Source organism: Bifidobacterium kimbladii (assembly GCF_032193675.1).
In the GTDB taxonomy this organism is placed as follows: Bacteria; Actinomycetota; Actinomycetes; order Actinomycetales; family Bifidobacteriaceae; genus Bombiscardovia; species Bombiscardovia kimbladii.
Genome location: NZ_JASTZZ010000001.1, coordinates 634,388 through 692,058, shown reverse-complemented (window position 1 = coordinate 692,058; position 57,671 = coordinate 634,388). Strand labels below are relative to the sequence as shown.

At 58.9% G+C, this 57,671-nt stretch carries 45 protein-coding genes, 1 tRNA gene and 1 pseudogene (1 of these 47 cut by a window edge); 34 read left to right on the top strand and 13 right to left on the bottom strand.

The window, feature by feature from the left end; translation table 11 throughout:
• Window positions 1-238 precede the first annotated feature (238 nt).
• The 3 genes from QRX41_RS02900 to QRX41_RS02890 all read left to right on the top strand — a co-directional run bounded on the left by QRX41_RS02900 (window position 239) and on the right by QRX41_RS02890 (window position 5,746).
• Complete coding sequence (locus QRX41_RS02900; protein ID WP_045924974.1) at window positions 239-1,537, top strand: MFS transporter; 1,299 nt, start codon at window positions 239-241, stop codon at window positions 1,535-1,537.
• A 32-nt stretch (window positions 1,538-1,569) separates the two neighbouring features.
• A complete protein-coding gene (locus tag QRX41_RS02895; RefSeq protein WP_045924973.1) occupies window positions 1,570-4,236 on the top strand; it encodes an alpha-L-rhamnosidase in 2,667 nt (888 codons plus the stop codon).
• Between the two features lie 184 nt (window positions 4,237-4,420).
• A complete protein-coding gene (locus tag QRX41_RS02890; protein ID WP_045924972.1) occupies window positions 4,421-5,746 on the top strand; it encodes an MFS transporter in 1,326 nt (441 codons plus the stop codon).
• A gap of 946 nt (window positions 5,747-6,692) precedes the next feature.
• Here the strand turns inward: QRX41_RS02890 and QRX41_RS02885 are convergent.
• The 4 genes from QRX41_RS02885 to QRX41_RS02875 form a co-directional block, all read right to left on the bottom strand.
• A complete protein-coding gene (locus tag QRX41_RS02885; RefSeq protein ID WP_146210563.1) occupies window positions 6,693-6,989 on the bottom strand; it encodes an ATP-binding cassette domain-containing protein in 297 nt (98 codons plus the stop codon).
• Between the two features lie 397 nt (window positions 6,990-7,386).
• A complete protein-coding gene (locus QRX41_RS08480; protein ID WP_045924970.1) occupies window positions 7,387-7,680 on the bottom strand; it encodes an ABC transporter transmembrane domain-containing protein in 294 nt (97 codons plus the stop codon).
• Between the two features lie 433 nt (window positions 7,681-8,113).
• On the bottom strand, window positions 8,114-9,544 hold the full coding sequence (locus QRX41_RS02880; RefSeq protein ID WP_024627010.1) for an ABC transporter permease: 1,431 nt from the start codon (window positions 9,542-9,544) through the stop codon (window positions 8,114-8,116).
• Complete coding sequence (locus QRX41_RS02875; RefSeq protein WP_229281577.1) at window positions 9,541-10,206, bottom strand: ABC transporter ATP-binding protein; 666 nt, start codon at window positions 10,204-10,206, stop codon at window positions 9,541-9,543. The genes QRX41_RS02880 and QRX41_RS02875 overlap by 4 nt, the downstream gene beginning before the upstream one ends.
• A 111-nt stretch (window positions 10,207-10,317) precedes the next feature.
• Between QRX41_RS02875 and QRX41_RS02870 the strand changes: the two genes are divergently transcribed.
• From QRX41_RS02870 to QRX41_RS02860, 3 genes are all read left to right on the top strand, one after another.
• Window positions 10,318-10,704 (top strand): hypothetical protein, encoded by a 387-nt coding sequence (locus QRX41_RS02870; protein WP_146210942.1) that lies wholly within the window; start codon window positions 10,318-10,320, stop codon window positions 10,702-10,704.
• Between the two features lie 454 nt (window positions 10,705-11,158).
• Window positions 11,159-14,197 (top strand): cation-translocating P-type ATPase, encoded by a 3,039-nt coding sequence (locus QRX41_RS02865; RefSeq protein ID WP_373312885.1) that lies wholly within the window; start codon window positions 11,159-11,161, stop codon window positions 14,195-14,197.
• 121 nt (window positions 14,198-14,318) lie between these two features.
• Complete coding sequence (locus QRX41_RS02860; RefSeq protein WP_313838558.1) at window positions 14,319-18,155, top strand: AAA domain-containing protein; 3,837 nt, start codon at window positions 14,319-14,321, stop codon at window positions 18,153-18,155.
• A 381-nt stretch (window positions 18,156-18,536) separates the two neighbouring features.
• Here QRX41_RS02860 and QRX41_RS02855 read toward each other — a convergent pair whose 3' ends face one another.
• Window positions 18,537-19,865, bottom strand: coding sequence for an AbiH family protein (locus QRX41_RS02855; RefSeq protein WP_313838556.1), 1,329 nt, complete (start codon window positions 19,863-19,865; stop codon window positions 18,537-18,539).
• Window positions 19,866-20,644: 779 nt separating this feature from the next.
• Here QRX41_RS02855 and QRX41_RS02850 point away from each other — a divergent pair.
• Window positions 20,645-20,926 carry a type II toxin-antitoxin system RelB/DinJ family antitoxin gene (locus tag QRX41_RS02850; protein ID WP_024627005.1) on the top strand — a complete coding sequence of 94 codons (282 nt, stop codon included), beginning with the start codon at window positions 20,645-20,647 and terminating at the stop codon, window positions 20,924-20,926.
• The gene (locus tag QRX41_RS08475) at window positions 20,923-21,228 is read left to right on the top strand and encodes a type II toxin-antitoxin system RelE/ParE family toxin (RefSeq protein ID WP_396176779.1); all 306 of its coding nucleotides are present in this window, start codon (window positions 20,923-20,925) and stop codon (window positions 21,226-21,228) included. The genes QRX41_RS02850 and QRX41_RS08475 overlap by 4 nt, the downstream gene beginning before the upstream one ends.
• A 181-nt stretch (window positions 21,229-21,409) precedes the next feature.
• Here the strand turns inward: QRX41_RS08475 and QRX41_RS02845 are convergent.
• Window positions 21,410-21,482: transfer RNA gene (locus QRX41_RS02845), tRNA-Lys, on the bottom strand.
• A gap of 135 nt (window positions 21,483-21,617) precedes the next feature.
• Here QRX41_RS02845 and QRX41_RS02840 point away from each other — a divergent pair.
• The 8 genes from QRX41_RS02840 to QRX41_RS02805 all read left to right on the top strand — a co-directional run bounded on the left by QRX41_RS02840 (window position 21,618) and on the right by QRX41_RS02805 (window position 28,855).
• Complete coding sequence (locus QRX41_RS02840) at window positions 21,618-22,181, top strand: GNAT family N-acetyltransferase (RefSeq protein ID WP_313838555.1); 564 nt, start codon at window positions 21,618-21,620, stop codon at window positions 22,179-22,181.
• 1,139 nt (window positions 22,182-23,320) lie between these two features.
• Window positions 23,321-23,659 (top strand): ATP-binding cassette domain-containing protein, encoded by a 339-nt coding sequence (locus QRX41_RS02835; protein ID WP_313838554.1) that lies wholly within the window; start codon window positions 23,321-23,323, stop codon window positions 23,657-23,659.
• A 51-nt stretch (window positions 23,660-23,710) separates the two neighbouring features.
• Window positions 23,711-24,154 carry a hypothetical protein gene (locus tag QRX41_RS02830; RefSeq protein WP_313838552.1) on the top strand — a complete coding sequence of 148 codons (444 nt, stop codon included), beginning with the start codon at window positions 23,711-23,713 and terminating at the stop codon, window positions 24,152-24,154.
• Window positions 24,151-24,882: an ABC transporter permease gene (locus QRX41_RS02825; RefSeq protein ID WP_198177162.1), complete on the top strand. Its 732-nt coding sequence runs from the start codon at window positions 24,151-24,153 to the stop codon at window positions 24,880-24,882. Before QRX41_RS02830 ends, QRX41_RS02825 begins: the two co-directional genes overlap by 4 nt.
• 225 nt (window positions 24,883-25,107) lie before the next feature.
• Window positions 25,108-25,671: a hypothetical protein gene (locus tag QRX41_RS02820; protein WP_313838550.1), complete on the top strand. Its 564-nt coding sequence runs from the start codon at window positions 25,108-25,110 to the stop codon at window positions 25,669-25,671.
• 202 nt (window positions 25,672-25,873) lie between these two features.
• Window positions 25,874-27,043 (top strand): signal recognition particle-docking protein FtsY, encoded by a 1,170-nt coding sequence (gene ftsY, locus QRX41_RS02815; protein ID WP_396176786.1) that lies wholly within the window; start codon window positions 25,874-25,876, stop codon window positions 27,041-27,043.
• A 190-nt stretch (window positions 27,044-27,233) separates the two neighbouring features.
• On the top strand, window positions 27,234-28,499 hold the full coding sequence (locus tag QRX41_RS02810) for an ammonium transporter (protein WP_313838547.1): 1,266 nt from the start codon (window positions 27,234-27,236) through the stop codon (window positions 28,497-28,499).
• A gap of 17 nt (window positions 28,500-28,516) precedes the next feature.
• A complete protein-coding gene (locus QRX41_RS02805; RefSeq protein WP_101432992.1) occupies window positions 28,517-28,855 on the top strand; it encodes a P-II family nitrogen regulator in 339 nt (112 codons plus the stop codon).
• A gap of 118 nt (window positions 28,856-28,973) precedes the next feature.
• Here the strand turns inward: QRX41_RS02805 and QRX41_RS02800 are convergent, their stop codons facing one another.
• A complete protein-coding gene (locus QRX41_RS02800; RefSeq protein WP_396176785.1) occupies window positions 28,974-30,365 on the bottom strand; it encodes an MATE family efflux transporter in 1,392 nt (463 codons plus the stop codon).
• A 415-nt stretch (window positions 30,366-30,780) separates the two neighbouring features.
• Here QRX41_RS02800 and dnaB point away from each other — a divergent pair, with 415 nt between their 5' ends.
• The 5 genes and pseudogenes from dnaB (at window position 30,781) to QRX41_RS02775 (ending at window position 36,707) form a co-directional block, all read left to right on the top strand.
• On the top strand, window positions 30,781-32,121 hold the full coding sequence (dnaB, locus tag QRX41_RS02795; protein ID WP_101433023.1) for a replicative DNA helicase: 1,341 nt from the start codon (window positions 30,781-30,783) through the stop codon (window positions 32,119-32,121).
• Window positions 32,121-33,515, top strand: a complete 1,395-nt coding sequence (locus QRX41_RS02790; protein ID WP_396176784.1) for a MurT ligase domain-containing protein — start codon at window positions 32,121-32,123, stop codon at window positions 33,513-33,515. The genes dnaB and QRX41_RS02790 overlap by 1 nt, the downstream gene beginning before the upstream one ends.
• 26 nt (window positions 33,516-33,541) lie before the next feature.
• Window positions 33,542-34,348: a type 1 glutamine amidotransferase gene (locus QRX41_RS02785; protein ID WP_313838543.1), complete on the top strand. Its 807-nt coding sequence runs from the start codon at window positions 33,542-33,544 to the stop codon at window positions 34,346-34,348.
• A 196-nt stretch (window positions 34,349-34,544) separates the two neighbouring features.
• Window positions 34,545-34,709: pseudogene (locus QRX41_RS08530) on the top strand (phasin family protein); the annotation flags it as partial.
• A gap of 288 nt (window positions 34,710-34,997) precedes the next feature.
• Window positions 34,998-36,707, top strand: a complete 1,710-nt coding sequence (locus QRX41_RS02775; RefSeq protein WP_313838710.1) for an ABC1 kinase family protein — start codon at window positions 34,998-35,000, stop codon at window positions 36,705-36,707.
• 54 nt (window positions 36,708-36,761) lie between these two features.
• Here the strand turns inward: QRX41_RS02775 and QRX41_RS02770 are convergent, their stop codons facing one another.
• Window positions 36,762-37,622: an aldo/keto reductase gene (locus QRX41_RS02770; RefSeq protein ID WP_313838542.1), complete on the bottom strand. Its 861-nt coding sequence runs from the start codon at window positions 37,620-37,622 to the stop codon at window positions 36,762-36,764.
• A 185-nt stretch (window positions 37,623-37,807) separates the two neighbouring features.
• Between QRX41_RS02770 and QRX41_RS02765 the strand changes: the two genes are divergently transcribed.
• Window positions 37,808-38,890 carry a glycerophosphodiester phosphodiesterase family protein gene (locus QRX41_RS02765; protein ID WP_313838541.1) on the top strand — a complete coding sequence of 361 codons (1,083 nt, stop codon included), beginning with the start codon at window positions 37,808-37,810 and terminating at the stop codon, window positions 38,888-38,890.
• On the opposite strand, the gene QRX41_RS02760 is transcribed toward QRX41_RS02765, so the two are convergent.
• From QRX41_RS02760 to QRX41_RS02740, 5 genes are all read right to left on the bottom strand, one after another.
• On the bottom strand, window positions 38,859-40,934 hold the full coding sequence (locus tag QRX41_RS02760) for an ABC transporter permease (RefSeq protein ID WP_313838539.1): 2,076 nt from the start codon (window positions 40,932-40,934) through the stop codon (window positions 38,859-38,861). The genes QRX41_RS02765 and QRX41_RS02760 overlap by 32 nt on opposite strands.
• A gap of 294 nt (window positions 40,935-41,228) precedes the next feature.
• The gene (gene upp / locus QRX41_RS02755; RefSeq protein ID WP_015022561.1) at window positions 41,229-41,867 is read right to left on the bottom strand and encodes a uracil phosphoribosyltransferase; all 639 of its coding nucleotides are present in this window, start codon (window positions 41,865-41,867) and stop codon (window positions 41,229-41,231) included.
• A gap of 248 nt (window positions 41,868-42,115) precedes the next feature.
• Entirely contained in the window at window positions 42,116-42,811 is a 696-nt protein-coding gene (locus QRX41_RS02750; protein ID WP_313838708.1) for a thymidine phosphorylase, read from the bottom strand.
• Window positions 42,812-42,824: 13 nt separating this feature from the next.
• Window positions 42,825-43,904, bottom strand: coding sequence for an NUDIX hydrolase (locus tag QRX41_RS02745; RefSeq protein ID WP_313838538.1), 1,080 nt, complete (start codon window positions 43,902-43,904; stop codon window positions 42,825-42,827).
• A 61-nt stretch (window positions 43,905-43,965) separates the two neighbouring features.
• Complete coding sequence (locus tag QRX41_RS02740; protein WP_313838537.1) at window positions 43,966-46,212, bottom strand: RNA degradosome polyphosphate kinase; 2,247 nt, start codon at window positions 46,210-46,212, stop codon at window positions 43,966-43,968.
• 781 nt (window positions 46,213-46,993) lie between these two features.
• Here QRX41_RS02740 and QRX41_RS02735 point away from each other — a divergent pair.
• The 12 genes from QRX41_RS02735 to QRX41_RS02680 form a co-directional block, all read left to right on the top strand.
• On the top strand, window positions 46,994-47,845 hold the full coding sequence (locus tag QRX41_RS02735; protein WP_313838536.1) for a hypothetical protein: 852 nt from the start codon (window positions 46,994-46,996) through the stop codon (window positions 47,843-47,845).
• On the top strand, window positions 47,842-48,930 hold the full coding sequence (locus QRX41_RS02730; RefSeq protein ID WP_313838535.1) for a CpaF family protein: 1,089 nt from the start codon (window positions 47,842-47,844) through the stop codon (window positions 48,928-48,930). Before QRX41_RS02735 ends, QRX41_RS02730 begins: the two co-directional genes overlap by 4 nt.
• Window positions 48,931-48,942: 12 nt before the next feature.
• The gene (locus tag QRX41_RS02725; protein WP_313838534.1) at window positions 48,943-49,605 is read left to right on the top strand and encodes a pilus assembly protein; all 663 of its coding nucleotides are present in this window, start codon (window positions 48,943-48,945) and stop codon (window positions 49,603-49,605) included.
• On the top strand, window positions 49,596-50,138 hold the full coding sequence (locus tag QRX41_RS02720) for a pilus assembly protein (protein WP_313838532.1): 543 nt from the start codon (window positions 49,596-49,598) through the stop codon (window positions 50,136-50,138). Before QRX41_RS02725 ends, QRX41_RS02720 begins: the two co-directional genes overlap by 10 nt.
• Window positions 50,139-50,325: 187 nt before the next feature.
• A complete protein-coding gene (locus QRX41_RS02715; RefSeq protein ID WP_313838531.1) occupies window positions 50,326-50,706 on the top strand; it encodes a DUF4244 domain-containing protein in 381 nt (126 codons plus the stop codon).
• Entirely contained in the window at window positions 50,699-51,070 is a 372-nt protein-coding gene (locus QRX41_RS02710) for a TadE family type IV pilus minor pilin (protein ID WP_313838530.1), read from the top strand. Before QRX41_RS02715 ends, QRX41_RS02710 begins: the two co-directional genes overlap by 8 nt.
• Window positions 51,071-51,073: 3 nt before the next feature.
• Window positions 51,074-51,469 carry an Rv3654c family TadE-like protein gene (locus QRX41_RS02705; RefSeq protein ID WP_198199525.1) on the top strand — a complete coding sequence of 132 codons (396 nt, stop codon included), beginning with the start codon at window positions 51,074-51,076 and terminating at the stop codon, window positions 51,467-51,469.
• A gap of 71 nt (window positions 51,470-51,540) precedes the next feature.
• A complete protein-coding gene (gene dnaX / locus QRX41_RS02700) occupies window positions 51,541-54,417 on the top strand; it encodes a DNA polymerase III subunit gamma/tau (RefSeq protein ID WP_313838527.1) in 2,877 nt (958 codons plus the stop codon).
• Entirely contained in the window at window positions 54,417-55,019 is a 603-nt protein-coding gene (gene recR / locus QRX41_RS02695; RefSeq protein WP_313838525.1) for a recombination mediator RecR, read from the top strand. The genes dnaX and recR overlap by 1 nt, the downstream gene beginning before the upstream one ends.
• A gap of 157 nt (window positions 55,020-55,176) precedes the next feature.
• On the top strand, window positions 55,177-55,983 hold the full coding sequence (locus QRX41_RS02690; protein WP_082067745.1) for an aspartate kinase: 807 nt from the start codon (window positions 55,177-55,179) through the stop codon (window positions 55,981-55,983).
• Between the two features lie 23 nt (window positions 55,984-56,006).
• Window positions 56,007-56,570 (top strand): ACT domain-containing protein, encoded by a 564-nt coding sequence (locus QRX41_RS02685; RefSeq protein WP_313838523.1) that lies wholly within the window; start codon window positions 56,007-56,009, stop codon window positions 56,568-56,570.
• A 17-nt stretch (window positions 56,571-56,587) separates the two neighbouring features.
• Window positions 56,588-57,671 carry the 5' portion of an aspartate-semialdehyde dehydrogenase gene (locus tag QRX41_RS02680; RefSeq protein ID WP_313838522.1) on the top strand. 5 nt of this gene lie beyond the right edge of the window, so only the first 1,084 of its 1,089 coding nucleotides appear in the window; the start codon lies at window positions 56,588-56,590; its stop codon lies beyond the right edge, outside the window.

The window sequence follows — 57,671 nt, the reverse complement described above, 5'->3', positions numbered from 1 at the left end:
CGGATTCCTTCCTGCTGACCATGATTATCGCGTAAAACCAGCCTAACGCTTAGCTTCCGGCAGTACCGAGTCTTGTTTGGAAACAAGGATTGAAATTTTCAAAAAGTGAGTTAGTATTAATCCATGACAAGGCAGTCTCTCGCCTTATATATGGAATGAAAAATAAAAAATGACCGGTGTCGGGCTTCGATATGCAAGGTCGCGCCCGGCGCTCGCCTCAATGACAGAGGAGAAAAATATGGCAGACAGCACTTCTAATGCGGACAAGGGGCTGGGAGGCTATGGCTCCCTGGCTGTTGCCGCCGGCATCGGGTCCATGCTGGGATCAGGCATCATTGTGGGCCTCTCATCGACCATCACGGTCTGGCAGCAGGGTTTCGGGCTGAGCAATGGCCAGGTGGGGGTCCTGTCGGGTGCCTTGACCTTCGCCATCGCCTTCGGGTCCCTTTTCGGAGGTCGCATCGCTGACGCTGTGGGCAGGGTCCGCTTTTTCAACTGGATCAATCTGCTCTATGCGGTGGGGGCCGCCATCGTCGTATTCTCCGGCTCCTATGCCATGCTTCTGGTCGGAGTGGTCATTGCAGGCGTGGCCTCAGGCGCGGATCTGCCGGTGTCGATGACCGTCGTCTCTCATGATGCTCCCAATGATTCGCTGGCGGCTCGCCTGGTATCCACCACTCAGGTCTACTGGCAGGTCGGCGTGTTCATCTCCTTCATCTGCGCTTTTCTGGTTTCCAGAATGCAAGGGGCGGCAGGAGGCCGTGTGGTCTTCGTGATTCTAGCTGTTTTTGCCGTGATCGCCTGGCTCTGGCGCACATGCTCGCCCACCTTCCGTGCCTTCCACGAGGCCGCTGATCGCCGCGACGCAGCCGAGCCCGGGGTTGAGACCGGGGCAAAGGTCTCGGTGATCAAGGTGATGATGGGCGCGAACAAAAAGATGTATCTGAGTTTCTTTGCTGCCATCCTGATCTTCTATGTGGGATGGAATCTGCTGGCCAACACCTGGGGTCAGTTCCAGACTTTCATGCTGGTCAATGCCCATGCCTCCCAGACCCTGGCCACCGGTATGGGCATCATCCTCAACTTCGTGACTCTGATCCTCAACATCGTCTTCGCTTCGATCGCCGGGGGTAAATACCGCAACAAGGCCTTCGTAGCAGGCATCATCATCACCTTCATCGCCATGGTCGCTCTTTCCCTTGGCGGCACCAACCTGTGGGTAATCGTCGGCGCCACCGCCTTCATGAATCTGGGCAGCCCTCTGGCCGGTGAAGCCCTCTACAAGGTCTGGACTCAGGAATCCTTCCCCATCGAGATACGTGCCTCCATCCAGGGTTTCATCAACGGCTTCTCCCGTCTGTGCTGCGGCCTGTTCGCCCTGGTTACACCTGCCCTGGTCGTGCCTTCTGCCATTCGAACCACCATGTGGGGCTTCGCAGGGGTGGTGATCATCGAGGCCATCGCCGGAACCATCATGATCAGGCTCCAGGCACGGTATGGCACAGATGAGGAACGCAGGGAACGGTCCCAGCGGTAATGCACAGATACAAGACAAGGAGGTCAAATTATATGAATACGGATCAGACAATCGCCATCAGTGCCCCTGAGGTGGAGCATTACCACGGTGACGTACTGGGGATCGGCAGCCACAAGCCGAGGCTTTCCTGGACATACTCGGAACAGCCGCCCCAAGGGACACAGGTAGCGATCAACCTAACCAGGAGGATGCCGGGCAGTGATCCTGTACAGCAGGAAGCCGAAGTCGACGCAGGCGACAATATGTTTCTGGATTGGCCTTTTGAGCCCCTGCGTTCGCGGGAACGGGCGCTTGTGACACTTGCCATGCTCAATGCTGACGGAGCGCCTCTTGGAGCGCCATCGCCGGAGCGCCACTTTGATGTCGGGTTGGATGTGACGGACCGCATCGCCGACTTCGTCGGTCCCTCCTGGCCAGAGGCCGAAACGGACCATCGTCATCTGCCCTTGGTGCGTGCGGAGTTCGAGCTGCCTGCAGCGCCTAGGTCCGCCAGGCTTTATCTGTCTGCTCTGGGCCTGGTCCAGGCTGAAATCAACGGCGCTCGGGTCGGATCAGACGAGCTTACGCCTGGCTGGACTGTTTATGGCCGCCGTCTGGAGTGCTGGACCTACGATGTGACAGAGCAGTTGTCGCAGGGTGCTAATGCCATGGGCTTCTGGCTGGGCGACGGCTGGTATCGTGGCCGATTGGGGTTCGACGGCGGCATGGCTAACTTCTATGGCGACAGGATAGGCATGTTCGCCCAGCTGGAGGTGGAGGGCGAGGACGGCTCGATCACTCACATCTACTCCAACTCCTGGGACCGCACCTGGAAAACCACTCTGGGGCCGATCGTGTGCTCGGACCTGTATGAGGGGGAGACCTACGATGCCAGGTTGGAGGAGCCTGGCTGGTCAAGTCCGGGTTTCGACGACTCGGCATGGCGGCCAGTGGCTGAGGTTTCCTATGATCCGGCGAAGATTGAGAATCCACAGCTCCAGGCCGTACGCATGCAAGGGCGGAACCAGCCGGTGTCCATTACCCGTACCGGAGGCTCGGGGAAGTCCTCCTCCTGGCTGATCGACTTCGGTCAGAACTGCAGTCAGCGGATGCGCCTGCACATGCATGGGTTGGCAGAGGGGGCTCGGATCTCCATCCGCCATGCCGAGGTGCTGGAGAAGGACGGCACCCTGGCTACACGGACCCTGCGCCGGGGGCAGGAGCATGACCAGTACATCTCGAATGGTCAGGATGCTTGGTGGGAGCCACGCTTCGCCATGCATGCCTTCCGCTATGCCAGCATTGAGGGCTGGCCCGGAGAACTGACCGCCGAGGACATCGACTGCCGGGTCTACCACTCCACCATGGAGCGGACCGGCTGGTTCGACAGCTCAAATCCGCTTCTGAACAAGCTCCACGACAACGTCCTGTGGTCCATGCGTTCCAATTTCCTCTCCATTCCCACGGACTGCCCTCAGCGGGACGAGCGCATGGGCTGGACCGGAGATATCGATCTTTTCGCGCCGACGGCCGCTTACCTGTACGATGTGCAGGCTTTCCTCTCCTCTTGGTTGAAGGATGTGCGCATTGAGCAGGAGGCTCATGGAACCATACCGTTCTTCGTACCCTTTGTACCGCTGGGCGTCTGGGCCAAGCCGTCAGCCATTGCTATCTGGGGAGATGCGGCCGTAGCGGTCCCTTGGACCCTCTATATGGAGGGCGGTGATCGGCATATTCTGGATGAATCCTGGGATCTGGTGCGGGGATGGATAGACGAAGTGCGCGCTTACCTATCGCCGGACGGAGTCTGGGATCGTCGGCCGGACTATGTGCTGGGTCAGCTTGGAGACTGGCTGGATCCCACCGCTCCGCCGGATGATCCTGCTCAGGCTATGACACAGAAGGAGCTGGTGGCCACTGCCTACTTCGCCCGTTCGGTTGACTATGCCTCCCGCATTGCCCAGGCTCTGGGGAAGCCGACAGAGGCAGCCGACTACCGCTCCTTGCATGAGCGGATGGTCACCGGCTATCGGAACCGGTTTGTGGTCGGCGATGGCCCAGACATGCGCATGACCTCCGATACTCAGTGCGCCTATGCGATTTCGATTGCTTTCGGGTTGTTCGATGCCGAGCCTGGACTCAAGCAGGCTGCCGGCCAACGGCTGGCGGAACTGGTGCGCGAATCAGGCGGCAAGGTCTCCACTGGTTTCGCCGGCACTCCATTCGTCCTGCCAGCTTTGAGCGAGACCGGGCATGATGCCGAGGCATACTCCCTGCTGCTGTCGACCGAGTGCCCCTCCTGGCTCTACCAAGTGAAGATGGGAGCAACGACCACTTGGGAGCGCTGGGATTCCATGCAGCCCGACGGATCCATCAACCCGGGCGGCATGACCTCCTTCAACCACTATGCCCTGGGGTCTGTGGCCGAGTGGATGCACGAGCGAATCGGCGGTTTAAGAGCTCTCGAACCAGGGTGGAGCCTTTTCGAGGTCGATCCTCGAATCGGTGGCGGGTTGACGAAAGCCTCGACACGCCATCTGACGCCACATGGCATGGCTGAATCGTCCTGGCGGCTCGAAGAAGATGGCCGGGTCAGGCTTCGTCTGGTCGTCCCTGCCGGTTCCGTGGCGCGGGTGCTGATTGGTTCCCCTGCAGCCCCTGGCAAACGATCCAGCAAGGATTACCCTGCAGGAACCTACGATCTGGTGGTTGAACGCTGACTGCTGCTGGGCCGACCAGGTCCTGACTGTTTGGAACTGGTCGGCCCAGAAAGCTATGCATGACGCATTCTGTCGTGGCTGATCCTCGTAGAAGCGGAGCAACAACACAGCTGTACGTCTGCGGAAGAGCAAAGAAGCTCGGATGGAGCATGGTGCTCCCCTGTAAAGGATTGGAGTATGTGAAATGGTTGATACGGTTGAGCAGGTTCAGAAGGCGACATCGTCGTCGGATGCATTGGCGCCGGATACGGGTCGTCCTCTGACACGAGCAGAGAAAATCCGCTTCGGCGTAGGCTTCTGCCTGTTTTCAGTACTGTGGATGACCGCCGGCACCTCCGGCTCCCAGGTCCTCCTGCCGCAGCGGTTCACGGATCTTGGCATCGGCGTTCCCGAGGCCATACTGGGCACGATGAATTCAGTCGGATGCGTATTCGCTTTGGTGTCCAATGTGATATTCGGCGCCCTGTCTGATATGTCGCACTCGCGGCTGGGCAAGCGCACACCCTGGGTTGTGGCCGGCGGAATTGTCACTGCGCTGGGCTATCTCTACACGGCACAGGCAGTGACTATTCCTACCATCGTGGCCGGCTGGTGCCTGGTGCAGGTGGGCGTCAACATGATGATTGCGCCGGCTGTTGCGGTGCTCTCGGACCGGATACCCGAGTCCACTCGCGGCACTTTCTCTGCCTTCTATGGAGGCGGTAGCATCGTAGGGCAGTCCCTAGGCACCCTGATAGGAGCCCGATTCATTGGTCACATGCAGGTGGGCTTCATCCTCGGTATCTGCCTGTTTGCGGTCACCGGCATTCTCACCGTCATCATTTGGCCGCGTGAGCATTCCGCTGTTGAAAGTGCCGCAGCAACGGCTGCGCGTAATGGAAAGGGTAACCAGAAGCAAGGGCTTTGGCACCGGCTGCGGGTCTCCTTCACTCCGCCGACCAAGGGGAGTCGTGACTTCTACCTGGCTCTCGGTGGCAGGCTCTTTATGATGATAGGTTCGTCGATGGTCGCTACTTATCAGCTTTACATTCTGCAAAAGTATTGCGGGCTTTCAGTGGCGGAGTCGGCCAGTACAATTTCTACGATGTCCGTCATTTCGATGGTGGTCACTTTCCTTGCTTCGATAATCTCTGGTCCCATATCGGACAAGCTTCGCCGTCGCAAGGCCATCGTGGCGGTCAGCTCCTGCATCCTGGCCCTGGGCATTGCACTTCCGTGGGTGTTCCCGACGGCAGTGGGCATGATGTGCTACGCGGGCATCGCTGGCTTGGGCAATGGCATCTATACCTCGGTGGACCAGGCCCTGAATGTTGATGTGCTGCCGAACAAGAACGAAGCTGGTAAGGATCTGGGCATCCTGAACCTGGCCAATACCCTAGGACAGGTCATCGCCCCAGTACTGGTCTCGGTCCTGGTGATCCGTGCCGGGTATGTGTTCATCTTCCCCGTGGCCATCGTCATGGTGCTGATCGGCGCGGCGGTCATCATGCTGATCCGCTCGGTCAAGTAGGGTCGTCTGTCTTCGGGCGTATCGGCATGGAAAGTCGGCTGATACGCCCTGAAGCAAAGAACTTGACGAGCATAGCCTGATTTATGTATATTCTTGGTTCAACTTGGTAAACATCCACGCAGCGTTTTGGTTTGGCCGCCTCTGATTTCTTTCAACAGGCCCTCGAAGCGTTGACTACTCCGTCTCGTTTAGGCTATTAACCAGCGGTCTGATGCCCGGTCCGGCTCCTTAAGCCCGTAGGCGATCAACATCGTCGTGATCATATAGTCATCAAAAAACAGATAGCTGATTGACTGTGCGGAACAGCGAGGGTCATGTCTTGACAATGAGCAATTCCAAGATTTATTCCTGCGTGCCCTGTGTAAGGTTCACGTGCTGTACTCCCAGCTAAACTTTACTGCTAGATATCCCGTGGTCAGTCTAGTAATGACTGCATATCATGCTGGAAACCAAGCAGCCAATAAATGTCATTAAAGATATCTTTAGAGGGCAAGACGATAGTTTGAATCGTCTGTTCCTTTGTTGAGGTGAGAACCTTGCTGCCGGTGGATCGTATTTTCCGCGCATATTTATATATAGCCAAATTATTCACATTGGTATCAAGTTTATTAACAGCAATACATATAGGAGAGTAGAATTGGCAGACAATATTTTCCAAAGGAAACCATTGATAGTTCTATTGGCCAAAACCATGATTCTATTTGACGAAGCGATTGATTGTATTCTCTGTGCCGCCATGACTATTGTCTGCTCCGGGGAATTGGCATGAATGACTTGTGCGACGAGCTCCTCGTTTTTAGCGTCTAAATGGTATGTTGTTTCGTCAAGCAGCATGATCGGCCGCCTTATGGACAACAGCCTTGCCAGGGCCAAGCGATAGCGTTCACCGCTACTCAGCAATACACCGCGTTGCCTGCTGGGGTATCCAATCCATCGAAGGTGTCTCTCACTTTGGCGTGAGGTTCACCTTATTTAAGGCATTCCAGCAGCCTTCATCGGATACGCCGTTCTTGTTCATCGCCAGATTCGTTCTGGAAGAACCGGAATATATGGGGGCATCGTGTTCTATATAGCCGATCAGAGAACGTACATAAGAGGAGCTGAGAGTTGAAAGATCAATACCATTAAAGAGAACATGGCCATGATTTGGCTTATAGAATACCCTTATAAGGGCCAGCATGGTTGATTTGCCCGCTTCGGATGGTCCGACTATCGCGTAGACGACACCGCCTTTCATATGCACGCCCGCTTCATTCAATTGGAGCCCGCCACGATTGTTCCGTGCGTCATCATACGGAATATCAGCATGGTCAAGATCGATGTCAATCTGATCGGAGTTGGTGACCTTCCTTTGGACCCTACTGGATACTGCTCATGCTGATGTCGCATCTTCGGTCGGCATTCTCATTATCGCTTGAATGCTGGAGTTCGCGCCCAACGCTCTGAACAGTCTGCTATATGTCGAAGAAAGTGTCGCCATAGGCGTGGGCATCATTTCTAGGTACATAGAGAAGTTACCAGTTGCTGAACAGTCATCACTCCTTTGGCCACTTGGAAAGCGCCGATTCCCGATACAACCATCAGGCACAACTGCATTAAGGCCATTCCTGATGGCCATATCAGTGACTGCTTCTTTGAAATTAGACGACCGGATGTGCACGCTTGCCTGGCTTCTCGCCGATTTTATTGGTCTCACGCTCCGTGGCGTTGAAGGCCCTGATCCTTTTCAAACTCATCAAAGCATCAGTGGCTGCAGACGTCATATCTCCTATGGCCGTTTGAGCCCCTCTGGAGCAGTCTCGTAATTTTCCGGATAAGACTACCAGTAAACCGACAGTAACAAGACAGGTCGAAAGAGAGATAACGAACATGACGGGACTGATTATGACCATTCCCACACACGCGCCTATGAACACCAGTAAAGTGCCAAACACTTCTGGCAATTATCGGTCAGCAATCGCTTCAGTTCATTTGTATCAGATGAAATAATAGAAATTACGTTGCCTGTATGCGACTGGTCCAGATCTTTGAACGGCAAATGCAGAATATGCATTACTAGAGACCGTCTCATATCGTTCAACAGCAGGTAAGCGTCAAAAGAAGTGATTGCTGCGCCGGACAGAAACACTCCTGCCAACGCTATTAGAGGGGCACTGCGGATCGCATGTTATGCTGCACGCGTCCAAGAATGACATTGACAAGCTGTGGCTGAGCCAGATTTAAGAGGGCGCTCGCTATACTTAGCAGACTAACCGTGAATAAAACACCCTTATGGATTTCAAAAGGCGGGGCACGTCTATCAAAGATGCGGTTTTCTCATTACTATTCCGCTTGTGTGGCGACATTTTCGTCCTTTGTTGGGGGTGGTTACTCACCGACTGCACGTGATATGACCCTCACAGAATCCTCGGAACGCGCGCACAGCGCCTGCACGCCTGTGACGAGGGCGCCTACGACAATAGCGAGGAGTGCGATGACCGCCCAATATCCCCATTGAACGCTTATCTTTGCGCTTCCCAGATATCGTTGCAGCATGAAGGCGGTGCCGCAGGTGCTGAGCAGTGTGATGACGAAGGCGAGCAGCACCGAGGTGACCATCGAAATGAGACCATCGAGGGCTCCCAAAATGCGCAACTGTCCGGTACTGGCACCGGATACGTATGTCAGCGCCAGATCCAGGCGTCGCCCTCGTGCGGTGATCATCAGTCCGGAGATTGCGCCCACCAAAGCGATGATGAGCGCAGGGCCGAGCATGGCCATCAGGTTCGTCAGCATGTGTGGGTTCACGTTCATGGAATGGCCGTTACTGGCGAAATTCTTGAGGCTGTCGGTCAGCGTATGCAACACACCAGAGAAAGTCATGAGCAACGACAAGCCGGCCGTCATGGGAATGATGGTCGCGTTCTGTCGTTGGATCCTCCCAACGGCCTGCTGCCTAGCGAGTTTCCAGGTGCTGAATGGCAGGGGGAGAAGATGCGTCCATCCTTTGGTGAACCAGTGCATGACATAGGGAGCCAGAACAGCCAATGCGAAGATCAGGAGGAACATGCCTCCCATGGAGAACCCAATGAATCCTGTCACTCTGGACTCTATGGGATTCCTGCCGGAAATGTGCGTGGCGAGCTCGCCAGAGTCTATCTTGCGTGTAGCTGTCCCCGGGATGATGAGCGCGCATATCGCTCCCACGAGCAACGATGCGCCTAGCAGAACACGGAATGCGTTCACTTGTCTCGGCGGGTTTTGTGACTGCCGAAGCGCCTCTATCGGCCTGATCTTGGATAGTGTGCGCACGGTCAGCACTGTGCCTGCAAGGACGGCGACTCCGGCAATGGCCAACCCAGTGCCGATGGATGCCAGCAGCTGGGTTGCTTGATACGTCAGTTTCAGCTCGAATGCTCTGGCCAGGAGGTCGAACAGATATGGTGCTGCCAGCGGCGTCAGGAGGGATGACGCTACTGCTGCCAAGATGAATAGGACGATGATGATAGCCAGATTCCCGAAGAGCAGCTGCCAGGGCGTGGCGCCTTGAAGGACCAGCAATGCTAGTTGGTGCCTGCGCTGGTTCAGAGCGGCGGTCACGACCCACAGCATCACGAACACGGCTATGACCACGCTGAACAGCATTGCTGGGCCGGAAAGGTTGGCGCCTAACCCGGCATCCGGTCCGTGGTAAGCGGCATCAATAGCCCTGCGCGCGGCGACGATAGTGCACACAGCGGTCTGGGAAACGATTAGTGACAGCCATACGCCGGCCCATACGGCCGGGGCTGCTTTCAGATCAGAGAGTGCGCCCCTCATATGCGGGCCCCGCTCTCCGTATCAGCGTTCAGCACGTGGCCATCACGGACCTCAACGATCTGGTCGCACTGTCCGGCTACCTCTCCACTGTGGGTCACTATTACTACGGTCCTGCCCGCATCCATAGCCAGGCTTTTGAACACCTGCATGACCTTGGCGCCAGATTCCTGATCCAAGGCTCCAGTCGGCTCGTCGGCGAAAATGATATCTGCATCGGAGAGCAGCACTCGTGCAAGCGCGACACGTTGCTGCTCTCCGCCTGAGAGCATCGTCACGCTCCTTTTTTTCTCGTTTGCCAATCCGAAGTACCGCAACATCTCATCCGCTTTTTGCTTGGGGAGTCGACGGCCGCGCAGGGTGAATGGCAGCGCGAGGTTCTCCTCCACCGTCATGCTCGTGATCAGGTTGTAGGATTGAAACACGAATCCCAGATGTCGACGCCGAAACCGAGTGAGCGCGGACGCTCGCATATGCGTGATGTCATGCCCTAGAAGGGAGATGCTTCCGGATGTCGCACGTTCCAACCCCGAAAGGCAGTACAGCAAGGTGGACTTTCCGCTGCCTGAGGGGCCGACAATCCCCGTGATTCTTCCGGGCTCAGCATGGAAGTCGACATGGTCGAGGATGGTGATCGAATCATCCTTCCTCGGAGTCACCGTCATTGTCAATCCATTTGAACTCACTGAAGCACCACTCATCACCGTTCTCCCATCATCGCCGTTCTCGCGACTTATAAATCTTCATCAGAATATTGCTATGGATGCCATACAAGGATGGCGCCCATAGACTTACATGACTGTTGTCCCTGCCGTCATCAGGGCAAAAATGACAGCCCATGCCATTTTGATGAATGCGTCATCGCAGTGGCATATTTTTGTGGATTAGCTGCAGGTCCATCAACTCCAGATATTATCATGCCCACCGCCGTGGCATGCAAATATGCTGACGCCGCTATGATGAGCGGCTTCATCATTCATGGCGATATTACTATTCTGCAGATCGATAATGTTGTGCATTTTGTCCGTCTCTCTCCTCTCTTTCTCGTGTTTAGTGCTATTTCCAATGGTGTCTCCACTGAAAGGATCGTTAGGGCAGACGGCTGGCAAGAACTACCATGGTTGGCCTATAAGACTATTTACTGCTCAGATAACGCCAGCTGAGCCTGTCGAATAATCACAAGAGGGTCTTAAATAGGATTCTCAGGGCAGATAAGGGTTTTTATGCCAGATGAGCCCAAATTGATTAAAGCTTTTCTAATGAAGATCTAGTATTTTTTTTGGGGGGGGGGATTCGGCAACTAGGGCGCTGCCAAGTTAAGTGCAGCAAAGATACCGTCTCTGTCATGAGACAGGCCTGAGAATGCATACTGAAGCAAAGGCCTTGACGACTTCGGCCGTGTTTATGTATATTATTGGTTCAACTTGGCAAGCATCCACGCAGCGTTTTGGTCTGGCCGCCTCTGATTTCTTCCAACGGGCCTCTGAAGCGTTGACTACTCCGTGGCATAAGCAGGAGAGTGGCATGACTGGGTTGACCAGCGATCCCAAGCATGAGAAATCGACAGATACCGGCGTGATCCCGACTGCAGGGCAGGGCCATGAGCAGAGGCGCAGAGTGAATGGCCCCGTCCTCAAGGACCCTTCTATAGTAGGTGTCGATCAGGTTGCCCTTGCTCTGAATGTGGACCCCGACCGGGGCCTGGATGAGGCCGAGGCGGCGCGTCGGCTGGACAGGTTCGGTCCTAATGAGCTGGCTGGAGCGCCTCCCGTTCCTGCATGGAGGGAATTCCTTCAACAGTTCAAGGACCCCTTGGTCTATCTGCTTCTGGCAGCCACGGCCATTTCGTTGGTGCCCTGGGTGGTGGAACGCTCACATCCGGCATCAGGAGGCGGGGAGCCCCTGCCCTTTGATGCCATCGTCATCATGATCATCCTCATCCTTAATGCCGCCCTGGGGTACGCTCAGGAGGCTAAGGCCGAGCGGGCTGTGGATGCTCTGGCGAGCATGACGGCCCCGCACGCCTCGGTGCTGCGATGCGGCCGGGTGGTCAGCCTGGAGACCAGCAGGATCGTGCCTGGTGATGTAGTAGTCCTGGCTGAAGGCGATTCGGTCGGCGCCGACGGAAGACTGTTCCAGGCCGCGGGTCTGCGCGTGGCCGAGGCATCGCTGACCGGCGAGTCGCTGCCGGTGGGCAAGCGGCCCGGTCGGCTTGACCAGCCCAAGGCTCTGGGTGACAGAACCAACATGGTCTTCAACGGCACCGCAGTGACCCAGGGGAACGGGCGCATGATCGTCACCTCTACTGGTATGGACACCCAGGTCGGGAAGATCGCCGACATGCTGGCTGATACCCAGGAGGAACCCACGCCCCTACAGAAGGAGATGGCCCGCGTCTCCAAGCTCCTCGGACTGGCCGTCTGCTTGATTGCCGCCCTGGTTTTGGCTGCTTTGGCCCTGATGGAAGGCTTTCAGACAACCCAGGATCTGATTGATTCCCTGCTCATGGCCGTATCTCTGGCCGTAGCTGCTGTGCCGGAGGGGCTGACGGCCATCCTGACTGTGGTTCTCGCCCTGGGCGTGCAGCGCATGGCCAAGCATCATGCCATCGTCAAGAAGCTCAGCTCGGTGGAGACCCTGGGATCGGCATCAGTCATCTGCTCCGACAAGACAGGAACTCTTACACGCAATGAAATGACCGTTGAACGGGTGGTCGTCCCCTCGGGGCAGGTCAGGCTCACTGGCACCGGGTACGCTCCGGAGGGAACCATGCAGCCGTTCGAGGCCAGTGGGTCAGATGATCAACAACTGACAGATACCATTGGTTCATCTCTGGCTGAGGCAGTGGAAGAGACCCTGATGGTCGGGGCCATCGCCAACGACGGAGACCTGCATTGGCAGCCGGTCGAGGCCGAACCTGATTCCCAGGCCCAGTCTGGATCCGGGCAGGGTCACTGGCAGAGCGTCGGCGATCCCACGGAGGTTTCGCTGATTGTTGCCGCCCGTAAAGTCGGCGCTGATGCCAAGGCTGATAGCTACCGTCGTCTGGCCGAGATTCCTTTCACGTCCGAGCGCAAGCTCATGTCGGTTCTGGCTGCCCCGAATGATGACAACGAAAGGGAATCACGTCTCTTCTGCAAGGGCGCTCCCGACGTGCTGCTTGGCCGATGCGACCGGATTCTCGATGGCGGCCAGGTCAGACCTATGACCAGTGCCGATCGGGAAAGGATACTTGCTCAGGTCAGCAGTCTCTCGGCGGATGCCTACAGGACCTTGGGACAGGCTTTCCGGCCTGTATCCGACCAGGAGCTGTCGGCGCTGGCCGAAGCTGACGCGGGGGAGTGGCCGTCAAGCACGGTCGGGACGGATCAGACGGACCGGTTGCCTGAAAAGTCTCAGCATGCTCCTGCAATTCGCTTGTCTGCCGACAAGGTGATCCAGGAAAGCACCCGACTGGAGAGCAATCTGATCTGGACGGGCATGGTCGGCATCATTGACCCGCCCCGCACTGAGGTCCGCCATGCGGTGGATCAGGCTCACAAGGCCGGCATCAGAACGATCATGATCACCGGCGACCATCCGCTTACTGCAGCCAGAATCGCAGGGGACCTGGGCATCATCAAGCCCGGACAGCCGGCCTGCACTGGCGAGCAGCTGGATGCCATGGACTCGGACCAGCTTCGGGAGACCACCTCCAAGGTCTCCGTCTACGCCCGCGTGGCCCCCGAGCACAAGCTGAAGATCGTCGAATCGCTCCAGGACCAGGGCAAGGTCGTGGCCATGACCGGCGACGGCGTCAATGATGCCCCTGCTGTCAAGACCGCAGACATCGGCGTGGCCATGGGCATCACCGGGACCGAGGTCACCAAGGAATCGGCCAAGATGATCCTGGCGGACGACAATTTCGCCACCATCGTCCAGGCCGTGCGAGAGGGCCGGGGCATCTTCGACAACATTCGCAAGTTCCTGCGCTACCTGCTCAGCTCCAACATGGGCGAGGTCTTCACGGTCTTCGGCGGCGTGGTCTTCGCTGGTCTTCTGGGCATATCGCAGCCCGGCATGGCGGGCGTGACCGTGCCGCTGCTGGCCACCCAGCTGCTCTGGATCAACCTCCTGACCGACGCGGCGCCCGCGCTGGCCATGGGCGTGGATCCGCAGACCGACGATCTGATGGACCGCCCGCCCCGATCCGTCAGCGACCGGGTCATCGACCGGGACATGTGGGTTGACATCATCTACATAGGCCTGGTCATGGCCCTGGTCACCCTGATCGGCATGGACATGCACCTGAGCGGCGGCCTCTTCACCGACAGGTCCGTCCAGGCGATCGGCCACGAGGCGCAGATCAGGGAGGCGCGGACCATGGGCTTCACCATCCTGGTCTTCGCCCAGCTCTTCAACGCGCTGGCCTCCCGCTCCTCCCGCAAGTCGGCCTTCCAGGGGCTCTTCAGCAACCCATGGCTCTGGGGCGCCATCGGCATCTCCATCCTGCTGCAGCTCCTGGTGATCTACGTGCCCTTCCTGGGCGAGGCCTTCGGCACCGTCCCCCTCCAGCCCCAGGCCTGGCTGGAGTGCATCGCGCTGGCTTCCCTGGTCCTGATCGCTTCGGAGCTGCGAAAACTACTCAACTGGGCGGTCAGACGGATACGGGCATGAATGCTTATTCCGATGCGGTGATTGGACTGGACAATGCCGCATCGGGATTGTCTCCTATGGCCTCATCCGTGGCTCGAACCTGTTCCTGCACCTGTCCCCGCTTATCCGCATACTGGCAAATATGGGGAACGATGAGCAACAGCATGCAATGGATGTTTTGTCATATTGGTGCGCGGTTGAACTATTCTCGCCACAAAATTGGAGGGATAACCAGCTCATTGCTTTATCCTCCTCCCGCAACGACGACCACGGGATAAGCGTTTCTGAGCAGGAGCGACTTCCATGGAATGACATTCATGCTGATCTTCTCATCGGGCCGGTTGACAATGAGCATCGTTCCTATACAAACCTCTATAACGACCTGCAGAGCAGGAAAATATACCGGTTGCAGACAGACATGAACGCCCGGCTGACCAAACCTTTCTCGTTTGCAGAGGATACCGGGAACTGGCTGCGGACGCAGGCGGTCAGATCCGGACTCGACGAACAGACTATAACCGGTCTACTTGGGGAGATGAACCAGTTATGGCTAGAGGTGGCTAAGCAGCCCGATCCTCTGCCGGCAGGTACTGAACTGACGGATTCCATGATTTCGCGCCTGCTGCAGGTGGCGGGAAAGCTGTCAGCAACGGCCAATCGGCCTGGCTCAGCCTGTGCTGTTTACCGCAAGGACTATGACCGCCGATTTGCGCGTCGCCCCGTCCACCAGGCAGTGAAACCTGACGAGGATTCGGAGCAGCAAGAAGCGGTGGGACGACAAAATCGGTGGCTTAAGCATGAACGTTTTCGAATAGCGGTCGGGCTCTCCCAGCGTGTAGTCACGAATGCGCTGTTGAAGGCCGCCAAGCTTGTTCGAGAGCTCTCGCCAGCCGAGGAGACTGCTCAGGACGAGGTGTTGCAGGAGTTAGCGCATCGGCAGAACAGGCGCGCCGGCGGTCCTTCTACCGTGGCTTCCCTTATGGAGTTCTGCGTAAGGGATGATGGCTGTCTGGCCCCAAGATCGTTGACGCTCTCTCAATATGCCAAGGCGGTTTCCTGCCTGTTCAATCATGAAGGCTGGCCTGATTGCCCGGCTGGGTGGCCGCATATCGAAGTATTTGACGAGACGGAAAGGAAACTCAAATCCGAATTCAATCGTCTGGCTGGGGAAGACCCTGGGGACGAAGCAGGCCGACCGATGTACAAGGCAGGTCCGGTCGGCAGATATGAGATCGAAAGCCTCATTAAACATGTAGCGGATCGGATGGGACTGGATGACCGCGCGGTGAGTAGATCTCCTCTTTTCGCTCGCGCTGACGGCTCACCACTGATCAGGGATTATGTCAATTGCCATCTGGAAGCCAGCTCAGAATCATTGAATGGCGAAATGATGGATTCCTTCTTCCTTGACGATCTTGAGGGCCTTTATCAAAATGGATCTGACATATTTTCTGAGCCGGTCAGGCAATATCTATCGATTGGTCATCCTCGACGGTTCAATCTGCAGAAGGACCCTGAGGGGCACCTGGTCGGTGATTTTACAGAACCTGCCAGCATGCCATTCGGGCGATGGCCGAGTGCTTCCAATCAATTTCAGTCAACTGGTCAGCAACTGGCCATCAATCAAATACGGGCGGCCTTGGAAGGGTATGGCAGCTCATCACTGCTAGGTGTCAATGGCCCTCCTGGGACCGGCAAGACCACCCTGCTCAAGGATGTGGTGGCCGAGATTATTGTGGCCAGGGCTCGGCGGTTAGCAGGATTCTCCCGTCCCCAGGATATTTTCACATCCCGGAGGCTGGCCAGAGCCGCCTCAGATGAGGACAAGGACTATGTCTACTGGACGCTTGATCCGTCGGTGACCGGCTTTGAGATTGTCGTTGCTTCCAGTAACAACAAGGCTGTTGAAAACGTCAGCCAGGATCTGCCCAGTGCCGATGCTATAGACACCGAGTGGGAATCCTATATTGACAGTGAATTCAAACAGGTTCCCTGTGGATTCGCTTTTCGAGACTTTGCCGGGCAAATTACCGATCGCAAGAGTCAGGATAAGGAGAGCAGCCCTTCAAATACCTCCTCTGCCTGGGCTCTTATATCGGCGGTCTTGGGGAACATGAGCAACAAAAACCGATTCCTGTGGCCCTTCAAAAACGAATTTATCTATAAATCATTGAAATACATGCCAGGTGAAAGAGGCAGTAGGACCAATTGGGCAAAGGCCAGGAACGACTTTAATGCTGCTCTGAAGAAGGAAGAGAGCATTCGCGCCAGGAAAATTGCTCAGTACAATCTTATGCGTTCTTACTCAGACTTGTGCAATCAGCGATCCAATCTGTCAGCCGAGCTGAAAACCCTCAATGAACAACTTCATGGCATGAAGGCAAGCCGCTCAAGGTATGTCGGACAGGTTCAATCAATGGAGCGGCAGATGTCGGATGCTGGCCAGGCTGCCAATAATGCGCGAGCTGTTTGGGAGCAGGCTGATGGCATTTGTCGGGTTCACTTGTCTTACTGGAAGGCGCATCCACTAAGGTCGTTTTTCCACAGCCGCGAAAGGCAGCAGGACGAGCTTAAGGTACGTACTGATCTGGAGCAGGCACGTCGTGCAAAGCAGCATTTCGATGAGCAGGCCAGCACGGTCCATCAGCGGTTGCAGTCCTTCTATGGTGGGTTGGAAGTCGGTGATCAGAAGTTAGGGGAATGCCAAACACAGATTGTGACTTTGAACAGGCAACTTGCTGCCCTTGAACAGCAGATCGCTGAGGCCGAGCAGATTCAGTGGCCCAGGCCTGACATTGGCGATGACCATGTTGCGTGGATGGACCAGGAATGGAGCAAGGCGCGGACGGAGGTCTACATCAAGGCGCTGGCTCTTCACCAGCAGGCCGTCATGGGTGCTGCCCATCAGTTCATGTGCAATCTTTCCCTGGCTTGCGCTGTGATGCAGTCGAATGGTTTTACGGATGACGAGAGGCTGGTGGCTTGGCAGACTTTCTTCTTGGTGATCCCAGTTGTTTCCTCGTCCTTTGCATCAATATCCAGAATGTTTTCGGGGATAGGCAAGGAGGCGCTCGGCTGGGCGATTGTGGATGAGGCCGGACAGGCCCTGCCCCAGGCTGCTGCCGGTCTGCTGCAGCGCGTGAAACATGCGGTTGCAGTTGGAGACCCTATGCAGCTTCAGCCTGTGGATACTATGCCCAAGCCGATGCGTGAACTCCTGGCGAGCACCCATCACCTCCAGCGCCTGGGACTGGAATCCGAAAACATGCAGGCCTTGGTCGATTACCAGACGCCTTGTGGTCTGTTGGACGAGACCGATGATCACTGGCTGGGGATGCCTCTGGTGGTACATAGACGCTGCGATGAGCCCATGTTTTCCATATGCAACGATATGGCTTACTCCGGCAGGATGGTTCGTGTAGGACCGGAGCATCAACCCTGTGCCTATCCGTCTGGGCCTCATGCGGGAGATGAGCTGCCGACCTCCTGCTGGTACGATGTGCCGTCGAATTCCGGCGAAACCGGGAGAACACAATGGAGGCCGCAGGAAGGCTACGAACTTCACAAGCGTCTGTGCGGGCTCTTCAAGGGTGGGATTGACCCCACCAATATTCTGGTCATCGCTTCGTTCAGAGCTGTGGCCAACCAGGTGCGTGACACCTTCGCGGACGCCTTGCGGCAATGCACTGGTTGCAATCGCAGCGAAGCGAACCGACTGGCATCAAGCCAGGCCGGAACCGTCCACACCTCCCAGGGGCGGGAAGCCGACGTGGTCTTTATAGTCCTTGGCAGCAGAGCTGGCAGGCGTGGAGAAGGCTCTCGTTCATGGGTTAATGGGTCGCCCAATCTGCTCAACGTCGCTGTGTCTCGAGCCAAGCGCCGTGTCTACGTGGTCGGCAACCTCGCTGATTGGAAGAATGGAACCTATACGTCCAGGATCGCAAAGGACCTACCGGTGGAGGCGAGCGCAGAAAACTGAGTGGAACGGGAAAGGCACGGCCAGAATTCCTTTAATTACAGCATGCTATTTCTGGTCTGTAAGCCCAATATCTCTGCTTCAGATTAAAAAGTGAGGCAGGGGCATTAGTGACTTTGCCTTACGCTTTGGTTACTTATTTGCTCTTGTTCGGTGGCTTCCAGGTAGGGTCGGAGTGGCAATCGGCCCAAAGCTTCTGACGTAGCATGGCTATAATCAATCAGCGGCGTGGTTCCAAAGATGCTCTTGCCGAAAGGTGATTGCAGCCAAGCCCAGCGTCAACCGAGGGCATAATTTGCTTGCCAGGGTTATGAAGATTACAGAGTCAGGCTGGCCTCGCATTCTGACAGTTAAGGGATTGCCTCAGAAAGCGGTTACCCCCTGTCAGACCGGGGCTTGGACGACCTTGAGTCTGTTTTCCAGGAGCAGTTTGTGCATGAGGTTACGGCCGTGGTCCTTGTTGTCCAAAGTTTGCCCATATGTGGTGATGAGTCGGTTGACTTTCTCGAACATCTCTTCCTGTGCGTTTTCTCCTGCCGTATTTCCATTCTCCCTATCAGCGTCGTTCTCATTCGAGCGGTTTTGGTTGTAGTAGAAGACCAGTCGGGTATCGCTTCCGTACAGGTTCACTTCATCAAAGATGGCTTGGAAGTATGAGTAATCAGGGTCACCCAGGGAATGGCCGAAGAACTTAATCATGTTGGTTTCACTGCCTGGTTGTCCGCTTACATGGGGATGGACCAGTTTGGTCTTACGGCCCTTGCCCAGTGCCATGAGCCTATAGGTCTTGGTGAATTTGACCAGACCTGGGTAATTGGAATCATCGGTATCGACGCTGTTGCTATCGATTCCGAAAACGATGTCCCCGCCATGTATGTTCCCGTGGATGTTGATGAGGATAGGTGCGGGTTTGATGCCGTAGATGGGGTCGGTGTAATTGAAATCAAGTATTCTCACATTATTGAAAGAGCTTCCTAATGAGATGTCCCCGCCTATTTTGTATGTGTTATTGGCGAGCAGAGAATTATAATCGTTTAGTTGATCATTCATGAGCCTATCTAGTAAAAGACAGGCATGGTTACAGTAATTTTTGTTGCCAGCGACTTCATTTTCCATATAATTCGAGAAAGCTGCTTCTAAGCGATGGAGCTCCTGCATCATAACTTTCATAATCGAATCATCGTCAGCATCGCATTTATACCATTTGAGCAATAGCTTAGCGACCTGTTGGTCCACTGACAGTTGTTCAAATTCGGTATCATTAAGAAAGATGTTCAAATTTGCCATTGCGACGAAGTCTTTGATGGATACTGGTTGTTTTGTTGCTTCTATATATTGCGAGTATACATTTCTTACTGCTCGTAACTGATTCTCACCAGGACGTTGATGGCCTTCCGCGTAGCCCGTGAGCCAGTCTCTGATACAAGCTTCCACGTCATACCATGTTCGTACCTGTTCGTCTGCGATAAGAATAAGATCCCAAGCAGTAATTCCCTGAGCCCGGAAATCAGCAGCCAGAGATTTACCTGGTTGCTCTTGATCGTCACTAGGCGTCAGAGATATGCCACCTACATTGCCCTTGTGCGCATAAGTTCGTATGATTGTGCTAATCATATATTTGCGTGGGTTCTCGAAAGCCTCAAATGTCGAAGCTAGCCCGCACTGAAGGTCAAAACCATTGCCGAGGATTACCAACTGATCAGGAACCGGCATAACATCCCTTCCTATTGCCTAATCATCGAGATATCTAAATATGCATAATAATCTCCTGATATAACGCATGGAATGAACCGGATAAATCGGTCTCATCTGCATGTACGCCGAGTTGGCTTGTGTAATGCCCCCGAGAACAGACCATCACGGATTCGTAACATGTTTGAGTTCGTATAAGTTGTTATAAGCAATGGAGGAGGAAGTGCGGGCTTCCTATATCGGGACAAGCATCTGTTCAGATGGATTCCAAAGACCGGAAAAGGGCTGTATGCTAACTACTTCAAGTAATTAAAAGAGACTTTTTGCTAAGGGTCAGCGAGTAAATGTATAACGGAATATGTAATCTCTGGTGGTGTTAACTGTGCATTTCTTTAATCTGATCAGCTTTCCGTATGCAGTCTGTGCCGATAACCTTCGAAGAATATAGATAAGGGATTTGAATGGTGCCTGGCTTTCTTTGCTGTAGTTGTAGCAGTCGAATCGGGTCCGGTTATGCCCACATAGGGAAAAGGCATTGTGCATGTTTTGAACCTGCCTAAAAGCTGTGAGTATTAGTCGAACGGGTCGAGCTTGGCAAAGACATCACTGAGGATAAACAAGGATGAATGAATCCATCGCTCTCACACCATGAAGCAACAGATGGGTGTTATTGCTGTCAGCTATGCGCATTGATGCATTACCATGCACTGCAATTTTGCATTAAAGTATGAAATCTCCTGTAATTTTGCACTTTAATGCAAAATTACAAACAACAAGGAAGGTGGGCTCCGATGGAGAAGATGTCTCAGGTTACGGTGCGTATATCCGATGCAGACAAGCAACAGGTGGATCGTATTGTGAAGGAGCTTGGTCTGGATATGACTACGGTCACCAGAGCCTTTTATAAGCAGATCATTCGGGAGCAGCGGATCCCCTTGGACTTCAGCTTGGATCTACCTGCCGAAACCGAGGAGGCCTTGGAGGAATCGCGCCGTCTGGCCATGAGGGGGAAGACTAAGGGGTACGCCACAGGAAAGGACCTGGTGGATGGCGTGCTAGCAGCTGCTGGCGCGGACCGATGAGGCTTGCGCTGGTTCCCACTGGTGCTTTTACGAGAGACCTGAAGCGCATGGCTCGCAGGCACGTCCCGTTAGAGCCGGTCGAAGAGGTGCTAGATCTGATAGCAGAGAATTCCGAAGCGTCGCTCCAGACATTGAAGACGCATCATCGGATGCATATGCTGCAAGGTTATGCGGCTGTGTATGAGTGCCATGTGGGCAATGCTGGAGATCTGCTGCTGGTGTGGCATAGGGAGGGCGACGCTGCCTATATTTTGCGACTAGGTTCCCACGATCAGGTGTTGGGTAGGCGCGGTAGATATTGAGATTCGGTAAATAGATCAGGGCTATATATCAGGCATAGCTCACTATTGCGCAGGCGGATGGTCTGGATGGATGCTGTGTCAGGGTTTTAGTACTTGGGTATTGCGGCAGATACTCGTGTTCTCGTGTAATCAATCTTTTACTGAGCATAGTGACTGGTATTAAATAATCGGCAATCCAAAGTGCCCCCCGTGGGACTCGAACCCACAACCCACGACTTAAAAGGACGCTGCTCTAACCATTGAGCCAGAGGGGCAACGTCTCAACACTACATGTTTGTTGTGGATTTTTCCAGTTCTGTCGTATGCCGCCTATTTAGAATGTGGTACAGCAGCGGGCCGGATTGTTGTTGATAAAGGGGTGGCCAAGCACTCGACAGAGGAGGTGGATTATGAGAATCCATCTGGTGAGGTTGGACCGGCCGGGGGCGGTGGATGCTGAAATGATCTGGGAATATCTGCAGGCCTGCCGTTCTCAGCCTCAGGATGAAGCGGCTGGTCTCGGCCCCTTGGAGGACTGCCACAGCCTGGATGAGGTTCGTCGGTTTGGTCTGCCGGAGGTGGCTCGTCAGGCGCGTGGTGATGATCTGCCGCCGGGGTTTGTGCCAGCTCTGCAGTTCGCCGCCATGGACCCCAGCGGCGAACTGGTGGGAATGATTCAGCTGAGGTTGCGGCTTACGCAGGCGCTTCTGCGCGCGGGCGGCAACATCGGCTATTCAGTTCGTCCGGATTGTCGCCGGCAGGGCTATGCCGGGCTGATGCTGGATGACTGTTTGCTACGGGCGGCTGCTCTGGGCATGAGTAGGGTCCTGATTACTTGTTCCCCGTCGAATCTGGCCAGCCGCCGGACCATCCTTTCGCGTGGCGGGCAACTGGAGAATGTGCTCCCCAGCAGATCTGGTCAGCCAGTAGAACGGTATTGGATTGATTTGTCTACGAAACGAACAGATCGGTAAACGCAATCTTGGATGCAAAAGCAGCTTTCATGTAATTGCTTCCTGGCTAGGCTCTCTGCAATGATTTTCTCCGGCTATGACGTATATGCGCATCCAGAACGCGAACTTATTTTAAGCTTATTTTGAGCGAATGCCGGTTAGTGTATATTTTGTTTTTATGCACATTCCGTGCATTATGTACGACGGCAAAGGAACCGCCATGAGACATGCATCTTCGGCGTGGAAACCATCTGATAATCCACTAGTCATTAGCTGTCAGTTTTTCGCATTGGCATTGATCCTCGCTCATGTTATATCGTTTGTCACCGGTTCACGGTTCTGGGGTTTATGCACGTACCCAGCAGCTTGGCTGATAATGATTATCTTCATGGTGATAAGACACTGGCTGCGAAACAGTGAAGGCCAGCATCATTCGAGATAGCCAATACGCGAAAAGGGCGAAATAGTGGGTTCCGTCGATAACTTGCAGAGTTTCGCATCATCGCCGTCCCTGTTCGTTCGCGCGGTCTACTGTTGTCGGCGGTCAACCTCCCCACTGGTGAGCATGAGCCAGGGGAACAAGCATCGCACTTTTCTCAATATCCGCTTTTGCTGATACTGGTATGGCTTCTCTTACCAAAGTGCCGATTGGGAACAAGGTAGATGTACCCGTCCGCCCCTTGGTGGCCCGCTTGATAAATGGGAATATGCTGTTCCAGCTGCAGGTAAACCAGTAGTGGAATCAGTGTTTGTCAGTACGTGCTCTTGGACGCCATAATTTGTGGGACGGTGGCGGTTTTATGTCTGATCCAGCTTGTTTTTTATTAGAAAATGCCTGAAATTCTGGGCTCATGGGTGAGGAAAGAATATGGATTAATAAGCTATCGTAGTTGAAGCAGATGGTCTCATGGCAAAGACTGTCGGAGCCAAAAATCACCAGAATATGCTGGGCCGGAATTTGAACGGATTCTTTCCCTTGTCTGCCCAGACTCAGCAAATTGAAATAGTCATGAATAGGCAAGCAACAATAGACGACACAACCCGCGCTTTACCACATCAGTATTGACGCTGAAAGGCTCTGGAATGGGCAATATCGAAGTAAGCGTATCGAACCTTACTGTTCGAATAAAGAACAAAACAATTCTCTCTCTCATCTTTCATTGGAGGTTGAAGAAGGGGCCTTCCATGGGGTCATCGGGCCAAATGGCGCAGGGAAGACAACCCTGTTCACCGTCTTGGAAGGACTGCAAAAACCGGTTGAGGGAACGGTCTCTGTTCTGGGCAAGACGCCCTATCCACGCAACTTGGCCCTGCTTCGCCAAATAGGCATCCAGCCTCAAAAGTCGTCCTTCTTCCCCCAAACGACGCTCCTTGAGCACCTTGCCGCTGTGGCCGATATCTACCAGGTGCCCCGGTCGCGTGTGGACGATCTTATTGATGCATTGAAACTGGATCATGTGGCATCCAACAAGGTTGAATCATTGTCCGGCGGCGAATAACAGAGACTGGCCATCGCCACGGCTGTCGTCCACCATCCTCGGCTGCTCTTTTTGGACGAACCCACTGCTGCCCTCGATCCTGAGTCACGCCATGACCTTGTGAGCCTGCTCAAATCCAGTCAGCAATTGGCCGCCACGGTTCTTTATACGACGCACCATCTGGACGAGGCGGAGCGGTTGTGCAACGTGGTCTCGATCTTGGCGGATAAGCATATTCTCGTAACAGCCAGTCCCAGCAAGCTTATTGCGCAAGCAGAGATGGAATCGACCATTCTTCTTCCAAATGCCTTGGATCACGCTGATCAAGTAGCCCATCTCGTGGGGGACGACTATGTAAAGGTCACGCCCGATGGTCTAACAGTACGCACCCGGGATACCGGAGTTACTTTCGCAAAATTGGTTGATTCAGGGATTAATACAAGCCAGGCGCAAGTCAAGGATGGGCGTCTGGAGGATGTCTACCTTCGCCTTCTCGAAAAGGAGAACGTCAAATGAACAGCTTCAAAACTCTATTCAAGTTGATGTTCCACTATGATATTCGTGACTGGTCCACTTTGGTTTTCACCTTTCTCTTTCCTATAGCCTTGTTGCTGGTCCTGGTCCTGTCTTTTAAGAGCTACGTTCCTGGAGTTGATATTGCTAGTCAAATCAGCGCCAATGTCATTGCGTTTGGTGCGGCCTACGTGGGTATTTTCGCGGGTGCTTCGCACCTTGCCCTCTGGCGTGAGAATGGCATGCTGCAGACGGTTCGCAATTTTCCTCTATCCTGGAATGTGATTATCCTCTCCCAGGCTGTTGTGGGTATCGTCGTCCTTCTGGCGCAGGCTGTAGTGCTTGTCGTCTTGGGAATGGTCATGGGAATGAGGCTGAAACCGACGTTTTTGTCGGGATTGCTTCCCCTGGTCCTTGGCTATCTTTTGTTCTTTTTCCTGGGTGTCATTATCGCCATGATAATTTACTCCATCGCAGGGGTATCCATCCTCGCGAACATCATTATTCTGCCCCTGGGCTTCATTGGCGGAGCTATGATGCCTGTCAATATGCTGCCGTCCTGGGTGCAGACCATCGCCCCGTATACGCCCCTATATCACATGCGGGAGGCCTTATCGATGATGCTGATCGGATCGGGCACCTGGCCTCATGCCTGGCTCGGGATCCTCTACCTGGCCGTGGGCTGCATTGCCTCAGGGCTTGTTTCCATCTACGGATTTCGCTGGAAATGATACTTTTGATGGCTATGCATCTTTTGCCGCCATTGCAGGAGATTTCTCGAATGGTAGTTGCGGACCTTGCTGAACGTAATTCCTGCGATAGCCTTCCTACTTGCCTGCGACTGCCTTGGGTGTAAGAGGGGTCCTGAGCGTCTGCTGACCTGCCAGTGTGAAAGAGACCGATAGATTCCTCGTGTCTTAGCGCGTCTGAGGGGTTCTTCTGAGAGAATGGCAGGTATGGTCTGGCTGATTGTCCTGGTATGGGTGCTGGTGGTGGCGGCATTCATTGTATTCGTCATGCGTCTGGCGCTTGGTGAGTCCCAGGACCGTGCCTTCTCCCAGTCTCTGGATGAGCGTGTACGCCGGGCGGCCCGCCGTCAGCAGGAACGAGAGAATAAACTGCCGCGGATAGCAGGAGGGCATCTGTCTTTTGCCCCTGGATCGGACGAGGGCGCATCAACTGCTGAAGATACTGAACATCCCTATCCGGTCTATGTCAATTCCTCCTCCGTGGTGGAGGTTCGAGGCATGCTGGCCTCCGATTCCACGGACGAGATAAATCTGCCTCGGCCCCCAAGCGCTGATTCCGCGTCCTCGACCAGCCCGAGACAAAAGAAGAATGTTGTACCGTCGGTTTCTGCGACCTCTGGGCCTCCAGCCCCCAGGAGCTCCACCCTGCGATCATCAAGCCCTGAGCCTTCGCCTCGGCAGCGACGGGAGCCTCAGCCCACCACCTCCGACATCATGCCCGCAGTCCAGAGCGGTCCGCAGGCGGGAACGAGCCATCCGAGCGGGAAGTGACCGCTGGTGGTGACCATCCGTGTCCCTTTTCGCCTTTAGGCTGGTACCTATGACAACACAGCAGCTCCTTATTCTTATCGCGGTGTTGATCGTCCTGGTGCTGGCAGTGGTCGGCATTCTGGTGGCGGTCCGTAAACACCGGTCCCAGGGGGATTCCGCGCGCCCCGACAGTGCGGTAAAGCTTAATGATAGTGGCTCCTCTTTGTCCCAGGAGTCGGCGACAGCTGTAGCGAAAGATCAAGCTAAAGACCAATCTGATGCTTCCTTAGCAGCTTCGTCAGATGACAGGGCAGTCCAATCTGCCTCGCGTGGATCTGGTGTTGCTCCCAATTCAGACGCTTCTACAGATTCGACTGGCTCAGCCGGTTCAGAGGCTTCCAGGCAGTCTTCCTCGGCCGACCAGGAAGCACCGTCGGCGCAGGAGGAGCTGGCGCATCCGGAGGCCTCTGCATCCCGCATGACCAGGCTCAAGGCCAGGCTGGCCAAGAGTCCCAACCCCTTCGGCAAGGCCCTCTTTGCCATTCTGACCAAGGACCATCTGAGCGAATCCGACTGGGAGGATGTGGAAGACACCCTGCTCATGGCGGATGTGGGTGCCGAGGCCAGCGAACAGCTGGTGAAGCAATTGCGTGACGATGCTCGGATCACAGGGCAGAAGGATCCTGCAGCAGTGCGTCGTGGCCTTCGTCAGCGCTTGATCGATCTGGTCGACCCCAATATGGACCGAACTCTGGCGGCTGCCCGACCTCAGGCCAACAGGCCGTCGGTCATCATCATGGTGGGTGTCAACGGCACGGGCAAGACCACCACGGCGGGCAAGCTGGCCCGGCTCTTCGTGGCCGATGGCAAGTCGGTGGTCATGGGTGCTGCCGACACCTTCCGTGCCGCCGCCGCTGACCAGCTGGAAACCTGGGGCGGCAAGGTGGGCGTGCCCGTGGTCCGCAGCGACCGTGACGGTGCCGACCCGGCCTCGGTGGCCTTTGAAGCGGCTGAACGGGCCAAAAATGATCAGGCAGATGTCCTCATTGTGGACACCGCCGGTCGTCTGCAGAACAAGGCCAATCTGATGGATCAGCTGGGCAAGATCCGGCGGGTGATCGAGAAGAACCTGCCCGTGGACGAGGTTCTGCTGGTTTTGGATGCCACTACCGGGCAGAACGGGATGATCCAGGCCAAGGTCTTCGCCCAGGCCATCGGGGTCACAGGCATCGTCCTGACTAAGCTGGACGGCTCGGCCAAGGGCGGCATTGTCATATCTGTCCAGCGGGAGCTGGGCGTGCCCGTCAAGCTGGTCGGGCTGGGCGAGGGGCCCGACGATCTGGCCGTTTTCGATCCCGAGTCCTTTGTCGACGGCATCCTGGGAGACGAGTAGTCCAGCCGGCCGGTTGGTCATACGGTGGTCATCCAATAGTCACCCGCAGGTAATGCGACGGTGACCTGACCGTCATCCTCTTCCTGTTTGATGAATCGGGAAGTGGAAGAGAATCTGACGTAGGCTGTCCGGAGGGAAGCCCTCGTTATCGGGGACTGCCCGCCCGGATGGGGAAAAGAGAGGTGTAGGCATGGATTCTGGAAATGCTGCCTGGATGCTGGTAGCGGCATCCATGGTTTTCCTGATGACTCCAGCGGTGGCTTTCTTCTATGGGGGTATGGTCCGAGCCAAGGCCGTGCTCAACATGATGATGATGTCCACGCTGGCCATTGCCGTGACTGGGGTTATCTGGGCCTTCTGGGGCTGGTCGATTTCCTTTGCAGGCAAGGACATTGGAGGCGTCTTCGGCGATCCCATCACTGGCTTCCTGCTCAAGGACACGGTCACGGCCAAGGACGGGGTCTTCACCTCGCTTGATTCCGCCAACGCTGCCTACCCGCACACGGTGGACATTGCCTTCCAGGCCGCCTTCGCCATGATTTGCGTGGCTCTGATTTCGGGAGCCCTGGCAGAGCGAGTCAGAATCAGCACCTGGATGATTTTCGTGGCCCTCTGGGTCACCTTGGATTACGCGCCCATGGCCCACATGGTCTGGAATCACGGACTGCTGGCTGCCGATGGACCCATCTCCAACGCCATCGGAGCCCAGGCGCACGACTTCGCAGGCGGTACGGTCATCCACATCAACGCGGCAGTAGCAGCCCTGGTCATTGTGCTCATCATCGGCAGGCGAATCGGCTTCCCCAAGGAGTCTATACGTCCCCACAATGTGCCCATGGTCATGCTGGGCGCCTTCCTGCTCTGGTTCGGCTGGTTCGGTTTCAATGCCGGTTCCGCCTTCGCCGCCAACGGCACGGCTGGATATGCCTGGGTTTCCACGACCATCGCCGCCAGCGGCGCCACCCTGGGCTGGCTCTTTACTGAGCGGGTCCGCACCGGGCATTACACCGCCATGGGTGCTGCATCCGGCATGGTCGCCGGCCTGGTGGCCATCACGCCAGCGGCCGACGTGGTTTCCCCGCTCTGGGCCTTGGTCATTGGCCTCTTGGCTGGTTTCGTCTGCTGCCTGGCCTGCGGGCTCAAGTTCCGCTTCGCCTATGACGACTCCTTGGATGTGGTAGGCATCCACGGTGTGGGTGGTTTATTGGGCACGCTGCTGATAGGCTTCTTTGGTACCGGCACGGGCTTCCTGGCCGGCGGCAATTTCCGGCAGCTGCTGGTTCAGTTCCTGGTGGCGCTGATTGCGATCATCTACGCAGCTGCAGTCACTGGTGTGATCGCCTTTGCGCTGGAGAAGACCATTGGTTGGCGAGTCAGCAAGGATCAGGAGGTCATCGGCGTCGATCAGAGCGATCAGGGTGAGAGCGCCTACGACTTCGGATCCATTCTGAACTGATCAGAAAGGAAGGCAGCATGAAACTCATTACCGCCATCGTTCAGCCCGGGCGGCTGGATCAGATTAAACAGGCCCTGACCGAGGTCGGCGTGCACGGCATGACCGTCTCGTCAGCCCAGGGCTATGGTCGGCAGGGCGGCCATAAGGAGGTCTACCGGGGCAGCACTGTCAAGGTGGATCTGGTTCCCAAGGTGCGCTTGGAGGTGCTGACCGAGGATCGCCGGGTCGACGAGCTGGTCAACGCTATCGTCCAAGCTGCCGCCACCAACACCGTGGGCGACGGCAAGGTCTGGGTGCAGACCCTGGACTCGGTGGTCAGGGTTCGTACCGGGGAGACCGGCGTCGACGCCATCTGAGGCAGCTACCTGCTGCCGTCTGTATGGTCGTCTTCCTACTGACCAGTTTCGCAGGATCCCGTAGCTGTGGCCAATTTCATGGCCGAGCGGTCGGGGTCCTGCTTTTTTCTATGACTCTTCAGGCTTCCTTGACCTGGCCAATCGTCCCCATCCAGACATCGGTGCGCGTTCTCCAGCCATTGCAGATAGCTCTGACGCCGATGAAGAGGACATTGAGCACGGCCCAGAGCATGGCTATCCGCCAGGTGGGCGTCCAGTTCATGGCCAGAGCCGTCATGCCCAGCAGCCCGATCAGGTAGATCACAGCCGTCAGGGAGCAGGTGGCCGCCAGGTAGCGATAGTCCCCGGCCCCGATCAGGATCCCGTCCAGGGCCCACATCCATCCGGCGACGGGCATGAAGACTCCCTGGACGATCATGCCCACGGTGATCAGCGACCTGATGGCCGGCGTGGGGCTGAACAGGGGGGCAGCGAAGAGGCCCAGGGCAATCATGACCAATCCGACCAGCACTCCCATGGCCATGCCTGCCCTGGCTGACAGGTCGGTCATGACCCGTGCGCGTGACCGCTGTCCGGCGCCCAACTCGGTGGCCACCAGTGACTGACCGGCGATGCCCACGGCATCCAGCATGTTCAGTCCGAAGTTCCAGGCCGAGTTGACCCCCTGATAGGCCGCCAGCACCTGCTCGCCCAAGTGGGCTGCAGCCACCACGGTCATAAAGAGGCAGACCCGCAGGGCCAGGGTCCGCAGGAAAAGCGGGAAACCGTCGCCCATGCTGGCCGCCATGCCTGAGAGCCGGGGCTGCAGTTGGGCGCCTTCCCGACGGGCCCAGACCAGGGCGGGGATGGTCAGGAAGAGCCCCATGGCCCACTCGGCGATCAGGGTAGCCAGGCCCGAGCCCAGAATGTCCATGTGCAGGCCGAAGACCAAAAGGACCTCAAGGGCGGTGTTGAGGATGGCGCCTGACACGGCGGCCACCAGGGTGATCTTTACCTTTTGCAGTCCGCGGAAGATGCCGTTGGCCGCGTAGACCAGGAGCATGGCCGGAAGGCCGAAGACCAGGGCATTCAGATAGGTCTGCGCCGCCTGCAGGACCGGCCCGCGGGCTCCCATCAGGCTGCAGATGGGCCGGCTCAAAGCCAGGAGCAGGGCGCAGACGACCAGACCGATGACGAAGGCCAGCCACATGCCGTCCACACCGGCCTGCATGCCCTCCCGTCGGCGGCCGGCGCCCATGAGCCGGGCCACCTGGGAGGTGGTTCCGTAGGCCAGAAAGATGCACAGGCCCACGGTGGTCAGCACCACAGTGGATCCGATGGAGAGCCCGGCCAGGGCCGAGTCGCTGATGTGGCCCACGATGGCGGTGTCGATCATGACGAAGAGCGGGGAGGCGATCAGCTGGCCGAAGGTGGGTATGGCCAGTCCGGCAATAGTCCGGTAGGTCGCCCGCCGTTCTTCCGGCGTGATTGATCCGGTCTTGGTTTCGGGGATGTTCCTGTGGCTGCGCATGGACGCCATGCTAATGCTCTGGACTGAATACACAACCCCTGAAAGCCAGTCCGTGGACGTCCTGCCGGCAGATGATGTATCACCAAACAGCCCTGAGTGCAAGCTGGATTGATGATGTGGAAGACTGTCCCCAAGTTTTGCACAGAGTTATACCCATGAGGTGGATAAGTTGCGCACATGTCCTCTAGGACACGCCTTGAATGTGGATAACTTATTTTTCTGTACACATACAGGGCGACCCTGTGCCCGTCCAGTACGGTCGGCGCGTCCCGGTGAATGCCTTGAGTGAAATCCGCCTCTTGGGGCTGCCAAGGACGGTCCTCTTCGTAGAATCGTGGCTATGGCTTCCGACGACTACACCGACTACACCCATCCCGAACAGCGTCCCACCGATCATGCCCAGACCGGCCGTGACATGCTCTTCGACCGGGTGCCCCCGCATGACGACGATGCGGAGATGGCCGTGCTGGGCGGAATGCTCATGAGCAAGGATGCCATCGGCGAGGTCAGCCAGATGATCGACATATCCGACTTCTACCAGCCCAAGCACCAGACCATCTACGAGGCCATCGTCACCCTCTTCTCGGCCTCCCAGCCGGTGGATGCGGTTCTGGTGGCCAACGAGCTGCTCAAGTCCGGGGACCTGGAGAAGGTGGGGGGCACTGACTATCTGCACTCCCTGGTGGCCTCGGTCCCGACAGCCGCCAACGCCACCTACTATGCGGAAATCGTCCACCAGCGGGCCATTCTGCGCAATGTGATCGCGGCCGGCACCAAGATTGCCCAACTGGGCTACTCGGCCGAGGGCTCCCAGGCCGAGGACATCGTCAACCTGGCCCAGGCCGAGGTCTACGAGATGAGCGTGGGCAGGGTTCGTCAGGATTACGAGGCCATCGGGCCGGTCGTCCATGACACCCTGGACCAGCTGGACAAACTGCAGAACGGCGACTTGGAGCGGGGCGTGCCCACCGGCTTCAAGAGCATCGACGACGTGACCCAGGGCCTGCAGCCCGGGCAGATGATCGTGGTGGCCGGCCGCCCCGCCATGGGCAAGTCCACCTTGGGCATCGACTTCGCCCGTGCCGCGGCCCTCCACAACAACATGACCACAGTGGTCTTCTCCTTGGAGATGAGCAAGAACGAGCTGGCCCAGCGCATCATCTCGGCCGAGACCGACATTCCCTTAGTGGCCCTGCGCCGGGCGGACGACATCACCCCTGAGCGCTGGAATACCCTGAACACCTTCTGGAGCAGACTCCAGGACGCCCCGCTCTTCCTGGACGATTCGCCCAACATGAGTCTGATGGAGATCCGGGCCAAGTGCCGTCGGCTCAAGCAGACCAACGACTTGAAGCTGGTGGTCATCGACTACCTGCAGCTGATGACCTCGGGCAAGCGGGTCGAATCCCGTCAGCAGGAGGTCTCCGACTTCTCGCGCGCCCTGAAGCTGCTGGCCAAGGAGCTGGAGGTCCCAGTGGTGGCGTTGAGCCAGCTCAACCGTGGTCCCGAGATGCGCAACGACAAGAAGCCCATGCTCTCCGACCTGCGCGAGTCGGGATCCATCGAGCAGGACGCCGACGTGGTCTTTCTGGTCCACCGGCCGGACTTCTACGACAAGGAGGACCGCCCGGGCGAGGCCGACATCATCCTGGCCAAGCACCGCAACGGCCCCACCGACACCTTCAAGCTGGCCTTCCTGGGCGAGAAGTCCAAGTTCAAGGACATGCCTCAGGACTACCAGCAGGGAGGGGTCTGATCATGCGTTCCACGGCTTCCAAGGCGCAGCCTGCCGATCAGCCCGGTCGTCCCCGTCGGCGCTGGCGCTCCCTCCTGGCCCTTCTGGTCGGCAAGGCGGTGCGTCTCGTTTCGCGTCTGTCCCATCACGGCGGTTCGGCCCTGCCTGGCAAGGTGGTTGAGCGGATCGATCCGGACTTCCTGGCCAGGACCCTATCGGGGCTGCCTCGCGGGGTGGTCCTGGTCTCGGGGACCAACGGTAAGACCACCACCACCCGGATGGTGGCCTCCATGCTGGAGTCCCTGGGCCTCGAGGTCTTCACCAATCCAACCGGGTCCAACTTCACCCGCGGCGTGGTTTCGGCCTTGGTCTCTACACTGGGGCTGTCCGGCCGGCTGCATGCTGACATTGCCGTCCTGGAGCTGGACGAGGCCTATGCGGTCCACTTCGTGCGACAGGTCAAGCCACGCTACGCCCTCCTGCTCAATGTCATGCGCGACCAGCTGGACCGGTTTGGGGAGATTGATACTACAGCTCGGCTGCTGGGTCAGGTGGCTCAGGCCACCACGGGCACGGTGGTCCTCAACCGTGAGGATCCGCGCATCGCTAAGTTGGCCGCCCAGACGCCGGCCCAGACCGGCGTGGCCTATTTCGGGCTGTCGGACGATCTGCTGACCTATTTCCCCACTGATGACGACATGCATGCCTCGGATCGGTGTGCTGACGGTGGCAGTGCAGCCAGCACTCCCCGGCCTGTCCGCCATGGTCACCGGCTGCCAGCCGAAGTGACCCTGGAACGGGTCATGGACCACAGGGCCGCCTTCCGCCTGGATGGTCGGCTTCTGGAGACCGATCTGCGTCTGGAGGGCGTCTACAACCTCTACAATGCGGCAGCTGCCCTGGCGCTGGTGAGGGTCGTTCTTGAGGACAGGGAGCCTGATGACGCAGCGCTCATGGATGCCCTGTCCAAGGTGACCCCCGCCTTCGGCCGCGGGGAGGTCATCACCTACCAGGGCGCGCCGGTTGAGTTGGTCCTGGTCAAGAACCCCATGGGCTTCCGCCTGGCGTTGTCCTCCTTCGATCCTGCCGGCCAGGACACCATGATCGCCATCCGCGACGAGTATGCGGACGGGCGTGACATGAGCTGGCTCTGGGATGTGGACTTCACCTCGCTCAGGGATACCGGCGTGGCCATGGTCTCTGGCACCCGGGCCTATGACATGGCCTTGCGCCTGGCCTATGACCAGGTGCCCACGGAGGCGATCGAGACCGACCTGGATCGGGCGCTGACAGCCTTCCTTGAGGTGCATCCCGGCCGACCTAAGCGAATCTACTGCACCTACACGTCTATGCTCCGGCTCCGGTCCGCCCTCGGCAGGATCACGAGCGTGGACGATGCCGGGGTGGGCGCATGAGCGAGCCAACCAAAAGGAGCGCAGGAATGCCGCAGACGCAGGATAATGCCAAGGTCGGGGCCGTGGGAGACCATCCGCCGCTGCAGATCCTCTCCCTCTACCACCGTGATATGAACATCTATGGGGATTCGGGCAACATTCTCAGCGTGACCCGCCGGGCTGAGCTGTACGGGTTCCGCCCCATGGTCCGCTATTACGATCCCGGTGATGCCTGGCCCGAGCGGATCGATATGATTCTGGGCGGCGGCGGCCAGGACCATGGCCAGGAACGGATCATCGACGACCTGCGGGAACGGGGCGGTCTTCTGCACGATCTGGCCGACCAGGAGGTGCCCATGCTGATGATCTGCGGGCTCTATCAGCTCTTCGGGCATTATTTCGAGACCTCCGACCATGAGCGCCTGGAGGGGGTCGGCATTCTTGACGTGCACACCATTGCCCAGCCTGAGCGGATGATCGGCAATCTGGTGGAGCAGGCAGAGGACTTCGGCAGGGTGGTCGGCTATGAGAACCACTCGGGTCTGACCTACCTGGGGGAGGGAGCCCATCCCTTGGGCATGGTGACCGAGGATGGCCGAGGCAACAACGGCAAGGACCACACGGAGGGGGCCCGATGGAAGAAGGTCATCGGCACCTACATGCATGGGTCGCTGCTGCCGAAGAACCCGGCCATCACGGACTTCCTTATCAAGGGTGCGGCCGAAAGGCGGTACGGCCAGGGCACCTTCGCCCAGATGCAGGAAGCCATGGACCAGAAGAGCCGGAACGAGCTGGAGCGTTTGGACTCCCTGGCTGATCAGGCCAGCCGTATTGCCGCATCAAGGCCCAGATGAAGAGGAGCCTGCGGTTCCTTCGGTTCCGGCACAGGGGCGTGCCAAGGAGGCAAGGCGCTGCGGTCCCTCTTGCCATGGTGTTGAATCGGATCGGTCAATGATAACCAGCTAGACTGTAAAGAGAGACGGCCGCTCGTCTCTTGGCGGTCAAAAGGGCCCGGTACTTCAAGGGCGTATGAATGCTGGGAGGCATATCATGTCGGATTTACATATTGGTGACGGATTGCACAAGGTGCTTCTGGCTGGCATTGGAGCGCTGGCCACAGGCGTGGAGAAGGGCCAAGAGGTCATCGACAGCCTGGTGAAGAAGGGCGAGCTGACGGTCGAGCAGGGGAAGATTCTCAACACTGAGCTCAAACGGAACAGGAAGACCCCTCCCGCTCCTGCACCGGCTGACAGCGCTCCTGCACCGGCTGCTGGCGCGCCCAGGCCTGCGACCCATGTTGCTCCTGACCCCCGTCGTCCCGACCATGATCCCTTGGCGCCAATGCCGAATCGTCGGTCCGGGTCCATCCCCATCACCTCCAATGATCCCATTGCAGGTCAGCAGGGCTGAAAGGCAGTCAATTACTGTCAGCGTCGGTCGTCTGCGCCGGAATGTCTGCCGCTGGTCGGCCATGCGGATAAAGGACGCAGGTGAGTGGTGAGTATGGATGCCATGAACGGACATGATGCCCCGGTGCAGACCATTGGCCTCTTCGGGGTCGGCACGGGAGAGCGGCAGGGGGCGGCAGGAAGGATCCGGCACAGGCGTGGCAGGGCCCGTCGACTGGCTGAGATGATCCGCATCGCCAACCGGTTCGACATCATCCACGGGCTGACTCCGGTCACCATGCGTCGACTGTTCGAGGCGCTTGGGCCCACTTTCGTCAAGGTGGGCCAGATTCTCTCCATGCGTTCGGAGATCCTGCCGGAGGCCTTTTGCCGTGAGCTCTCCAAGCTGCGCGCCGACGCGGATCCCATCCCGTATTCCGTGGTGACCAGCACCCTGGCCGCCGAGTATGGCCGTCCGCTCGACCAGATCTTTTCCTCCATAGACCCTGTTCCCTTGGGGTCGGCTTCCCTGGCGCAGGTGCACCGGGCCCGCCTGGTCAGCGGTGAGGACGTGGCCGTCAAGGTCCAGCGCCCAGGGATTCAAGAGACCATGGCCCAGGACATCGACATCCTGCGCAGCATGGTCAAGTGGGCCTCCCGGTTCGTCCGCAGCACCCAGGTGATCGACATCCGCGGGGTGGTCGAGGAGCTCTGGGAGACCTTCCAGTCCGAGGTCGACTTCCAGCAGGAGGCCGCCAATCTGGCGGAGTTCAAGGATTTTTGCGACTCATACGCCTACATCGACTGCCCGAAGCCCTATCCCGAACTGTGCACCAGGCATGTGGTGGTGATGGAGTACATCGACGGGATATCGCTCTCACGGCCCGCCCAGCTGGTGGCCCAGGGCTATGACCTGAAGGAGATCGGCACCAAGCTGGTCGACAACTATGCCACCCAGATCATGGACCGGGGCTTCTTCCACGCCGATCCGCACCCCGGCAACATCATCATCCGCGATGGTTCCATAGTGCTGATCGACCTGGGGATGGTCGGCCGCCTGGACGAGGTGACCAAATCGGCTTTGAAGGACATGATTTTTGCAGTAGGCCGCGAGGATTCACCAGCCCTGGCCCAGGGGCTGCTCCGTTTCGCCGGTACGGGAGAGGCCAGAGCCGAGGACTACCCTTATCTTCTTGCCGACCTGGATGCGGTCGTCCAGCGGTTCGGCAAGCTGGATCTGGCCGATCTGGACATCGCCGAATACGTCAATGCCGTGATGAGGCTGGCCGCCCGGCATGGCATCAAGGTGCCGGGGTCGGTCACCATGGTGGCGCGGTGCCTGGTCACCCTTGAAGGACTCTTGGACGAGTTCCTGCCTGAGGCCAACATCGTGCAGATCATCACTGATCATGTCGCCTATAGCCAGAGCACGGGGTCCATCCTCAAGGAGGAGGCCCGGAAGCTGGGCATCCAGGGCGACCTGGCCCTGCATGGCCTTTTGGGCGCCCTGGCTGAGTCCCAGACCGCGACCAAGATGCTGACCCGGGGCCAGCTGCGCGCCAATGTGCAGCTGGTAGGCTCCGAGGAACCTCTGCAGCAGCTGTCCGACATGGTCAACAGACTGACCATGGCCCTCATTGTCGTCGGACTCTATGTGGGCTCTTCAATCGTCTACTTCGCCCGCGTCAAGCCGGTGGTCTTCGGCATCCCGGTGGTCAGCATGCTGGGGTACGTGGTGGCCTTCATTCTTTCGGTCTGGATAGTCCTGGACATCCTGATCAAGCACCGGGCCCTCAAGCGTCGGCGACGCAACGGCGAAGCCTAGGCTGAGAGCCCGTCCATCCTGCACAGATACTGTCAAATACTGTCAGATGCTGAATCAGTTGGCGAAATCCTCCACGGTCTCAGGATCCTCATGGTTCATGAAGGCGGATTTGCCGGTATCCATGGCCCGCAGCCGGCCCATCTCCTGGTCGCTGAGCTGGAAGTCCCAGATGTCGAGGTTCTCGCGCATGCGCTCGCGGTGGGTGGTCTTGGGGATGACGATGACCCCGTCCTGGACCAGGAAGCGCAGGGCCACCTGGGCTGCGGTCCGGCCGTGCGCCTGCCCGATCTCGGTCAGGGTCGGGTTGGTGAACATCCCCTGGCGTCCCTCGGCGAAAGGTCCCCAGGATTCGATCCGGGTGCCGTACTTGTCCATATAGGTGCGTTCCTGGGGGCGTTGGTGGAAGACGTGGGTCTCCAGCTGGTTGATGGCAGGGACGATTCTGTTGAACTTGACCAGGTCCACATACCGGTCGGCGTAGAAGTTCGAGACGCCGATGGCCCGCAGGACCCCCTGGTCATAGAGGTCCTCAAGGGCGTGCCAGGCTGCGTAGTAGTCGTTGAAGGGCTGGTGGAGGAGGACCAGGTCCAGGTGGTCAGTGCCCAGCTTCTTCATGGACTCCTCGACCGAGGCCTTGGTCTTGTCGTATCCGTAGTTGGTGATCCAGACCTTGGTGGTCAGGAAGACCTGGTCGCGGTCGAGGCCGCTCTGGGCCAGGGCATCTCCGACGGCCTGCTCGTTTCCATAGGCCTGGGCCGTGTCGATGGCCCGGTACCCGGTCTCCAGGGCGTCCAGAACCGAGCGGCGGCACTCGTCCAGGTCGGCGATCTGGTAGACCCCGAAGCCTTCCATAGGCATGAGGACGCCGTTGTTGAGCTTGACGGACGGGACGGAGGCGGATAAATCATTCTGCATGGTATTGCGCTTCTTTCTTGGCAGATTGCTTGACGGAGTTGGCTAAAGGCGGGGGAGCGTTCCTCTCTGATCTGCTTGTTCAAGGATAGGGCCTTCAAGCAGCTTGAAGTCAAGCTCAGCAAAGCGCGTCCAGCCTCCTGCGATGCTAGCGTGGACAGTGAAGTAGCTGATGGCTGGAGGCGATGATGGGGTCCAAAGCACGATTGGCCGGCAAGGTCGCACTGGGTCTGGGATTCGGTGTTTTGGGAGGCTGGTGCTGGGCCCAGGCCCCTGGTCTTTCAGTGGTTGCGGGCCGGAGAAAGCCCGTCGGTCTGTCCTTGCATCCCTACGCCCATAGGGGCCTGCACGACGCTGGTTCGGGGATGGAGACGACCAAGCCTAACCCTGGTCAGACCGCCTACTTGCACCGTATCCATGACTGCCTGAAGGTTGAATCCGATCGTCCCTCAGGCAGGCACGCCTCGGCCCAAGCCAAGTCCCCTCGGGTAGTGGCGCCTGAAAATTCTCTGGCTGCCTTCGAGGCGGCCTGCAGGGCCGGCTACGGGATTGAGCTGGATGTCCATCTCAGTCGGGACGGCCAGGTGGTGGTCATCCACGATGGAGACCTGCGGCGGGTGGCTGGCGTCGATCGAACAGTGGCGGACCTGACCTACGATCAGCTGCGGAGGATTCCCCTGTGTCCGAGCCCTGCCCAGGCTTTTGAGTCCGGGGAAGGAATTCCTGGCTCTGCCGACCACGATGGCGGTCCCGAAACGGAGGGCGGGGACGGGGGCCTCAACGATCCCGAGGCGCAGCATGTGCCTCTGCTGTCTGAGGTGCTCGCTCTGGTGGATGGCCGGGTGCCCTTGGTCGTCGAGATCAAGATGGACAGGGGCTTGAATCGGGAGCTCATGCGTCGGACCGATGCCCTCCTGTCCAGGTACCAGGGCCCCTATGTAATTGAGTCCTTCAACGTCCTGGCCCTTGCCTGGTATCGGGTTCACCACCCAGGCGTCACCAGGGGGCAACTGGTCGCCCCCTACCATGGCCGGGTGGACTCCCGCTCATCGGCCCTGCGCTGGATGGCCGGGTCCCTCCTCTTCAACTGGCTGGGGCGGCCGGACTTCGTGGCCTGCGAGTGGCACAGCGGGCACTCACTGCCCATGCGTCTCTATCGGTTCCTAGGTGGAACGCCCATTGCCTGGACCGTCCGCTCCGAGCATGCGCAGGAGGAGGCCAGTCCGGACTTTGATGGGATTATCTTCGAGTCGTATCTGCCCGAGAGCTGAACCAGCTATACAGGCCTGAGGCCGCAGCGGTCAGGCCTATGGCCCAGAGGGCCATGATCAGGAAGTAGCCGTAGGGGAGAGGCACGACGCTCATGTCCACCTGGCCGGACAACTGATGGAAGATGACGGCCAGCACCCCCGCCATGGCCAGGGCTGAAAGAAGGGTGGCCGAAAGAGCATCGATTACTGACTCCCAAATCGAGGAGCAGACCAATGTTCCACGTGAAACACCGGCAGCCTGCATCCTTCGGTTCTCCTGGCGGCGCTCATTGACTGCGATGGCGCATGCCTGGATCAGGAAGATGGCCGTCAGGACGATGGCCCCGTTGACCATCTGGGGCATGGCCCGCTGTACCTCCTGTGACCTTTGGATGTTGGAACGAATGTACGCTTTCTTAGTGCAGGCCTTGATGCCCTTCCTGTCCCATGAAGCATTGAGCTGACTGATCAGAGCATCTGTCTGGACTCCCGGGACGGTCCTGGCCAGGGTGGTCGATCCATCGTTGTCGGGTGCCAGTTGCGACAGGTCGGCATCCGTCATCAGGTATTGGCCCATCTGCCCTGTCGGGGTCATGTCGACTACGGCGGTGATGGTCAGCGTATGGCCTTTGTCGTACCTGTCGATCAGAGTCAGCTTGTGTCCGATGGGGTTTTTCTCCTGAGCGCGGCCACTGGTAATAACGGCGATCTTGCCCGGCCCCAGGTCCGCAGCGGAGCCCTCGATGAAGATTGGGCTAATGGTATTGACGCTCTTGCCTGCTTTGTTGACATGCATAGCCATGACGGAGGGTTCGCCATTGCCGCTGGTATCTTCCTTGTCTGCAGTTTTCCAGGATCCCTCGCTATAGGTGACGGCGGATTCGACGTCTGCAGTGGACCGAAGCTGGCGATCCAGGTCTCTTGGATCATTGCTTTCTGCAGTGATCATGGTTTCGGCAGCGACCGGCTTATACCGGCTTATGGCTTCTTGCGCCCAGCTGGACCGTCCTAGGGCTATTATTCCGGTCACGATGACCAGCATCAGTATGATCGGCACTGCGACGGCGGTAGAGCTCCGGTTTTCCTTCCGCGCCCTTTGCCGTGCCAGAAGACCGGCACCTCGGAAGGCCAGTTGGAAGGGGATGCCGATCAGGTTGGCGCAGGCCGGAACCAGGACAGGGGCCAGGGCGCCGATGATGACGAGCAGGCAGCCGGTCGAGGCCAGGATCTGGATTTCAATGTCCATGCCGTTGAAGCGGTGATAGACCATGGCCAGTCCTCCAGCCAGGCCGGCCAGGGCGATTATCAGGCGAAGAGGGCCGATTGACTTGGTCCCTGACCGATGCTCCGAGTCCTGCAGGGCCTCGATGGGAGAGATGGCGGTGATCCTCCTGGCGGCGAACCAGGTTCCTAGAAGACCTGCCAGGAGTATCCCCACGAAAGCGAAGATGATTCCCAGGGGGTGCGGATGCGCGGTCATTTCCAGCGCTTCAAGGCCTGAGTTGATCAGGGACTTGGCGAATGTGGGCACCAGCAGGCATCCTGCCGAACTGCCCAGGAGGGCGGCCAAACCTACCGGAATCATGAATTCCAGCAGAGAGATGAATCTCACGGTCCTGGGAGAGGCGCCGGAAAGCCGCATCATGGCATACTCGCGACGACGGCGCTCGATCAGGAACCCCACGGAGGTGATGACCAGGAAGATGGAGACGAACCCGCATATGCAGGCGTACGTTATGGATATCAGTGCAGCGCCGTCTTGTAAGGACAGGGTCATAGCGCGGTCGTAGGAATTCATTGCGTGCGTATCCGGCATCCCGTCGCCCCTCCGAGCGGCAATGGCTACCTGGGCCCAGGCGCTGGTTAGGGCCGAAGCGGCCATGACCGCCAGGACCATGACCGTGTAGGAGGACCGATGCTCATGCAGAAAGGACTGCACCAGGGAACCCAGTCCAGGAGTGCGTGCCTTGGTTCGACCTGCGGTTTGCGAGCCGCCCCCGCCCATCGGTCCTGGGGTCCCGGTTCCTGCCAGCGATCTACCTAGGGAAAGGGACTTGCCCTCCATGGTGTGCTCCTTTCTCGCCCTTGAATGCCGCTGTTCTTATTGCAACACTGGGCAAAGGCCCACTCAGGGTGTTTTCAGGGTCAGACCAGGGGAGAACCAGGGTGGCGATGAGCGATTGTGCGCTTGGCGGGGGGGGGGTGCGAGGGGACGGGAGGAGCATGGGTGGAATGGCCGCCCTGCCGAGTGTCTTCAGCTGAGGCTTGCCGTAGAAGGCGATTGAAAAAAGGACCCGAACCGCGCAAAGTTCGGATCCTCGTCAGAGATGGGGGTTTATGCCCCTGTCAGTTCGCCAGCTCAGTCGATGACGCCGTAAAGGCGGTCGCCGGCATCGCCCAGGCCTGGCACGATGTAGGCGTGCTCGTTCAGTTTCTGATCGACTGCGCAGACCACCACCTTGAGGTTGATGGAGGGGTCCATCTCCTCCTTGAGGCGGTTCAGGCCCTCGGGAGCGGCCAGAATGTTGATGGAGGTCACGTCCTTGGCGCCGCGCTCGGCCAGGTATTTGGTGGCGGCGATCAGGGTACCGCCGGTGGCCAGCATGGGATCCAGCAGGAAGCACTGACGGCCGGAGAGGTCCTCCGGCAGGCGGTTGGCGTAGGTGATGATGTCCAGGGTGTTCTCATCACGCTTGAGGCCAAGGAATCCGACCTCGGCGGTGGGCAGCAGACGGGTCATGCCGTCAAGCATGCCCAGTCCGGCGCGCAGAATGGGAACCACCATGGGGCGCGGGGAGCAGAGCTTCTTGCCCACCATGGGAGCGACCGGGGTCTCGATTGGGTGGTCCTCGATGTCCAGATTTCGGGTGGCCTCATAGGCCTCAAGCATGACCAGTTCGCTGATCAGCTCGCGGAAGGTGTTGGAAGGGGTGTTTTTGTCCCGCAGTACGGTCAGCTTGTGCTCGATCAGCGGGTGTTCCAGTACGTGAAGTTCCATACCTCTCAGCGTAGCTCAGCGGGTCGGCTTCTGGTAGCGACCGGCAAGCCATGCTGCCTTCGATTTGGGAATGGAAATGAAAACGCCGAACCATGCAAGCGCCTGTCGGCGCAAACGCCGCTCGCAGCGGCAACAAACGGAGCCCGGGGCTTAGCCATGATCCGGCGCAGTCCCCATTGTAGGGCATGCCGGGGTCTGATCTGTGCTCACGGCGCGCTTACGCTTCCGGCTTGAAAGGGCGGCGGGCTCTACTCCAGCCGTCCCCGCCGCCAGAGCGAGGCGCCCCGCATAAAGTCACGGGCCGTCTGATTGAGGGAGTTGACGGTGCGCTGTGCTGCGTCCACCTCCTTGGCCTCCTGGCCGTCCAGCTGCCGGCTCTGGGCATCCCGGATGGTGGTCTTGATGCCGCGGGCGATCACGTCGCAGAAGGCTCCGGCCCGTTCCAGGGCTATGGCGAAGTCGCCGGTGAAGGCTCCGGAGAGGATGGAGTCGGCGGTTCGGATGATGTCGTCGGCCTCCGGGGCCTGGTCTACGCCGGCGATGGCTGATGCAGCGGTGTCGGTGGGTTCGCCCAGCCGCCACAGACGACTGATTCCGTCAGCGTCCTTACGCATCCAGCTGCGAAGCATGTAGAGCCGCCAAAGAATGCCGGGCAGGGAGTCGGGGTCGCTGTCGCTCCAGAGCTCGGCCACGACATCCACGCCTTCGCGATCCACCAGGGTCAGAACCCGTTTTACGATGGCGGGGTCGGCGCTGTGGTGGACCCGGTCCAGCAGGGAGGCTGCAGACACGTGGCTCATCTCGCTGATCTGCTGCGGATCCATGCCTCCGGAGAGCTGGTCGGCGATGGCCGGGTCCAGCTGGCCTGGGCGTGAAGGCCGGGATGCTCCGGTGCCGGACGCCACGAATCCCGTACGGGAGGAGCGGATTGAGGATGAGCCGATTCTGGAGTTGCTGTCAGTAGACAATGGGAGTCACCTTCTGTATGTCGATGATGGTCGGATGATTGGGGTCGCCGGCCAGACTGAGGACGACGGCGTTGCCGGTGGGCATGAAAGGGGAGTCGTCGGGCAGCCGTTTGGACAGTGATCTACTGGAGCACAGCCCGCGAAGCTTTTCGAAGATGCCGCCCAGGACCGGACGATGCATGCAGATCATAGTGGTTCTGTTGCCTGTCAGCAGGTCGGCCATCTGCCTGTCCAACCAGCTGTGGGCCTGTTCGGGGCGTCGGTGGTAGGCGGACTCCGTCAGGCAGGCCACCATCTCCATGGGCAGGCCTACCTCGTCGGCGTAGGGGCGCAATGTCTGCACACAACGGATCCAGGGTGAGGACAGGAGGCGGTCGGGCGCGAAGCAGGCCAGCTCCCTAGCCAGGGCGTAGGAGGTGCCGGCGCCTCTGGGGGTCAGAGGACGATTCGCATCCTTGCCTGTCCACTCCTTCCGTGCCACTGCCTTGCCGTGGCGGACGATGATCAACTGACGAGCCCGGATACCGCCCTGCTCCACCCGATCCACGAAGGCGTCCAATATGGTTCTGTCGCTGGGGTGGGTCAATAGTTTGCGGGCTTCGGAGGCTCCGACCCATCGTATCTGGTCGACTTCCCTGGAATCAGGCCGGTGGATGGGCCCCAGCAGCGCGCTCTGACCGGCGGCGTGTTCCGAGTCGGTCGATGTGGCCATCCAGTAGCAGATATGTTTGAGCCTGCCGCCCTTGCCGCCCCGGCGTCGGCCCTCGTTGTTCAGCGGATATTCGGCATCTCCCAGGTATGGCCCCAGCCGGACAAGACAGCCTGTCTCCTCGCCGACCTCGCGCACGGCCGCCCGCATGTGGGTCTCACGATTCTCCAGCTTGCCCTTGGGCCAGCTCCAATCGTCGTACTTGGGACGATGGACCAGGCAGAGCTCCAGCTCATCGAGGTCGGAGCGTGGGCTGGCTCCTGGGGCTGCCCGGCCGTCGTCGCTGAATTTCATCCATCCCTGGAAGCTTGTGCGCCACCGGTAGAGGATGGCTCCGGCTGCCTCGACCGTCCTGCTCATGGCCGGATGCCATCCCGATCATCCACCTTGGCGGCGGACCTGCCGGCCTGGAGGCGCATCATCATCGCCTGGCCCTGGGGGTTCGGGCGTGACGGTCGATCAGGTACTCCTGCGAGTCCACCAGAGGCCGGCCCTGGTCATCCCGGCTGTGGCGCACGTAGGTGCCGTCGGGCTGCATGTGCCAGGAACTGGTGGTGTCAGCCATCTGCAGATCCACATAGTCGATCAGTCCCTGCACCTGCTCGGGGGCAGTGATCCGGACCAGCGCCTCCACACGGCGGTCCAGGTTGCGGTGCATCAGGTCGGCAGAGCCTATCCAGACTTCTGGACCGGCCAGGGGACCCTCGCCAATCTGAGGGCCTTGGGAGTTGGCGAAGGCGAAGATGCGGCTGTGCTCCAGGAAGCGTCCCAGGATGGAGTGGACTCGGATATTCTCGCTCAGCCCGGGCACGCCTGGCTTCAGGGAGCAGATGCCGCGCTCTACGATGTCGATGCGAACCCCCGCCTGGCTGGCCCGGTAGAGGGCGTCGATGATCTTTTCGTCCACTAGGGAGTTGACCTTGATTCGTATCCATGCAGGCTTGCCGTTCAGGGCAGTCTCTTCCTCGCGGGCGATCCGCTGCAGCAGCCCGGAGCGAACCGTGCGCGGGGCTACCAATAGGCGGTGGAAGGATGACTTGGGCGCATAACCTGACAGCTGGTTGAAAAGCCGTGTCAGGTCCTGTCCCACCACCGGGTCACAGGTGAGCAGACCCAGGTCGGTGTACTGGCGGGCGGTCTTGGGATTGTAGTTGCCGGTGCCTACGTGGCAGTAACGACGCAGGCCGTCCTGCTCCTGACGGACCACCAGGGAAAGTTTGCAGTGGGTCTTGAGCCCCACGATTCCATAGACCACATGGACGCCGGCTCGTTCCAGCTGACGAGCCCAGGCGATGTTGGCCTCCTCGTCGAACCGGGCCTTGATCTCGACCAGGGCCAGAACCTGCTTGCCGGCGTGTGCGGCATCCACCAGGGCATTGATGATGGGCGAGTTGCCCGAGGTCCGGTAGAGGGTCTGCTTGATGGCCAGCACTCGCGGATCGGCCGCCGCCTGCTCCAGGAAGGCCTGGACCGAGGTGGAGAAGGAGTCATAGGGGTGGTGAAGGAGGATGTCATGCTCACGGATGGCGGCGAAGATGTCCTGGGCCTGGCTGGATTCCACCTCGGCTATCTGCCGGTTGGTGGTGGGAATGAAGGGACGGAATTTGAGGTCGGCCCGGTCGATGGACTGCAGCTCGAACAGGACCGTGCAGTCCAAGGGGGCAGGCAGCCGATAGACCTCCTCCTGGTTGACCCGGAGCTTGCTGGCCAGCAGCTGGGAGAGGAAGGGAGAGGCGGAGTCGGAAATCTCCAGGCGGATGGGCGGTCCGAACCGACGCTGCAGCAGCTCCTTCTCCATGGCGTTGAGCAGATTTTCGGCGTCGTCCTCTTCTACGTCAATGTCTTCGTTGCGGGTGACGCGGAAGGAGCGGGCTTCCTTGATGATCATGCCTGGGAAGAGGTATTCCAGGTGGGCGATGATCAGGTTCTCCATGGTGATGAACCCGTAGCGCTCCTCCCGGCCCTCCTCGTCGGTCAGATCGTCCACAGGAACCAGACGGGAGAGATTGTCGGGAATCTTGACGCGGGCGAAGTGGGTCTTGCCTGAGGTGGGGTTCTCCACCAAGACCGCCAGGTTCAGGGAGTTGCCTGAGATATAGGGGAAGGGGTGGGCCGGGTCGACGGCCAGTGGAGTCAGGACTGGAAAGACCTGGTTGCGGAAGAAGTTGGTGAGCCGTTCCTGCTCCTGGCTGCTCAGCTGTGTCCAGCTCAGCAGGATGATGCTTTCGGCGGCCAGATCCGGCAGGATGTGGTTGATGACATAGTGGGCATGCTCGTCCTGGAGTTTGTGCGCCTGCTCGGAGATGGCCCTCAGTTGTTGACGGGGGCTCATTCCGCTGGCGGCCGTCACAGCGATGCCGGTGTCCACGCGACGCTTCAGACCCGCCACGCGGACCATGAAGAACTCATCGAGATTGCTGGCGAAGATGGCAGCGAAGTTGGCGCGTTCCAGCAGGGGCACGCTCTCGTCTTCGGCCAGCTCAAGCACGCGTTTGTTGAACTTGAGCCAGCTCAGCTCCCGGTCGAAATAGCGATCCTCAGGCAAGGGCGAGACCGGGTGATCCGAGTGCCTGGATACATGCCGTGCCTGGCCGTCGGTCTCGGCAATATGCTCCGCGATCTGGCTGCGTAGCAAGGCCTTGGAGGGTGCGTCAAATTTCTGAACCATACCATAGCACTCTATTCGCAGGTGCCGTCCTCTGCAATCGTCGATAACGCTTGTGGATAAATAGGAACGGCCCCCCGCAGGAGGCCGTTCCCACAAGGTCGATCCGGATGGAATCTCTGCACAACATCATCGTTGCAACGGTCAAGTCTTATACACCCGTTCAACGTATCGGTCCTAGTGGCCATACACTTTGTGGGCTTCCTCGTTCTCGAACCGTCCTTGTATATGCCATTATGCCAGTTTTCAGGCCGTTGGCAAGCATGACTGGCAGTTGGGGCGAAGCAAGTAATCGGCTTGGTCTTTTGTGCGATTGCGTGCATTACGGCGGGCTGAATACGCCAAGTTTGGAGGAATCTGTTGCTTCCCTGTGATCATCTGTGGCCTTTCATAGGTGTGGGCTCAAAAATGCTGCAGTTTCAGGCGTGTCGTAATCTCGATGGATTTATGCACAGTGAGGGCGAAGCGATGTGGAAACATGGAGTCATTCGACCACATAAGCTCTGGGGACTGGTGCTGATGCCAGGGGGCGGGTGTACTGGTAGCCATGACTGGAATGAGCATATGCAGACCGCCGACGATGATACAAGGTGGCATGAAAGGGCGAGCGCCCGAATGGACTCCGCGCTTCTTTAATTCAGTCGGGTTGTCTCCGGAACACCGACCAGGAAGAGTGGCGGGCGCGGCCCGACAGTTTGATTTTCCGAGATCCTCAGGATCAGGTCGCCTGCAAGACGAGGATGCTGTTCGATTCAAGCAACCCATCCTGTCCGATCGGCGGAGCGTGGGTAAAGATGCTGAACATGAGTCCGTCGTGGCTGGTCTGGTCTTTCTCTCGGCCTCGGGAGGAATTGGGCTGACAACCATGACGGCTCTGATGGGCAAACAGCTTCGGGACATGGCCTTGTCGTGCGCTCTGGTGGATCTGGACCTGGACGGCGGAGGGATGGATGTCCTGGTCGGCGTCGAGGGGGCGCCTGGCATGCGGCTTGGGCGAATCCACGCGCCCTTAGGCCGGGTGGATCCTCAGGCACTCCGTGAAGAACTGCCGACCTGGGATGGCATCCCGCTGCTCAGCAACGATCCTTGGAGTGCCCCGCCACAGGGCTGGTGGGACTTGGATGCAGCAGTCAGCGCAATGGCTGGATTTGCTGATCTCTTGCTGATCGATGCCGGTCGGGGCCGGGGTCTGGGTAATCTGCGCTCGCTGAAAGGGCTGCCTTCGCTGTTGATGGTGGATATGACCGTGCTGGGCCTTGCACGGGCGAAGGCGCTTCTCCATGCTCTGAACGGCCGGAGCAATGCTGGTGATCGAGTCCAAGACAGTCCATTGATTTCATGTAGGTCCCCTATGGCTCTGATTGGAATGATGCCCACACAGCACCGGGTCAGTCATGGCGTCGACCCGGAGCAGGCGGAGGATTTTCTGGGTCGATCGGTGGACGTGGTTCTTAAGCCGCAACCAAAGCTGTCGGCATCCGTTCTGGATGGGCGTGGCCTGGAACGGGTGCCGCGTACGTACGCGCGGGCCCTTTATCCTTTGGTTGAGCGGATCGCAGGGATGATCGTCGTCGGGGAAAGAAAAGTAGAACGGATCTCTTCTCGCGAATCGGTTCGGTCCGGGGCTGTCAAATGATCATAGGAAGTGGGGAAAGCAATGAAGATCCATTCCCCGACGACGATTCCGGTCAGCCGCCCACTTTCGGGTACTTGGACGGGCTGACGAACGACCCTGCGGTGACTGACATCGCAGTGACCGGGCAGGGCCATGTCTGGATCGACCGAGGCGCGGGCATGGAGGAGGTTCTGCTTCGGCCTGGATTCGCGGGTCCTCGAGCTGTGAGGGACTTTGCCGTGCAGTTATGCGCTCAGCTGGGAAGTCGCCTGGACGATGCCCGGCCCATGGCTGATGCTTCCAGCAGGGAGGGGATCAGAGTCCACGCCGTGCTGGCCCCGCTTGTTCCCGAGGGTGCCGCCATTTCCATCAGACTGCCCAACAGACACCCGCCAGGTCTGGAGGAGCTGGCGGCTGCCGGGCTGTGTCCCGCCAGCTGGCTCTTCATCCTTCGGGCGCTGGTGGTCAATCGGGCCAGCATTCTGGTAACCGGAGGCACGGGTGCCGGCAAGACCACGCTCCTACGGGCCCTGCTGGGCATGTGTCCACGGGAGCAACGGCTGGTCGTCGTGGAGGAGGTGCGTGAACTGGGTCGTATCGCCGGCCATGAGAATATGGTTTCCTTGGCTGTCAGAGAATCCAACGTCGAAGGGGCAGGGGGTGTAGGGCTGGTTGATCTGGTCAAGGCCACACTGCGCATGCGTCCCGATCGGATCATCCTGGGCGAGTGTCGGGGTGAGGAAATAGCTGATCTGCTGCGGGCTTTCAATTCCGGTCATCGGGGTGGCATGGCAACGCTGCATGCCGACAATGTGGAACGCGTTCCTTCCAGGCTGGCGACTCTGGGGCTGCTGGCGGGGTTGCAGCCGAGGGCCCTGGCTGCTCTGGCGCAGGGGGCGTTCGATGCTGTTATCCATCTGGAACGTTCCGGCGGCCATAGGCATATCGCTCAGATTGGTCGACTGACAGCTGCAGCTGATGGCCGGCTTCTTGGGGAGGCCGTCTGTACGTGGACGGGCCGAGGGGCCGCTACATATGGAACGGCTTGGTCAACGTTCGCCAGGCGGTGGGGCATTGTGACCAGCGCCCCGGCGAGCGTTCCGTAGTTGAGGTGAATTATGAATGATGAGACTGCAGCCTGGCTGGCTGCAATGTTGACGGCCATTGCTTTTCTGGCCTTGCTTCCGCCGAGCGGCAGCGTGGCCGCACGGCTGAAGGCCATGTCAATCAGGCCCTCTGCACAGTCGGATCGGCCTGGCTTGGCGGTGCTGGTCACTTCCCTGCTGGCCTATGTCGACAATGGAGGCGGTCTGGTAGAGGCTTTCGAGGAGGCATCCGGGCGGCGGTTCGCCACCCAGGAGGTCACACGGGAACGTGTCATGGTCATGTTGGAGAACCGGTGCCTGCCTCAGGAACGGGGGCCGACTCTGACCATTATGGCCCAGGCTCTGACGGCCTGTTATGGGCTCAGCGCCATCCTGGGCTGCCGGGCTTCTGATGGGCTGCGGACAGTGGCAGCTATGCAAAGGCGGAGGGCGTCGCTGGATGAAGCCCGGGAAAAAGCCTTTGCTGTGCCCAGGGCCACGATCCGTCTCTTGTCAACCTTGCCGGTGTTGACCATCATCATGGGAGAGTTCATGGGTGCGCGACCGTTGACCTTCCTATGTCGCCCAGGCCTGGGAACTATATGTCTGATCCTTGGGGCGGCCTTCTATGTTCTTGGTCTGGTTTGGATACATCTGCTGATGAACGATCTGGGCAGGGAGGATCTATGGATCTGAAACCACTGATTGCCGCTCTGTCGAGCATAGTGGCCTTGCTGCTGATGGAATCCGACGGCCAGAGTGAGCGATTAGCCGATGAGCAGGTCTCTACGCCGTCCTTGAGCCTGGTATTGGCCTTGTTGGGAGTCGCTGTTCGTCAGGGTGCCTCCCTGCCTAGGGCCCTAGGTGTGGTTGGTGGGCTGCTGCCAGGCCCTTATGGGCTTCGAATGGTTCGCGTGGCTCACCTGCTCGGACGTGGCAACGGATGGGATCTGTCTTGGTCGGGAGCGATCGGGGATCCTGATTATGGGCAGTCCATGCAGGTCCTGGCTGACTGTCTGGAGCCGTCCTGGCGTTTGGGATCATCACCTCTGACGCGTATCGAGACGACCCTGCGCCAGCTGGATTACCATGCCCGCAGCGTGCTGGCCCGGGCCACAGCGGCGATAACCGTCAGGCTGCTGGTACCGACCGGACTGTGCATTCTGCCGGCCTTCGTGCTGATCGGAGTCATCCCCTGCATTGCGGCCTTCGTAGGCCGGATTTCCTGAGGGCATGGAGTCCATGCTGACAGAGTTGTCCACAGGCTGCCGATGCAGGTTCATTCGTCCACATGCATCCGATAAGGCGACCGAGGCCGACCGGAACGGGCACAGTGAAAGGTACCGGATGCCGATTCCCCTGAGGAACGGCCATTCGTCGGGGCGGGGAAGGCAAGGAAAGGCAAAGGCGAGAACGATGACATATTCACAGGAGCTTGCGACGGTCTTCCATCTGCAGACCAGACAGGCAGGAGGGCAATTGGTGCCAACTGAGACATGGCCTGCTGCAGGTGCCGGGTCCTGGTGGCTGCAAAGAATGAGGCAGCGCTCCAACCGGTTCATAACGGCTTTGTATGTTCGCATCAGCCAAGCTATGGACTCTGCAGCGAGTGCCCTGCGTGCGCGTATGGGTGTGGTGCTGGCCAGACCTGAATCGGGTGCCATCACTGCCGAATACGCCGTGATCATGGTGGCAGCTGCCACGCTGGCCGGTGTATTGCTGGCCATTGTCAAATCCTCTTCCACGCGCACTCTGTTGATGGGTTTGGTGAAGAAGGCGCTCAGTGCCGTTGGCTGAAAGACGGTCCGAGTGGAGACGACGGTGGCGATCCGATAACGGCACGGTAACGGCCGAGTTCGCCATCGTGCTTCCCGCTGTCATGGTTCTGGCTCTCTTACTGCTGACGCTGACTCAGACGATCAGAACCGGCATGGTTTGTCAGGATGCGGCTAACGCGGCTGCCAGAGACCTGATCGTCACCCGGGGCAAGGGCGATCCCCAAGGGCTGGTGCACCGGATGGCCGGTCCGCATACTCAAGTGAAGTTGAGCCCATCGGCCGGGCAGACGGCAGTCAGGGTGTCATGCCCAGTGGTTTCCGGCCCGATGGGCGTGCTGCCTGCACAGGTCCATGGCGATGCCATGGCCATATTGGAGGAATGAGTCATGCTCGGACATGTCAGGAGGACGCGCGTGGAGCGTACCGGTTCATGGCTAGGGGGTTCGGATCCTGGCTCCGGCACGGTTCTGGGCATCATGCTGATGGCTCTGGTTGGCCTGGGTCTGGTTCTGGCGGCCCTGCTGGGCAATCTCATGATCTGTCGAGCACATGCACGCACCGGTGCCGATGTCTCGGCTCTGGCTGCAGCTTCTGCCCTGGACGAAGGGCAGGCGCAACCCTGTACTCTGGCCTCCCGGGTCGCCCGTCTCAACCGCGGGGTTCTGACAGACTGCCAGGTGGATGGACGCGACGTGAAAGTCTCGGTGGGGGTAGATACCGGAGTCTCGATGATGCCGCGTCTGGTCCAGTCGGCCCGGGCAGGGCCTGAGCCCTGTGAATGAGAACAGGAAGCGTGGTCGGAAGCCTTCGGAAGGAAAGCGAACGTGTCTAAAGAAATGGATAGCCTTGAACCATGGCACTAGCACTCTATCGGCGGTATCGGCCTGACACTTTTGACGGCATCATCGGTCAGAAGCAGGTCACGGTGCCCCTTACCCGAGCTCTGGATGAGAACCGGCTGACCCATGCCTACCTGTTCTCCGGTCCCAGGGGATGTGGAAAGACCAGTAGTGCCCGGATTTTCGCCCGCTGTGTCAACTGCGCCAAGGGACCGACCAGCCATCCCTGCGGCGAATGTGACAGCTGCAGGGATCTGGCCACCGGAGGCCCCGGTTCCATCGACGTGGTGGAGATTGACGCTGCCAGCCATAATGGCGTCGACGATGCGAGGGAGCTCAGGGAGCGGGCAGGCTTTGCCCCTGTGCGTGACCGCTACAAGATCTTCATTTTGGACGAAGCTCATATGGTCACCCAGCAAGGATTCAATGCCCTGCTAAAGATCGTCGAAGAACCGCCGGAACACGTCATGTTCATCTTCGCCACCACAGAGCCGGAGAAGGTGATCGGCACTATCCGCTCCCGCACCCACCATTACCCCTTCCGTCTCGTGCCCCAGGAAGTCATGGGGCCTTATCTCGAGAGCATCTGCGAAAAGGAGGGCATCAAGGCCGAACCCGGTGTCCTCACGCTGGCCATGCGGGCTGGAGGCGGATCGGTGCGTGACACCCTTTCTGTGTTGGACCAGCTCATGGTAGGCGCTGACGAGCACACCATAACCTATGATGCGGCTGTAGCTCTGCTGGGCTTCACTCCTGCCGCACTGATCGGCGAAGCTGTGGATACGCTGATCGACCACGATGGTGCTGGCCTCTACGGGGTCATTCAAAAGGTTGTCGTCGGCGGGTTCGAGCCCCAGCGCTTCGTTGAGGATCTGCTGGCCCATGTCCGCGACCTGCTGGTTCTCAAACTGGCGGGGGACCGGGCTGAAAGCGTGCTGAGCGAAGATGGCGACGACGACCAGGTGGCCGATCTGCGTCGGCAGGCGGATGCTTTGGATCTGCAGGTCCTGACCAGAATGGCCGACATCATCAATGATGCGCTGGCGGGAATGAACGGGGCCACCTCGCCCAGGATGCGCTTGGAGCTGCTGGCCGCCAGGCTGCTGGCAATTGGCTGCGAACCTATGGAGCAAGCAACGGTTGCAGGGGGAGCTTCCACCGGTGGTGCGGCCCCGGCGCCCGCCCGCAGCGGGTTCATTGGCGCTGACAGGTCTCAGCAGAACGGTCGGCCGTCCAGAGCACCCCAATCTGGTCGTGCTGACGGTGCTGATCGCCCCGAACAGCCTGGCGGGGCGGGTTCGTCGTCTGCTGCGACATCCGCTACTTTTGCCGGGTCTCAGAACATAGCAGGTTCCCATTCCGATTCTCCAGCTGAGGGAAGGCAAGAAGGCAAAGGGCGGCCTGATCATTCCGGCTCTGCCCAACCCGAGCGCAAGGAAGTCCCCTCCTCGCCGGCTCGACAGCCGGTGGCGCAGCATGATACTTCGCGCGGACCGGGAACAGAGATCCCGACCGGCACAGAGCTGGACAAGCGCTGGGACGCACTGGTGGCTGCCCTGCCGGATGAAGTACGCCAGTATGTGGTGCGGGATCGTGTGCCTACCGTGGCCATGAAAGCAGACCCATCGGGCCGCCAGCGACTGTCTATGACCTTTGACCGTCCACTCAGCCAGCATGCCTTCGCCATGGCTGTGGCTGCGCAGTCGGTTGACGGGGAGACCAAGGTGCCGCGTATCGTCATGGTCCGCGCTCGCCAGGAGTTCGGACAGTCCACCATGATCGCTCCATCGGGGACGGCTGCCAACGGCGAGACTGTGGAGTCCGTCAACAGGATGTCTCCCCAGCGCCGGGCAGAGGTCAAGAAGGAGGTGGCTCTAGCGCGAGCCGGTTTAGCCACCATGAACCTTGGAGCGGCGGTCATGCCTCATGCGGCCACAGAGCAGGGGCATGCTCCTAGAGGGATGACGGCCTCGGCCGGTCATGATGGTGGGGCCGGAGCATCGGCATCGGACGGGAAGTCCACTCCTGGAGAAGCTTCAGGCGACGGGAGCTCCGACGACGCTCACCACCCGGTCGGTGGCCCTGTCCAGTCGTCTTCGAAACCGCTTCCAGCGGCGGGTTTCGGCTCGACCGCTTCAACGGTGTTGCCGGACGATGATCCCTGGGCTCACCCCATGCCAGCGACTCATGCGCCGCAAAAGACCTGGCAGCCTGATCAGGGCGGCGATGGATCCACTGGCCAGAAAGACCATGAGTCCAAAAAGGTGGCCCTGCCGGACATGAGCGATGACACGGATCCTTGGGCCGTGCCCGATTCCGGGACCAGCACCGCAGCCTTTGCGGAGTCTTCCAACAGTCAAGGCCATGAAGCTTCGGATCAGGGGCTTGAAGTTTCGAAGTCGGTTGATTCGTCGGGTCAGGGAAGCGCCTCGGTTGCAACCTCGAATTCGACATTGCAGACCGGGTCGGCTCCCGGAGATGTGGCTGCGGCAACTGGCACCCCAACCTCGTCGGACAGACGGGGTGACGGTCATGGTTCGGGTACCGCCGGTGGCTCGGATGGCCCCCAGGCAATGGCAAAGGCTTCTGGAGCTGAGGGCAGGGCGATGCCAGCAGGCTTCGCTAGTCCGGCCTCCGGTGGTTCCGATCAGGATGGGGTCTCGTCTGCTGCGGTTTCCTCCCAGGCCTTAAGGCCGTCAGTGGATCCCGAGGACGATGTCTATTCCATGGACGATGCCAGACTCGGGGCGGACAATGCCATGAGCCAGGATGAACTGACCAAATTGTTCGACGTGACCAAGGTGGAGGACTTTGCTGCTGACGATCCCCAGAATCCGATCAACGTCCAAAAGCGCCGGCAGGAACAGGCGCAGCGACAGGGAGGTGAATGATGGCTGCTACCTATGATGGAGCCATTCAAGAGCTGATCGATGCTTTTGCGCAACTGCCGGGCATCGGTCCCAAGGGTGCGCAGCGCATCGCCTTCTACATTCTGGGAGCCGATCGGCGTAGCGCTCAGGATTTGGTCGATGCTATCGTCGCCGCCAAGGAGAAGGTTCGGTTTTGCGAGATCTGTGGCAATGTCTGCGAGACCAGCCCATGCCCTATCTGCCAGGATCCGCGTCGTGACCGCAGCATCATCTGCGTCGTCGAGGAACCCAAGGATGTCATGAGCATTGAGCGGACCGGAGAATATCGGGGCCTTTATCATGTCTTGGGCGGGGCCATCGACCCTATGTCCAACGTCGGGCCCGGCGATCTGCGCATTCCCGAGCTTTTGAAGCGGTTGGGCACGGATCAGGTCAAGGAGGTCATGCTGGCCCTGGATCCCAACATTGAAGGCGAAGCCACCACCACCTACCTGGGACGGCTGCTGGGTCCTCTGGATCTGCGGGTCACCAGGCTGGCCAGCGGCCTGCCCGTCGGCAGCGATCTGGAATATGCCGACGAGATCACCCTTGGCCGGGCAATATCCGGCCGTCGCGATCTGTAAGGCCTGCGGTCACTGATTCGCAGCCTCCCTGGCTGCCGTCAATGTTTCGCATATTGGTGGAGGGGGTCTGATAGAACGGTGTCGTTCGTATAATCCATGTAATCAACATGTTGCAGATGATGGTCTAGTGGCTTAACCGTCGCGGGATGGAACAGCAGTGGCACTTATCGTTCAGAAGTATGGCGGGTCCTCGGTGGCGGACTCGGACTCCATCAAGCGTGTGGCCAAGCGCATTATTGACACCAAGCGCGCCGGCAATGACATTGCTGTGGTGGTTTCCGCTATGGGGGACACCACTGACGATCTGATTGACCAGGCCATGGATGTGGATTCCAATCCTCCTGCCCGAGAGATGGACATGCTCATGACGGCCGGGGAGCGCATCTCCATGAGCCTGCTGGCCATGAGCATCCATGCACAAGGCGAGCGCGCCCATTCTTTCACCGGTTCGCAGGCGGGATTCATGACTGATGCACGCTACGGCGCAGCCCACATCCGCCATGTCCGACCCCAGCGAGTCATGAAGGCCCTGGACCGAGGCGAGGTGGGGATTGTGGCAGGCTTCCAGGGGGTCAACCCCGACGGCGATGCCACCACCCTGGGTCGTGGCGGCTCGGATACCTCGGCTGTGGCCCTGGCCGTGGCACTCAAGGCGGATGTCTGCGAGATCTATACCGATGTGGACGGGGTTTTCACCGCCGACCCTCGCATTGTTCCCACCGCCCGTAGAATCGCCCGCATTTCATATGAGGAGATGCTGGAGATGGCGGCCGGCGGATCCAAGGTGCTGGCCCTGCGCTGCGTGGAGTATGCCCAGCGCTTCCGCATGCCCATCCATGTGCGCAGTTCCTTTTCCCATCGCCCAGGCACGCTGATCATGCCCGACGATGTCGATGCTGACAAGATTCCCAATTTGGAGACCGGCCAGCTGCCGGATCGCCCCGCCGCACGCGCTGACAGGTGACGGGATATGACGGAAGGAAGGACATGACCAACGGCGAATCCATGGGCGACCTGTTCCCGGACCTGAACGGCCCTGAGTCACCCATCATCTCAGGGGTTGCCCACGACCGCAGTGAAACTCAGGTCAGCCTGCGGGCCGTGCCCGACCGACCTGGCGTGGCCGCACAGCTTTTCACTATCCTTGCCGAGGGCGGCATCAACATCGATATGATCGTCCAGGCTGGGGCGGCTACCGGCACCGTGGACATCTCTTTCACGCTCCCGTCCGCTCAGGCTGATCAGGTGGTCCCCATGCTGGATGACTCCCGCGAGCAATTGGGGTTCCGATCAGTGGACATCAATCCCGAGGTGGGCAAGGTGACCCTGGTAGGCGTAGGGATGAAAACCCATTCGGGCATCACTGCCACCTTCTTCCGGGCCTTAAGTGACCGACATATCAACGTGCTCATGATATCGACCTCCGAGATCCGCATCTCCGCTCTGGTGCCCATCCATGACCTGGACGAGGCGGTACGGGCCATCCATACGGCCTTCCACTTGGATGCTGATCAGGTCGAGGCGGTCGTTTACGGCGGCACGGGTCGCTGAGCAGAGAGGAGAGAGCAATGACGGATAAGGCTGATTTGGCGAGCAACGGACGCCGTGGCATCAATGTAGCCGTTCTGGGCGCCACCGGCCAGGTAGGCATGGTCATGCGCCGGATGCTGGACGAACGGGACTTCCCTGTGGCCGACCTGCGATTCATGGCTTCGTCGCGGTCTGCCGGAGAGCAGCTGCGCTGGCGTGACAGGACCATCACGGTCGAGGATGTTGAGCAGGCCGACCTGAGCGGGATCGATTTGGCCATCTTCTCCGCCGGCGGTTCGACCTCAGGAACCTGGGCCCCGCGTTTCGCCGAGGCCGGAGCCTACGTGGTCGACAACTCCTCCCATTGGCGGATGGATCCCGAGGTCCCCCTGGTGGTGTCCGAGGTCAACCCCGAGGACCTGGATCTTATCCCACGGCGGATCGTGGCCAATCCCAATTGCACCACCATGGCCTGCATGCCGGTGCTGAGCCCCTTGGCCAAGGCGTACGGTCTGCGCCGTCTGATCGTCTCCTCCTACCAGGCCGTGTCGGGGGCTGGTCGTGCCGGCGTCCTCCAGCTGCGCGACGAGGCCAAAACCGCCGTGGAGCAGGGTGCCGACCGACTGGTCTTCGACGGATCGGCCATCGAGTTCCCACCGCCGACCAAGGTGGTGCGCACCATCGCCTTCAACGCCGTTCCTTTTATAGGCGACTTGGTCGATGACGGCAGCGGGGAGACCGACGAGGAGCAGAAGCTGCGCAATGAGAGCCGCAAGATCCTGCACCTGCCTGATCTGGCCGCCTCCTGCACCTGCGTGCGGGTAGGGGTCTTCACAGCCCATGGCATGAGCATCAACGCCGAGTTCGAGCACGACGTCACCCCAGATCAGGCCCGCGACCTGCTGTCCAAGGCTCCTGGAGTAAGTCTTGCGGATATACCCACTCCTCTGGACGCCGCCGGCAAGGACCCCAGTTTCGTGGGCCGCATCCGCCAGGACCAGGCTGTGGAGGGCAAGAGGGGATTGTCCATGTTCGTGGCCAATGACAACCTGCGCAAGGGAGCCGCCCTCAACGCCGTGCAGATCGCCGAGCTGATCGCCCGCAAGCATTTCGCCGACAGGA

Coding starts and splice junctions, on each gene's coding strand:
- QRX41_RS02890 (WP_045924972.1), top strand. CDS start 4,421: ATGGTTGATACGGTTGAGCAGGTTCAGAAGGCGACATCGTCGTCGGAT.
- dnaB (WP_101433023.1), top strand. CDS start 30,781: ATGCTCTTCGACCGGGTGCCCCCGCATGACGACGATGCGGAGATGGCC.
- QRX41_RS02875 (WP_229281577.1), bottom strand. CDS start 10,206: ATGACGGTGACTCCGAGGAAGGATGATTCGATCACCATCCTCGACCAT.
- QRX41_RS02825 (WP_198177162.1), top strand. CDS start 24,151: ATGAACAGCTTCAAAACTCTATTCAAGTTGATGTTCCACTATGATATT.
- QRX41_RS08475 (WP_396176779.1), top strand. CDS start 20,923: ATGAGGCTTGCGCTGGTTCCCACTGGTGCTTTTACGAGAGACCTGAAG.
- upp (WP_015022561.1), bottom strand. CDS start 41,867: ATGGAACTTCACGTACTGGAACACCCGCTGATCGAGCACAAGCTGACC.
- QRX41_RS02745 (WP_313838538.1), bottom strand. CDS start 43,904: ATGAGCAGGACGGTCGAGGCAGCCGGAGCCATCCTCTACCGGTGGCGC.
- QRX41_RS02880 (WP_024627010.1), bottom strand. CDS start 9,544: ATGAGGGGCGCACTCTCTGATCTGAAAGCAGCCCCGGCCGTATGGGCC.
- dnaX (WP_313838527.1), top strand. CDS start 51,541: ATGGCACTAGCACTCTATCGGCGGTATCGGCCTGACACTTTTGACGGC.
- QRX41_RS02730 (WP_313838535.1), top strand. CDS start 47,842: ATGATCATAGGAAGTGGGGAAAGCAATGAAGATCCATTCCCCGACGAC.
- QRX41_RS02860 (WP_313838558.1), top strand. CDS start 14,319: ATGGGGAACGATGAGCAACAGCATGCAATGGATGTTTTGTCATATTGG.
- QRX41_RS02760 (WP_313838539.1), bottom strand. CDS start 40,934: ATGGAGGGCAAGTCCCTTTCCCTAGGTAGATCGCTGGCAGGAACCGGG.
- QRX41_RS02725 (WP_313838534.1), top strand. CDS start 48,943: ATGAATGATGAGACTGCAGCCTGGCTGGCTGCAATGTTGACGGCCATT.
- QRX41_RS02685 (WP_313838523.1), top strand. CDS start 56,007: ATGACCAACGGCGAATCCATGGGCGACCTGTTCCCGGACCTGAACGGC.
- QRX41_RS02855 (WP_313838556.1), bottom strand. CDS start 19,865: ATGCCGGTTCCTGATCAGTTGGTAATCCTCGGCAATGGTTTTGACCTT.
- QRX41_RS02900 (WP_045924974.1), top strand. CDS start 239: ATGGCAGACAGCACTTCTAATGCGGACAAGGGGCTGGGAGGCTATGGC.
- QRX41_RS02850 (WP_024627005.1), top strand. CDS start 20,645: ATGTCTCAGGTTACGGTGCGTATATCCGATGCAGACAAGCAACAGGTG.
- QRX41_RS02705 (WP_198199525.1), top strand. CDS start 51,074: ATGCTCGGACATGTCAGGAGGACGCGCGTGGAGCGTACCGGTTCATGG.
- QRX41_RS02765 (WP_313838541.1), top strand. CDS start 37,808: ATGGGGTCCAAAGCACGATTGGCCGGCAAGGTCGCACTGGGTCTGGGA.
- QRX41_RS02775 (WP_313838710.1), top strand. CDS start 34,998: ATGGATGCCATGAACGGACATGATGCCCCGGTGCAGACCATTGGCCTC.
- QRX41_RS02805 (WP_101432992.1), top strand. CDS start 28,517: ATGAAACTCATTACCGCCATCGTTCAGCCCGGGCGGCTGGATCAGATT.
- recR (WP_313838525.1), top strand. CDS start 54,417: ATGGCTGCTACCTATGATGGAGCCATTCAAGAGCTGATCGATGCTTTT.
- QRX41_RS02800 (WP_396176785.1), bottom strand. CDS start 30,365: ATGCGCAGCCACAGGAACATCCCCGAAACCAAGACCGGATCAATCACG.
- QRX41_RS02895 (WP_045924973.1), top strand. CDS start 1,570: ATGAATACGGATCAGACAATCGCCATCAGTGCCCCTGAGGTGGAGCAT.
- QRX41_RS02715 (WP_313838531.1), top strand. CDS start 50,326: ATGACATATTCACAGGAGCTTGCGACGGTCTTCCATCTGCAGACCAGA.
- QRX41_RS02840 (WP_313838555.1), top strand. CDS start 21,618: ATGAGAATCCATCTGGTGAGGTTGGACCGGCCGGGGGCGGTGGATGCT.
- QRX41_RS02785 (WP_313838543.1), top strand. CDS start 33,542: ATGCCGCAGACGCAGGATAATGCCAAGGTCGGGGCCGTGGGAGACCAT.
- QRX41_RS02820 (WP_313838550.1), top strand. CDS start 25,108: ATGGTCTGGCTGATTGTCCTGGTATGGGTGCTGGTGGTGGCGGCATTC.
- QRX41_RS02770 (WP_313838542.1), bottom strand. CDS start 37,622: ATGCAGAATGATTTATCCGCCTCCGTCCCGTCCGTCAAGCTCAACAAC.
- QRX41_RS02740 (WP_313838537.1), bottom strand. CDS start 46,212: ATGGTTCAGAAATTTGACGCACCCTCCAAGGCCTTGCTACGCAGCCAG.
- QRX41_RS02720 (WP_313838532.1), top strand. CDS start 49,596: ATGGATCTGAAACCACTGATTGCCGCTCTGTCGAGCATAGTGGCCTTG.
- QRX41_RS02810 (WP_313838547.1), top strand. CDS start 27,234: ATGGATTCTGGAAATGCTGCCTGGATGCTGGTAGCGGCATCCATGGTT.
- QRX41_RS02870 (WP_146210942.1), top strand. CDS start 10,318: ATGGCGCCCATAGACTTACATGACTGTTGTCCCTGCCGTCATCAGGGC.